Source organism: Bradyrhizobium manausense (genome assembly GCF_018129685.1).
GTDB lineage: Bacteria > Pseudomonadota > Alphaproteobacteria > Rhizobiales > Xanthobacteraceae > Bradyrhizobium > Bradyrhizobium manausense_D.
The window spans coordinates 221,995-277,237 of sequence record NZ_JAFCLG010000007.1; the positions used below are offsets into that span (position 1 = coordinate 221,995).

The window sequence follows — 55,243 nt, forward strand, 5'->3', positions numbered from 1 at the left end:
TTTATCAAGATGAGCTGTAAACAAGGCGTAGAATAGAGCCCCAAGTATGAGGGCGATCAAAGCAAATAGGACCAATATTCCAGTCCAAAGCGTGAATTCGCGTTGTTTACGGCCAAATGGGACCACTGAAAGAATGGCAAGCCCGGAAATAACTATCGAAAGAATACAAACCTCAGCCGAAGCACTTTCTCCAAGAGGAGAACAGCCATTATAGAGCTTGAGATATACATTGTAGGTCGCTTGCGTACATAATCCCAATGTTGGTAGCGAAGAGTATTTATTAACGATTAGATATAGCCCCAAAGGGATAAGGCCAATGGTCGCCTCGGCCGTCCATTGAACGATCCCAAATAGGGCCGCTTTGATACGTAATCCCACGACGCCCCCTTACCCTCGTTGCCAATGCAACCATAAGGCGGGCGAAATCGGAAGCCCAACTGTTCCCTAAATTTCAAACTGAGACACCACCCAGCTCACACAGGCCGCTGCTGCCGCGGCACGCGCTGCGCGGCCAGGCGCGACCTGCGGCCGCCGCTGTCCCCGCCATCCCTCTCCTTGCGGCCCTGCGCCATGATCGCGCTGCCCATCGCGGTGGAGCCGAAGGTGACGATGAACGAGGCAAGCAGCAAACCGAGGCCAACACCGGGCGAGCGATCGGCGAAGATCAGCTCGCGCAGATGGCCGGGATTGAGCCAGAGCAATCCGCCGACCAGCAGCGTCGCGGCGAAGGCACCGATCGCAAGGTTGATGGCAAGCAGGCGCAGAAGCGGACTCCGCTGGAGGCCGATGAAGGGCAGCCTGTCTCGCGGTCTGGTGCTCGGCACTTGGATCTCCGCAACAGCATGATCCGGAAGAGTGTGAAGCGGTCTTCCGAAAAGATCATGCTCAAAAATGTATCGTTCGCCGGTCTCCGTCGGCTTCACGCCGCCGGTGCGATCCGGTCGTCCGCCCTGGTCTGCCCCATCTGCTGACGCGCCGTCATGTCCTCCCAGAGCGCCGCGATGCTGGCCTGTGTCTGCGGGGCGATCAGGCAGTGGCCTTCATTGTCGAAACCGCAGAACCGCGCGGATGGATCGCTCCTGACGACAGTCAGCGCCTCGTTGATCATCTCGAGGCACGTCATGACCTGTTCGATGTCCTGAAGCCGCGTGTGGTGCAGGATATCCATGAGGCGGAACGTCATCACCGCGGGCTGGCCGTAGTTGATGCCGGGCCGGCCGAATTCGAACAGAACGTTGACCGCCGGGAACGCGCCGCGGATGTGCGCGAGCACGCCGGCCACGTCATCCTTGCTGCAGGCCACGAGATGGACGGTTTCAGTAGGTGCGGCGACAGGCGTCTGCGGCACGAGGCCGAGCGAACGGATCACCTCCTGCTCGATCCATTGCCGCACAGGCCCGGGCGCGTTGCGGATCTGATCGGCAGTCAGGGTAATTCCGGTCATGGCTCGGTCTCCTGCAAAGGCGTTCCTTTCGTCCCAGTCTATGAACGAGGCCATGAGGCACGTTGATGCGGATCAAACCCGCTGCCGTGATGCGGCTGTGACGCTGTTCCCTTTCACGGCCGCTGCGCGGGCGGGTGCCCAGGTCCGAAGGCTGCGATGCTGACACAATACCGCTGTTTTGCCCGACGGAGCAAGCGGATTCGGAAAAAAAGTATAACGATTCGGAGAAATGGAATGATTGCCGATGGGTAGCTACTGTGCATGGGGTTGTTTTTTTGGTCCTGTTCCGCCATTCCCGGTTGCGCCCACCGGGGATGACTCGGTGCTGTGTCCGCTTTGACCCGAATCCCGTTCCCGGGCATGATCCTCCGCAGCGATTCAAAGAGGACATTGTATGCTGAGACCGCTTCTCGCCACCGCCTTCATTGCTTGTCTGGCCGCCGGGCCGGCGCAGGCCGCGCGTTGCGGCGGCGACTTCAACAGCTTCGTTGCCGGCATGACGGCGGAAGCGCAGGCCGCCGGCGTCTCGGCGGCCGTGACCAGCGCGGCGTTCGGCGGCATCACGGAAGACGGCTCCGTTCTCGCCTTCGACCGGCGCCAGCGCTACACCTTCAACAAGAGCTTCGAGCAGTATGTCTCGACCCGCGTCGGCGCCGGCCGCATCAATGGCGGACGCGCGCTGCTGCAACGCCATGCCGCGCTGCTCTCGCGCATCGAGCAGCAGTACGGCGTGCCCAGGCAGATCCTGGTCGCGATCTGGGGCCTGGAGAGCGATTTCGGCAAGGGCGACATGGGCAAGCTGCCGGTGATCCGCACGCTGGCGACGCTGGCGCATGATTGCCGCCGCACCGAGCTGTTCCAGGGCGAGCTGCTCGCCGCGCTCAAGATCGTCCAGCGCGGCGACCTGCCCTTGCGCGACCTGATCGGCGCCTATGCCGGCGAGATCGGCCAGACCCAGTTCCTGCCGTCGTCCTACATCAAATACGGCGTCGATTTCGACGGCGACGGCCATGTCGACCTGCGCCACAGCGTCGCCGACGTGCTCGCCTCGACCGCGAACCTGCTGCACTCGAACGGCTTCAAGATGGGCCAGCCCTATGACGAGGGCTCGGCCAATTTCGACGCGATGCGCGAGTGGAACCGGGCGGTGATCTACCGCAAGACGATCGGCTATTTTGCCGACCGGCTGGTGGGGCAGTGAGGGGGGCTCGAGAGGCGGGGCATTCGCGCCAAACACTCCGCCGTCGTCCTGGCGAAGGCCAGGACCCATTACCCCAGGGAGGAGTTTTGCGACGATCGACAGTCACAGGCTTTCGCTGAGCAACGGCCTGCTTTCGCCAAATTAGATTCGGTGGCTATGGGTCCTGGCTTTCGCCAGGACGACAGTGGACGTCCCAGCTACTTCCCTTTCGCCATCTTCTCCAGCCGCCTTTGCAACGACGCCCAATACGTCCCCGGGCGGAAGCGCTGGAGGATGTCCATGAACCTTGCGTCGTTGCCGATCAGGATGCGCGGCTCGTTCCGTTCGATGCCCCTGATGATGCGCAGCGCCGCGTCCTTCGGGCTCGTCCGCGCCGCGGTCTCGAACCGGTCGATCATCTGCGCGCGGCGCGCATTGTCGGTGACGCCGACGCCGGTGCGCGACGAGCGGGCGATCGAGGTGGCGACGCCGCCGGGATGCACCACCGACAGCCTGACCGGACTGCCCGCCACCGCCAGCTCGTGCCGCACGCTCTCGGAGAAGCCGCGCACCGCGAACTTGGCCGCCGCATAGGCCGATTGTCCCGGCGGCGCGATGATGCCGAAGATCGAGGAGATGTTGACGATGTGCGCCTCGCTCCTCGTCCTCAGGTGCGGCAGGAAGGCGCGCGTGCCGTGCACCACGCCCCAGAAATTGATGTCGAACAGCCAGTCCATCTGCGCCTGGTCGATCTCCTCGAACGTCCCCATCAGCGCCACGCCGGCATTGTTGATGACGATGCCGAGCGCGGGATGCGCCGCGATCGCCGCAGCCGCGAACTCCGCGATGTCGCCGGGCTCGCCGACATCGACGCGGTGCACGCTGACCTTGCGCGCGTTATCGTTTCCTTGGCCAAGCTCCGCCGCCAGGCTCTTCAGCCCGGCCTCGTCGCGGTCGGCGAGTGCGAGGTCGCAGCCGCGTTGCGCAAGCTCGATGGCGAGCGCGCGGCCGATGCCGCTCGCCGCTCCGGTAATGGCGGCAGCGCCGCGAATTGTCGTCATGCGTGGCTCCCCTCGATCCCGATGAGAGCTCCAATGTACATGTTTTCAGTGTGTGACCGAACCCTATCGCCCCCCGGCGCATCCGCCTGTCCTGACCGGGTCGTGACTTCTCGGCAGGCGCCGGGGATGGTAGGGACTGATCATGTCCTGGTCCTTCCTGCTCACCTCGCTCATCGTCGTCGCCTCGCCCGGCACCGGCGTTCTCTACACCCTGGCCGCCGCGCTCACGCGCGGCTCGCGCGCCAGCGTGGCGGCCGCCTTCGGCTGCACGCTCGGGATCGTGCCGCACATGGTCGCAGCGATGCTTGGCCTCGCCGCCGTGCTGCACACCAGCGCGCTGGCCTTTGCCGCGCTGAAATGGTGCGGCGTCGCCTATCTGCTCTACATGTCCTGGCAGGCGCTGCGTCAGACCGGCGCGCTCGCGGTCGACGGCGCGATCACGGAGCGCTCGAGCGGCCGGGTCATCGTCACCGGCTTTTTGATCAACATCCTCAACCCGAAGCTCTCGATCTTCTTCCTCGCCTTCCTGCCGCAGTTCATCGCGGTGGATGAGGCGCATGTTCTCGCACGGATGCTGGAATTGAGCGGCACTTTCATGGCCATGACCTTCGTGGTGTTCGTCATCTACGGCTTCTGCGCCGCCTCCGTACGCGCGCGCGTCATCTCCCGCCCCGGCGTGATGGCCTGGCTGCGCCGCTCCTTTGCGGCGGGCTTCGCCCTGCTGGGCGCCAGGCTCGCCTTCTCCGAGCGGTAGCCAATAAAAAAGCGGGCCTCGCGCCCGCTGCTTTCAATCTCAACCTTGACCGGAGCCCGGGCGGAGCGAGGCTCCACCCGGGCGAAATCAAGAGAAGCCGCGTTACTTCTTCTTGGCGGCCTTCTTGGCCTTTTTCTTCGTCGCCTTCTTCGCCTTCTTCGCTTTCTTAGCCATAGGATCCTCTTAAGGGTTAATGGTGAAACGCGACACGAGGATCGCTCGGCGGAGGGCCAGCCTCGCAACATCCTCGATGACAAACTCAGCAGATTCGCGCGTCCATGCCCCGCGCTGTCACATCTGTGTCATTACGTTATCCACAGCTCAGATGCGATTTCAGGTGATTTCGGCCAGCGAATCCGCATCGCGATGCGCGGCGAGACGACCGCGCATCGGCACAGGCGACGTGCCTAACGATCCGATAACCAGGACGCGCCGTTTATGAATCCAAAACCAAGGGCACGCTTTCGACTGTTGCAGTCAGGTTCCGTTAAGCGCAACCCGCGCATGATCGGCCGCAAGAACACGGGGACGGGTCATGGACGAACTTCTGCTGGAGACAGGGGGCGGAACGCTGCGCGTATCGCTTGCGTCATGCTGAACGTACCGACGCTTTGGACGGTCTTCGTCGTCAACTTCCTGGCGCTGGGCCTGATCTGGGCCTATGTGACGCGCTCCTATCCGAAATTCGCGGCCGCGCGGTTCTGGATGGCATCGGCCTTCGTCGGCGCTACGGGTGCGGTGGCCGCCCTGATCCGCCTGTTCGTCGAGTCACCTTTGCCGCTTCTGATCGGCGGCGCCGGCATCATCGCGGCGTGCTGCTTCGCCGCAATGGGCATCCAGCGCTTCTACGATCGGCCGGTGTCCTGGCGCGTCATGGTCGCGACGGGGGTCTTGAGCCTCAGCGGCGTCGTGTTCTTCAAGGTCGTCTTCGACTCCATCCCGCTGCGCATGCTCTGCTACACGATCGGTCAGGCCGTGCCGCTGGCGCTGTCGATGCATCTCCTGCTGTCGCCGCCGGAAGGCCGCGTCAGCCCCGGCGCGCGGCTGTCCGGCATCGTCATCATCACCATCATCGCGATCTTGGCGGCGCGTACGGTGGGCAACCTGCTCGGCGGCGATCTCTCGCCGATCGCCGGCAGCCAGTCCCACGCGGTCATGGTGCTGGGGCTCATGTTCCTGTCGATGACGCTCAACTTCGGTTTTCTCTTGATGGCGATGGACCGGCTGCGCAACGAGGTCGCCGATCTCGCGCTGCTCGACGATCTTACCGGCGTCGCCAACCGCCGCCATCTGTTGCAGCGGCTGACGGAGGAATGCGCCCGTTCGGAACGCAGCGGCGAGCCGTTCTCGCTGCTGGTGATCGACCTCGACGGCTTCAAGACCATCAACGACACTCATGGCCATGCTGCGGGCGATGCCTGCCTCCGGCACTTCACGCTCATGGCGCAAACGCGCTTGCGTCCGGGCGACATGCTGGCCCGCACCGGCGGCGACGAGTTCTGCGTGGTGCTGCCGTCCTCCTCGTTGCGCGAGGGTGCGCTGATCGCCCGCCGCATCCTCGATGTCTGCCGCCAGGATGCCGCCGCTTGTTCCGGCAAGGATATCCCGATTTCGATCTCGATCGGCGTCGCGGAATGGGATCGCAGCATCGGCCAATTCCCGGACACGCTGATGGCCCACGCCGACCATGCGCTTTACGCCGCCAAGAAGAACGGCAAGAACGATTTTGCAATCTACGATCAGGCCCCACCGCTCTCGCCCGAGCCGGTCGAAGCTGCACGCAAATTCGCGTAAACCCTGCTAGGCTGGGATCCATTGTTGGATCCCTATCATGCTGTTTCGCCTCGTTGCGTCGGTTCTCGCCGCACTCCTGATCGCTCCCGCCGCCGCAATGGATGCCGAGCTCTTAAAGCTCGCGCGCAGCACCGGCACGCCGGACATTCCCGGCCTGAAGATCATCTGGCTGGCCCCTTGGGGCGATGTCGCCGATGCCCATGCCTGGCGCAACATCATCGTGCACCAGACCGAAGGGCCGGCGGGCTCGGCGCGTGGCGGCGCGCAGGAGCAATCCAAAAATCCAACCCGCCGCGGCGTGATGGTCTGGGTGGAGACCGACGGCACGGTCTATTGGTCGGTCGCGGACAATCTGGTACCGACACACACCGACGGCGCCAATCGCAACGACAACAAATACATCGACAACAGCACGACCTATCATCAGGTCGTGCGCGACAATTCGATCGGCGTCGAGTTCGCCGGCAACTATCCCGATGTCACGATCGGTCCGACCGAAGCGCAGGTCGCGGCCTGGAAGATCCTGGTCCAGGTCCTGCGCGCGCGCTACGGCATTCCGCTCGATCACGTCTATGCCCACAACTGGATCGACTTCAAGGACGCCCGCTATTGCGAAGGCTGCTGGCTCGCAACGCTGGCGCGCACCTGGGGCGAGTAGTCTCTCATTCCGAGCTCGCGCCAAGGGGCGCACCCCGGAATGACGAGAGCGGCCTCAAACCGGCTGAGCCATCCAGCCGAAGAATCGCCGGATCAACCCCGGCCGCCGCGGCAGCTCCGGTGGTCCGTCGGCGGCCAGCACGCGTTTGAAGAAGTAGTCCAGGAACACCATGTCGTTCGGCTCGGTGACGGTGAATGTCTCGTCGCCGAAGAACACGCTGTAGCTATAGAAGAACGGCCCGACGAACGGCACCGTCGCGGTCGAGGCGTTGTCCTTGGAGATCACGAACTCGGATGGATCGAGACCGTGGTCGCGCATGGCCTGCTCGACCAGCGGCAGCTTGCGCAAGAACTGGGCGGAGAAGCCGCCGACGGTGGATTGCAGGATGATCGACACGGTGCGTTCTCTGGTTGCCCGATCATCTTTGGTCGGTCGACCCGTCACAGGCGTTCAAGGCGACGTGCAGCGGCAAACATGCTGCGGCTCGGGCACAACAAAAAAGCCGGCGTTTCCGCCGGCTTTTCGTCTTGTCTCGATCCGCCAATTCGTCGGCCGCGGAAGCTTCGCTCAGTGCGCGGCTTCCAGCGCGGCCTGTTCGGCCCTTGCGATCGTGCCCTTGACCGCGGACTGCACCTTTTCGAAGGCGCGCACCTCGATCTGGCGGACGCGCTCGCGCGACACGCCGAACTCGGCGGCAAGGTCTTCCAGTGTCATCGGCTCATCGGCGAGGCGACGGGCCTCGAAGATGCGGCGTTCGCGCGGGTTGAGCACGCCCATGGCGCCATTCAGGGCGTCACGGCGGTGATCATATTCCTCGTGCTCCGCCATCATGGCTTCTTGGTTGGGCGTATTATCGACCAGCCAGTCCTGCCATTCGCCGGCCTCGCCGTCGTCGCGGATCGGAGCATTGAGCGACGCGTCGCCACCAAGGCGGCGGTTCATGTCAATCACGTCCTGATCGGTGACGCCGAGGCGCTTGGCAATGACCTTCACCTGGTCGGGACGGAGATCGCCCTCGTCCAGCGCGTTGATCTTGCTCTTCGCCTTGCGCAGGTTGAAGAACAGCTTCTTCTGGTTCGCGGTGGTGCCCATCTTCACGAGCGACCAGGAACGCAGGATGTACTCTTGAATCGACGCCTTGATCCACCACATCGCGTAGGTGGCGAGACGGAAGCCCTTTTCGGGTTCGAAACGCTTCACCGCCTGCATCAGGCCGACATTGCCTTCCGAGACGACCTCGGAGATCGGCAGGCCGTAGCCGCGATAGCCCATGGCGATCTTGGCTACGAGCCGGAGATGGCTGGTGACGAGCTGGTGCGCCGCGTCGCGATCGTCATGCTCACGCCAACGCTTGGCGAGCATATATTCCTGCTGGGGTTCCAGCATCGGGAACTTGCGAATTTCGGCGAGGTAACGAGAGAGGCCGGATTCTCCATTGAGGACCGGCAGAGCAGCGGTACGGGCCATGGTTAGCCCCTCCAAAGGTTCAGGCCCCCGATAGCGGCGGGCCAGGCAGACGACCGCTTGGTTAAAGCCGGCCGTAGCTGCGATGTTCCACGTTGGTCTTTTCCAACGCAGGCGCAATATACCTCATCGGGGGTCAAAAAGGGAAGGATTGTTGACGTCACGTCCCCGTGTGGCAGCTATAACTTTTTGTAATGTAACGGTTTTCTTAAAGCCCCTGCGTCATAGCGCCGCTTTCAAAGTGCTTTCAAGGAGAAGCAAATCCTCCGGCAAGCCAGCCTCCCAGTGAAGAAGTTCTCCGGTCCTCGGGTGCTCCAATACCAGCAAATAGGCATGCAAGGCCTGCCGGCCAAGGGCCGTTAGAGCTGCCTGCGATTCCGCGCCCAGCTGGTTCGCCTTGGTCTTGAAGTGGGGGCCATAGACCGCATCGCCCATCAGAGGATGGCCGATATGTGCGAGGTGGACCCGGATCTGGTGGGTGCGTCCGGTCTCGAGTTCGCAGGCGAGCAGTGCCGCGACCGGCTTGCCGTCGCGGCCGGTAAAACTCTCCAGCAGCTCCCAATGGGTCACCGCCTCGCGGCCGCCCTGGCGCACCGCCATCTTCTCCCGGGCATGCGGGTGGCGGTCGATCGGCGCGTCGACGGTGCCGCGGTGCCGGCCCGGCAGCCCCCAGGCGAAGGCCATATAGCCGCGCCGCATCGCACCCGTCCGACCGTGGTCGGCGAACTGGGCGGTGAGCGAGGCATGCGCGAGGTCGTTCTTGGCGATCACCATCAGCCCGGTCGTGTCCTTGTCCAGCCGGTGGACGATGCCAGGCCGGCGTACCCCGCCGATTCCCGACAGCGAGGTCCCGCAATGGGCGATCAGCGCGTTCACCAAGGTGCCGGTCTCGTGTCCGGCCGCCGGGTGTACGACCAGGCCCTTCGGCTTGTTGATGACGATGATATCGTCGTCCTCGAACACGATATCGAGGGCGATATCCTCGCCTTTCGGCTCCGGCGGGGCCGCCTCCGGTACATCGATTATGATCGTATCGCCCGAGGTGACGTGATAAGCGGGGTCGCGGACCTCGGCGCCCCTCTGGCTCACGGCGCCCGCCAGAATCAGGGCTTTCAACCTTGACCGCGACAGGTCCGGAAGGCGCGCCGCCAGCACGCGGTCGAGCCGGGCCGAGCCCTCGTCGCCTTCGACCACGACTTCCAACCTTCGCGCTGAACCTGAGCTTTCCATGACGACGTCTGATACCGCTGTTCCCGAACCGACCCCCGAGCAGGCCGCGCTGTTCGCGCGGGTGCGGCGGATGATGCTGATCGCGGGGTTGACCACGGCGCTGGCTGTCTGCGCCGTCCTGATCGCGGTGGGCTACCGCCTTTTCAAGTCGGAGGGAAGGGCGGCTGAACCCGCCGGCGACGTCATCGCAACTCTGCCGAAGGGCGCCAAAATCGTCTCCACCGGTGTCGCCGCCGACCGCGTCGTGGTGACCCTCGATCTCGGCGGAGTCATCGAGATTCGCACCTTCGATGCCCATACGCTGAAACCAGCCGGAAAGCTGAAATTTGCCAATGAGCCGTAAAAGGCCGGTTCGGGTCCTTGCGGCGGACAAATTTCGAGGTTATTGGCTAGCCCACACGCTCCCTTCGTCTAGCGGTTAGGACGCGGCCCTCTCAAGGCTGAAACAGGGGTTCGATTCCCCTAGGGAGCGCCATTTGCACCACATCGTGCGGTGGAATTCCCAGTCGGGCGTGTCCCGACGAGAACTGATTGATTTCACGCCCGGCTCGCCGTTGACTTGCCATAGCGAGGTCCCGAAGCGCAGATTGCGCTGCGGTTTCCGTCCATGGTTCGGAAGGAATGGGTGGTGGACAAGGGCGAGAATGATCGCAATGGCCGCTACGCCGTTGAGCCTGTCGCCGCGAACGGCGATTTGCATGCGATCGGATCGCCACTCGCATCTGCCTCGCTTGGCCTCCGCCCTGCGGAGGCATTCGACAGGCTCCGCAGCGGGATCGGTTTCCGCCTGCTGGCAGCCGTGCTGCTGTTCAGCTCGCTGGTCACGCTGACGCTGACCGCGCTTCAACTCTACCTCGACTACGATCATGAGGTTGGCGTGATCGAGACGCGTCTCGAGGAGATCGGCCGAAGCTATCTTGCGAGCATCGCGACCGAGCATGACGGGGTGCGCATGCTGCTGAGCGGCCGTGTCGACTATTTTTGCGAGATCGATGCCGCGCTCCGGAGCGCGCTCTATTCTCCCGAATTCAAGGGCGTCACCTCGGTTCGGCCGCTGCTGACGATCGGCGACCGAGTCGTGCTCTATCCATTTCTGTACAAGACCCACGCCGACCTCGCGCCGCGCCTGGCTGCCGTCCTGAGGGAGATGAAAGGGGAGGGCCTGCTGGAGCGCTACCGGCAGGAAGCGCTCGAAAAGTGAGTGCGGATCGCGATTAAAGGCTTTGTCTCACGCCTTCGAGAAATCGTTGCTTCTCGCCGGGCGCATAACCCTGGGACGCTCCGTAATACGGTTCATCGGATTGATGATATGGTGTGACCCGGGAGCGTCTTGGTCGCTGAGGCAGCGCGTACGATCCAGTCTCGGAGCGTGCGGACGAACTCGATCCGATCGAGCCACGATGCCGTCGATTGTTCCCTTGGGCGCCAGCGTAATACGGGTTGACGACGCACATCTGACCGTTGGCCGATGCCCTGCATTGGTCCATGGTCGCGTAGCTGCATCGGTAGTAAGGGCTGAGACCCAATCCGACGACATACCTGCAAACGGGAAACGCCGGATCGTAGGTTTGAGCCCGGGCATGCTGCGCTGTCAGAGCGATCGCCATGGTCAAAACCGTCGAGAGCCACGTACGCATTGGAATGGTCTCCAGGCTGTTGCAACAGCGGCGCACCCGGGCCGCAGGCCGTATTGATCCAAATCAATGTTGAAGTGCCATCGGGCTCATGCAGGACGCGAGGCGGCGACAGTGATCTTCCCTGGGCGTCCTGCATCGCATCGATCCGAACCGATGACGATCCGCGACCAGCCGGACGCACGTCCCCATCGATCACTCGTGGCAACGGCCGGGCTCATCTTGTAGTTTAGGGCGGGTCGCGGGGAATCAGAGGGGCCATGACGCCGATTGCGTTCAGCTTGCGTGGAACGGGAACGAGCCTGCCGAGGAAAAAACTCAGCTCGGCCGCCCTTGATCGCGAGTTGGGAAAGCCGGACGGATGGCTCGAGGCCAATTGCGGCGTCAGGGAGCGGTTCGTTTGCGAGACCGAGACGCAGGAAGAGCTTGCGGCCAATGCCGCCCGGGACGCGCTCGCCGAGGCCGGCATCGCGGTGTCCGCGATCGACCTGCTGATTTTCGCCAGCGCCGTGCCCAAATATTCGATTCCCATCACGGCGCCGCTGATCGCACGGCATCTCGGCATTCCCGCCGGATCCTGCTTGACGTTCGACGTGAACTCGACCTGCCTCAGCTTTCTCTCGGGCTTCGACATGGCGACGCTGATGATCGCCGCCGGCCGCCATCGTTGCGCCCTCGTCGTCTCGTCCGAAATGGCCTCGCGGGCGCTACCCTGGCAGACCGATCCGGCCACGGCCGGCTTGTTTGGGGATGGTGCCGCCGCGGCCGTGCTGGTCCGGCCCGAGGCGGGCGATACAAGCCGTGTCAGCGCCGTCAGGTTCGAAGTTCACCATGAAGGTTATGAGGCCTGCTCGCTGGCGTCAGGCGGGACGGGGATCGACTTCGCGCGCGAGCCCGAGCGCTTTGCGGCGGGACGCTTCTTTCAGATGAATGGTCGCGACCTGTTCAAGCTGACCGCGAGCAGGTTTCCCGGCTTCGTCGACGAGCTGCTCGCGAGCGCGAGCTGGACGCGCGAGAGCGTCGATCTCGTCGTTCCGCACCAGGCCAGCCCCTTTGCACTGGCGCACCTGGTCAAGCGCTGCGGCTTTCCGCGCGACAAGGTCGTCGATATCGTCGCCACCTATGGCAACCAGGTCGCCGCGTCGATCCCGACCGCGCTCCATATCGCGCGGCAGCAGCAGCGCATCCGCCGGGGATCGCGTATCATCCTGCTCGGCACCTCCGCCGGCGTGTTGTTCGGCGGCATGGCGATCGAGATCTAGATGCCGCGAACATTGGTGACGGGAGCCGGTGGTTTTCTCGGGCGTCGCGTCGCCCGCCATCTGGCTGCGTGCGGCCATGAGGTGGTTGCGCTCGGCCGCTCCGCATCGCTGCGCGATGTCTTTCGCGGCGAATGCATCACCGTGCAGATCTGCGATCTCGTCGACGCCGCCGCGCTGTCCGCGATCGAGCTCCCGGACCTCGACGCCATCGTCCATTGCGCGGGCCTGTCGTCGAATTGGGGCCCGCGCCGCGATTTCGAGCGCAACAACGTCACCGCAACGGCCAATCTGCTGGCGCAGGCGCGGCAATGGGGCGCACCGCATGTCGTCTACGTATCGTCGTCCAGCGTCTACTTCCGTTTCCGCGACGGGCTGAATGTCGGGGAAGGATTGGCGTTGCCCGCTCCGGTCAATCACTATGCCTGGAGCAAGCTTGCTGCCGAACAACTGGTTCGCTCCGCATCCGGTCTTCCCTGGACCATTATTCGTCCGCGCGGAATCTACGGGGCAGGCGACAACGCCCTGCTGCCCCGCCTGTTGCGCGCGGCAAAGCGCGGGCCGTTGCCGTCGTTCAACGGCGGACGCGCGGTGATCGACCTCACCCATGTCGAGGACGTCGTGGCCGCGATTGCGCGCATCCTCGATGTCAGGGACAAGACGTCGGGGGCGACCTACAATGTTTCGGGCGGAGAGGCGGTTTCGATCCGTGACATCATCACCCGCAGCGCTGCACTGGCGAGCGTCGAGGTGCGTTGGCGCGAACTGCCCTGGCCTGTTGCGTTCACTGCAATCCGCGCGATCGAGGGCTTTCACAAGCTGTTCCGGCCGCAGGTCGAGCCTGTCGTGACGGCCTATTCGGCCGGATTGCTGGCGTTCAGCCAGACGCTCGACCTGTCGGCCATCCGCAACGACATTGGCTGGACGCCGACCGTCGACTTCACCGAAGGTTTGCGCCGGACGTTCGCGGGAGATCGGGCGGCATGAAGCTGTTCAACAGCGCTTATATCGATGTCTTCGCCGGCCTCATCATGCGCGGCGCGGGCTTGAGGCGCGCGCGGCTGTCGGTGCGCTACGGCCTGATCGAACTCGGCGGGCGCGGGCTCTGCCTCGTCGATACCGGCGTCGGACCTGAGGTGACGCAGGGGCCGCGCAGCGCCGCGTTGCGGCTCTATAGCGCGGTGCTCCGCCCGCAATTGAACGCCGAAGAGACCGTGGAAACGACGCTGCGCAATCTCGGCGTGGCTCCGGCCGATATCCGCCATGTCGTCGTCACGCATTTTCACGCCGACCACGTCTCGAGCCTTCGATTGTTCGGGAACGCCGCGTTCATCGCCTGGGGCGCTGCGGCGCGTGCGGTCATGGGCATGAGCCCAGCGGCGGCCCTGCACAACGGAATCTTCAAGGAATTGATCCCGCCTGATTTCATGCAGCGGCTGCTCCCGCTGGAGGGGCTGTCGCGCTTGCCGACCGGAACGGCGCTCGGTCAAGGCTACGATCTGTTCGGCGATGGGTCTTATCTTGCCGTGCCGCTGCCGGGCCATGCCTTCGGCCATTTTGGCATCTTCTGGCGCGAGGCGCCCGGCCCGGTGATCTACGCCGCCGATGCCGCATGGACGCACGAAGCGCTGATGCAGGACAAGACGCCCTGGCTCTCCAGCACCATCGTGTTTGACGATCGCGGCGCCGGCCGCGATAGCCAGCGCCTGCTCAGGGCGTTCGCAGAGCAGGGCGGCCAGGTTCGGCTCTGCCACGACGTCGAAGAGCCGTTGTCGTGACATCGCGATTGGCATTGGCGGTGGCTTATCTGCGCACGCGTCTGCTGCGGCGCTGGCTGACCAGCCGCAACAGGATCGAGCGATGGCAGCAGCCGCGCCTCGCGCGGCTCGTGCGGGATGCGACGCGGAAGGTTGCCTTCTATCGCGATTGCTCAGCCTTTCCGGACTTTCCTGTTGTCGGCAAGCGAGACGTCATGGCTCGCTTCGAAGATTTCAACCGGCTCGGGCTGACTGCGGCGCAGATCTGGACCATGATCGATCGTGGCGAGGCGCCCAAAGGCTACGATGTCGGTTGCAGCACCGGCACCAGCGGCAACCAGGGACTCTATCTCGTCTCGGACCGGGAGCGCTTCGTCTGGCTCGGCACCATCGTCGCAAAGGCCATTCCGCTGTCGTTGCGGCGACGGCATCGCGTCGCCATCGTGCTGCCGCGCTCGTCGCGGCTCTACGATGCCGCAAACGAATCCAAGCTGCTGAAACTTCGCTTCGTCGACCTTCGGCTCGGCCTTCAGGCGGCGGCCGAAGCACTCGTTGCCTTCAGGCCGACCGTCGTCGTCGGGCCGCCGAAGGCGCTGCGCTGGTTTGCGGAGAATGGCGTCGCGATTTCCCCCGACACGATGTTTTCGAGCGCCGAGGTACTCGATCCGCCCGATCGTGAAGCGATCGAACACCGCTTCGGCGTCACATTGCGGCAGATCTACATGGCGACGGAAGGCTTGTTCGGCGTGTCCTGCGAACATGGCACGCTGCATCTGGCGGAGGACGTCGTGCATTTCGAGTTCGAACCGATCTCCGGCAGCCCCGATCTCGTGGCGCCTGTCGTGACCGACTTCATGCGGCGCGCCCAGGTCATGGCGCGCTATCGCATGAACGACATCCTTCGCCTCGACCATAGGCGCTGTCCCTGCGGCTCGGCCTTGCAGGCTGTCGCGGAAGTGATCGGTCGTCGCGACGACGTCTTTCTGCTCCCCAACCGCGATCCGGCGTTGCGCGACGTCCTCGTGACTCCCGACGTCTTGCGTAACGTCGTGCTGGCGGCGGACCGGAGCATCGACGATTTTCGCATCCGGCAGACGGGCGAAAACCGCATCGACATCGTCCTGCCCCTTCACGTCAATATCTCCGCAGGCGAAGCCGCGCGCGCAGCGATACTGCGGGCATGCACGCAGCTCGAAGCGGATCCCGTCGTCGAGGTAGGCCGCGAGGCCTTGCAGCCGAGCACTGACGCAAAGCTTCGGCGCGTCGAAAATCGCTGGAGGCGGGACAGTTCATGAGGAAGACCGTCCTCGTCACCGGAGCCCGCGCGCCAGCCGCTTTGCATCTGGCGCGCATCTTTCATCACGCCGGGCATCGTGTCGTTCTTGCAGATACATTCCGTTTTCCGATGTCGCGGGCGACACGTATGAAGGATGTCTATGCGCAATTGCCGTCGCCGAGGCGGAATTTTGCCGGCTATGGCGCGGCCGTGGCGGCGCTTGTTGCGCGCGAAGCGCCCGACATCATCGTACCGACCTGTGAGGAGGTGTTTTTCCTGGCGGCGGTCCGCGACATCAGGGGCATCGACATCCCGCTGTTTGCGCCGCATTTCGATCGGCTTGCGAAGGTCCACAACAAGGCTGATTTCGCCGAGCTCGCGATGGGGCTCGGCGCCGATCCGCCACCGACCACGCGGATACGATCGCGTGAAGACCTCTGCCGCCTGCCGCAGCCAGGTGAACAACTTGTATTCAAGCCCGCATGGTCGCGGTTCGGATCGCGCGTGCTGATCCGACCCACGCGCCCCGTTCTCGACGCGCTCCTCCCGACCGCGGCCGATCCCTGGGTCGCCCAGGCCTATCTGCCGGGCGAGGAGATCAGCGCCTACGCAGTTGCCGTCGATGGTCGCCTCGCAGCGTTCCAGAGCTACAAGCCGACCTATCGTGTCGGCCACGGCGCAGGCGTCGCCTTCGTGCCATCGGAAGATCTCGTCGCGCGGCAATTTGCCGATAGACTGGTCGCGCGACTGAACTGGACCGGGCAAATCTCGTTCGATTTTCGCCGCGACGCGCAAGGCGCGCTTCACGTCATCGAATGCAATCCGCGTACGACGAGCGGCGTGCATTATTTCGGGCCCGCGGATGGCCTGGACAAAGCCATTCTCGAAGGACGCGCTGCACGCGGATCGTCGACTGCACCGATGACGCTTCCGTTGGCCATGCTGGCCTACGGCCTGCCTTACGCGATTCGCCATCGCGGTCTTGCGCGATGGCGGCGCGACTTCGCCGGGATGCAGGACATCTCCGCCTGGCCCTGCGATCGTGGCCTCCTGTTGTCGCAGCTGCGCGCACTTGGCGAGATCGCGGTCCGCGCATTGCGGAACCGCACGGGGCTGGTCGAGGCATCCGTGCGCGATATCGAATGGGACGGCGAACCGCTGGCGTGATGCTCACAATTCCATGGTGATCTCGAAGGGAGCATCCGCAACCGGCGGACGCTCGCCGCGCAGGATCGCTTCGATGCCGGACCGGAGCACGTCGAGCCTGTTGAGCACGGGCAGGGCGCCCGGCGGCTTGTTGTCCCGCGCAGCGTTCAGGATGCGTTGATCCTGGCGAAGCGCGATCGTGAACAGCGGCCTGAACAGCAGGGCCTTGATATATCCGAACCCGCCTTGCAGCGGTCCCGCCAGCACGCCGAAGCCGCGAACGTGATCGTCGTCCTCCTGGCGCAGATGGAAGGTCGTCGACAGATTGATGCGGTCGCGTCCCCAGAATTCGAGCTCGGCGATCCCGGGCGCGATGAAGCGACCGACGCTGATCGAGCGCTCGCCTTCGAGAAGCCGGCTGATCAAGCCTTCCTGCCGCGGCTCGCCTTCGTAGCGGGCTTCGACCCAGCCGTCTCCGCCCGTCACCGATACCCTGACCTTCCAGCGCCGGCTGCTCAGCCCGCGCAACAGGCCGCCATGGGTGAAGTGGGTGTGGGTGGCGTCCAGGATGTTCTCGGCGACGTCGAGGAGCGTCGAGCGTACCCGGTTCTCGACGACACGGCTCACAACGCCGGGCCCCGACAGCACGCCGGCATAGGGTTCGCCGCGCCGACGTCCCGGCGAAATGTAGATCAGTCCATTCTGCTCGCGCACGGCATGCGCGGGTACTGCGATGTTCGGCGTCTGCTCGAGCAGGCCCGGCATGCTGCGGCAGTGCCCGCCGCCGTCGAACCGCCAGCCGTGATACGGACACTCGATGGCGCCGTCGATCACCCGCCCCAGCGACAGCGGCGCGAAGCGATGCGGGCAGCGGTCGGTGAGGCAGTGCAAGCCGTCGCCCGATCGGAACAGGACGAATGGCTGGCCGCCGAGCAGCACGCGATGCGGCTTTGCGCCGACCTTGCGACTTAGCGCAACCGCGCACCAGGTCGAACGCCGATCGGTCATAATTCAAAGCTCCGCAGCACGGGGATGCCGACCCGTTGCAATATGGTCCGCACCAGCGATGCGGCCAATCGAGCTGTCGGCGCAAAGTGGGCGTTGTAGATGGCGGAATATTCCAGCGCCGCGACGCCACCTCTGTTGCGCTTGAACGAAGCGGCGCCGGCGCTCATGTTGAACAGCATTTTCCGCTCGCGCGCCCGCCTGAAGGCCAGCGCCATCAGCATGCGGTAGAGACCTGTCTCCCGAGGCAGGGTGGCGTCATAGCCGACGATCGGCGCGGTCATGGTGCGGCCGGCGTCGAAGAACGCGATCACGCCGGCGAGTTGCCCATCGGCCGCTCGCACGCCCTGGAATTCGAGGATGCCGCCGGCATGCGCGGCCTTCACGAACTCGGCGGTGTATTGCGGGTTCAGCCAAGTATACTTCTCGAGATAGAGATGCTGGTAGAGCATTCGTGCGCGTACGAAATCGTCGTCGCGAAATTCTGCCGATGCGACGATCGCGAGGCCGGAATCCTCCAGCAGCGCCCGGTCGCGCCTTTCGTCGCGCCCGAGCTTCGGCTCGGCGTCCCTGCAATCGAACAGGTAGATCTGCCGGGCCGGATACATCCGATAGCCGGCCCGGCGAAACGTCTGCATCGACTCGCGATCGCAAAAATCATTCAGGGAACGCCAGACTACGACGTGTCCGGGATGCTCCTGCGCGATCGCCTGCGTCGCCGCCCGCAGAGGTTCGAAGGTGACATCGGGAATCGGGTTGGTTGCAAGCAGCCAGTTGTTGACCTGCACCTGCCGGTCGAGCCCGGCGGCCCGGATCAGGGGATAGCCGAGCTTGAGAAGGCCATGCAGCATGGCATACAGCAGTCGGTGCCCGGAGAAGTGTCGCAGCTCATCGCGCGCATAGTCGACGTAGGCGACCGACGGGCAGCACAGATAGCAGGTCGGTTCGGACGCGCTGTTGACCGTGACAGGAAGCAGATGGCGATCGAGCTGGCGGAGGCCGACTTGGGTGCTGAGATTGCTGATCGCGTTTTCGGCCGGCGCCGACCTGAACAGCTCCCATAGCGCAAGTGCCTTCGCGGTGTTGTCGATCGGGTTCACCGAGTGGCCGGCCTTTCGGATGCGTGACGCCGGAGAATCAGGTCGGGCGGATCGTTTCAGCAGTTGCGGTGATGGTCAACGTCGGCAGCCCGCAACGCTTGGAGCCATTCGTGATCCGCGTGCTGATTGCATGTGGAGCGCCCAAGAGTTGTGGCTCGGCGCCCGTCCGGGGGAGCCGGACCTCTCCTGCGGGCATGCTGCATCGGCTTCTCTGGAGGTGGTCGTCGTCGTGAAATTCTGTCTCTATGGACAAGAATTTGTCTCCAAAGCTGCCGCCGGGCCTTTGGGGGCCATGGCTTTCTGCTTTCGGGAGTGACGATATGAGCGGTTTGGTGATCTCAGGCGGCCGGGTGGTGGATCCGGCGAGCGGAATGGACGCCGTCGGCGACGTGGCAGTGGTTGACGGCAAGATCGCCGCGGTCGGCTCCTCGCTTGGCGGCGCCGAGCGGGTCATCGATGCGACCGGGCTCGTGGTCGCGCCGGGCTTCATCGACCTGCACGCCCATGGCCAATCGATTCCCGCGGATCGCATGCAGGCCTTTGACGGCGTGACGACCACGCTCGACCTCGAGGCCGGAGTGCTGCCCGTCGGCTCCTGGTATGAGCGTCAGGCCAGGAAGGGCCGCGTGCTGAACTACGGGGCCGCCACCAACTGGGCCTTTGCGCGCATCGGCGCGATGACGGGCTCCAATGCGGAAAGCTCGCTCGAAGCATTCGGAAATGCGATGCGTGACCGCCGCTGGATGGACAATGTTGCAAGCGACGCCGAGGTTGCCGGCATCCTCGAGCGCCTGACCCGCGGCCTGAACGAAGGCGGCATCGGCATCGGTATCTTGAACGCTTATGCGCCCGGCGCCGGCGTGCAGGAGCTGACCGCGGTGTGCCAGCTCGCCGCGAAGCAGAACGTGCCGACCTTCACGCATGTCGCCTACATGTCGCGCATCGACCCCGAAAGCGCGGCGGAAGCCTATATCCGCCTGATCGGCTATGCCGGCGCCACCGGCGCGCATATGCACATCTGTCATTTCAATTCGTCGAGCAAGACCGACATCGAACGCTGCCGTATGCTGATCGAGAAGGCGCAGGCGCAGGGCCTGCCGATCACCGTCGAAGCCTACCCTTACGGCACCGGTTCGACCGTGCTGGCGGCCGCATTCTTCAGCGATCCCCAGTTCGTCGAACGCAACGGGACCGGTTACGATTCAGTCCAGCGCGTGACCGACGGCTATCGCTTCCACGACCGCGAAGAGCTCTTGAAGGCGCAGGCCGAGGAGCCGTCCTCGCTGGTGCTGTGGCACATCCTCGACACGGAGCACAACGCGCATCATCGCGACCTCCTCGACATGTCGGTGCTCTATCCGGGCGGCGCGATCGCATCCGACGCGATGCCGTGGACGACGTCGGACGGCAAGACGTACACCGGCGACGCCTGGCCGCTGCCTGACGATGCCACCTCGCATCCACGATCGGCGGGCTGTTTCACCAAATTCATCCGCGAATGGGTCCGCGAGCGCAAGACCGTGTCGCTGCTCGAGGGCGTGCGCAAATGCGCGTTGATCCCGGCGGAGATCCTTTCGCAGAGCACGCCGGCGATGCGCGCCAAGGGCAGGCTGGCGAAGGATGCCGATGCCGACATCGTCGTGTTCGACTACGAGAAGCTCTCGGACCGCGCGACCTTCACTGCGATGAACCGCGCCTCGGAGGGCGTGCGGCATCTCGTGGTCAGCGGCCAGCCGCTGATCACGGATGGCGTGCTGGATGTCGCTGCGCGGCCCGGAAAACCCGTGCGTCGCCCCGTCGTCGCGAGCTGACCCATGCCGGTCCCCATTCTCCTGGTCACAGGCTTTCTGGGGGCGGGCAAGACCACGGTCGTCAATCATCTGCTGGCGAATGCCGAGGGACGCCGGATTGCCGCCATTGTCAACGATTTCGGCGCGATCAACATCGATGCGGAGTTGATCGCGGGCGCGAGTGACGGCGTGGTCAGTCTCGCCAATGGCTGCATCTGCTGTTCGCTCGAAGGTGATCTCCTGCGCACGCTGTCAACGCTGCTGCGGCGCGATCCGAAGCCTGAGTACATCGTCATCGAGACCAGCGGGGTCGCCGATCCCTCGGATATCGTCCGCAATCTCATGGACCCGGTCATCCTCCGCGAGGCGCCGCTGGAGACGGTGCTCTGCGTGATGGACGCGGCGACACCGCCGGCCGCGCTCGATGACGCGCTCCAGCGCGCGCAGCTACGCGTCGCCGATATCGTGGCGTTGAGCAAGCTGGATCTGGCGGATGAGGGCGCAGGCGTGCGGATGCGCGAAGCCATCCGCGCGCAGCGCGTTCCTGCCGTGGTGGTCGATGCAAGGCACGGCGAGATTCCGTCCGCGCTGCTGTTTCCCGCGAGCGATCGCGCGCCCGTGCCGCGCGAACCGGGGCCGAAACGTCCGGCGGAACAGCGCTTCGAGACGTTGAGCTGGACCTCGGATCAGCCGCTCTCGCTGCCGCGCCTGCAGCAGGCGATTGGCAGGCTGGCGCCGAAACTGGCGCGCGCAAAGGGCTTGTTCGAAACAATCGAGCAGCCCGGACGTCAGATGGTGTTTCAGTTCGCCGGCGGCCGTGCCACGCTTGCGCCGGGCGATGCGCCTGCACCGGGTGTGCCGCGCGCGCGGATCGTCTTCATTGCCGAGCTCGGCGTGCTGTCCAAGGCCGAGATTGATGAGTTGATGGCAACGTGCGTTGCGGACAAGTAGCGGCGTTCGCAACAATTGCGACGGGAGTCGATTAAGCCGCGCGATGTTTCAATCCTCGACCGGCAGACCATCTCCGTGCACATACCATTCCGCGCGCGATGCCCACTGCACATGACGGTCGGGTGTCGCGCCCACCGGCTCGTCGAACGCGCCGGCGTGGATGATCGCCTCGCGGCCGCTGCGGGTCAGATGCGGCATCGGGCTGCCGCAGGTCTTGCAGAATGCGCTGGCAAAGCTCCTGGCATTCGGCAGATCGAACCGCGCGACCGATGCTTCGCCGCGCAGCCAGCGCAGAGCGCTCGCCTTGACGATCACCTCGCACGAATGCGCGGTGCCGGTTGCCTTGCGGCAGCGCGAGCAATGGCAGTTGAGGAAGCGATCGAACGGACCCTCGACTTCGAACGCCACCTCGCCGCACAGGCAGCTTCCCCGGAACGATGTCATTCCCCGTCCGGCTCCTCGACCGGCTTCTCCACCGCCTCTTCCACATGGACCCGGGTGGCGCCTTGCGTGCCGCGCAGCCGGATCATCGTGTCGATCACGTCGACGTCGATCCTGAGCATGTCGAGATCGCGCGTCATCTCGCGGACCTCCTGGCCCTTGCGAGCCAGTTCCTCGGAAACGTCAACGGCCATCTTGCGCTCGGTCACGTTGCCCTGCGTGTTCACAAACAGCTTGGCGCGCATCCATTCGAGCCGCGCCCGCTGGGTGTCGCGCTCGAACTTTTTCTCCGCGTAGCGCCGCCGCGCTTCCGCATAGGCGCCGACCAGCGCGGTTTCCGGCAGGCTGCACAATTGCTCGACCGACATGGTCATGCGGTTCAGGTCCTGGTTTCGGCTCGGCGGAGGGGTGCTCCGCGGCCTATCAGACCCTTCCGGCCAGCAATTCTCAAGAGGGTGTTGGCAAGTCCTGCGTGCTCACGCGAATTGCGCGATGCCGTGCCCGACGGACCAATTCTCGGCGGGGGCATCGAGCACGTTGACGAACACGTCCTCGGGGCGGATGCCCGGGCTGTCGCCGAGCAGCTCCGCGATCCGCCGGTACAGCGCCTTCTTCTGCTCGGAGGTGCGCGAGGCGAATACGGTGATCTGGATCAGCACCGCGTCGTCGCTGCGCTTGACGCCGTAGGCGTTGCCGCAGCGGAAGTTCGCAGGCGACAGCTCGCTGATGGTCATGAACTCGTCGCCATCAGGCACGTTCAGCGCCTCGCGCATGGCGCGGTAGAGTCCGTCGAGGATCGCTTGCCGGTAGGCGTCCGGCTTCCCGGCGCGCATGGAGATGTGAAGGAGAGGCATCAGCTGGTCCCTTGGCATGGGAGCCCGATCGGCGAGGCGCGTGCAAGCGCCGCCGTGGGGCCATTGACGAAACGGGGCATCAATCGCTAATCATTTTTGACACGGTGTCTAGAAACCACGTTCTTGACGTCGTGTCAAATATGGGAGGGTCGATTGAGGCCTCGCGAATTCGATCATGACAACGTCCTGCGCGTTGCGTTCGACCAGTTCTGGCGCAAGGGCGTGCGCGGCACCTCGTTGTCGGACATCGCGCGCGATGCCGGCGTCCAGCGCGGCAGTCTCTACAATGCCTTCGGCAGCAAGGAGGCGCTGTTTCTCGAGGCCTATGAGCGCTATGCCGGCGATTATCTCCTCGCCCTGCAAAAGGCGCTAAGCGCCGGTTCACTCCGCAAACGCCTCACCGCGTTCTTCGACCTCACCATCACCAACTTCCGATCGGGCTCGCCGCCGCGGGGCTGTCCGACGACGCGGGGCTTGATGGAGCTCGGCGCGGCAGAAGGCGAGGGGCTCGACGAGGACGCGCGCAAGGCTTTTGCGAGCCTCGTCTCACGCATCACTGCGCTGGTTCAGGATGCGTTGTCGGCTGGTGCCGAGCGCGGCGAGTTCGGCGGCAACCCGGCGGCAGCGGCGCTGCACATCATCACGGTGACGCGCGGCCTCGCCGTGCTCGAACGCGCCTTCGGTGACGAACCTCAATTGCGCAAGATCGCAGCCCACACGATTGATCTCGTGCTCGGCAGGGCGCGCGTTAACGGTCAGTAGACCGTCAGCGCGTTGACCGCGCGCGGAAGAGATTCTCTGCCACAATGCCGTCAGACGGTCGAACGCTGGTTCTTGACGCCAGATTGGGCCGGAGTCGTTCTGCCCTTCTCGCCGGTGTCGGGGAACCCGAATGCTTAAAGCTTTGCTAAGACGTTCGCGATAATCTTGCATATCACCATTGCCAATTCATGCGAGCACCGATGATTTTCTCCCGCATCAGTTTCAAGCTCGTCCTCATTGTCGGCATCGGCCTCCTCGGCATGATCGCGCTCGCGCCGATCGCGCTGTCGACACTGCGCAGCCAGATGATCGCCGACCGCCAGGCCAAGACGCAGCACATGGTCGATGTCGGCTACGGCATCCTCGCGCATTACCAGAAGCTCGAGAGCGACGGAAAACTCACGCGCGAACAGGCGCAGGCCGGCGCCATGGCCGAGATCAAGAGCCTTCGCTACGACAAGGTCGAGTATTTCTGGCTCAACGACATGACCCCCAGGATGATTATGCACCCGATCAAGCCCGAGCTTGACGGGAAGGATCTCGCGGGGATGAAGGATCCCACCGGGAACGCGCTGTTCCTCGGCTTCGTTGATGTCGTCAAGAAGCAGGGAGCGGGCTTCTACAGCTATCTCTGGCCGAAGCCGGGCTTCGAGCAGCCGGTCGGGAAGATCTCCTATGTGAAGGGCTTTGCGCCCTGGGGTTGGATCATCGGCACCGGCATCTATCTCGACGACGTCGACGCCGTCTTCCGCCAGGATGCGATGACGTTTGGCCTGGTGTGCCTGGCAGTGCTCGTGCTCGTGCTCGGTGCGTCCTTCGTGATCGGCCGCAGCGTGACCCGGCCGCTCGCAAAGATCACCGCGCTGACGGATCGTCTCGCCGCCGGCGACAGCGCGTTCGATGTTCCCTATACAAATCGCCGCGACGAGCTGGGCGGGCTCGCCAAGGCACTCGCCGTGTTCAAGGACAATGCGTCGGCCGTGGGACGAATGCATGCCGAGCAGCACGAGGCAAAGCAGCGGGCCGACGAGGAGAAGCGCAAGACCATGACCGATCTCGCCGGCAAGTTCGAGGCCAGCGTGCAGGCGGTCGTCCGCGACGTCTTCAACGAAGCGCGCGCGATGCAGCAAGCCGCGCAAGGCATGTCGGAGACCGCTGATAAGGCGACCGACCGCGCGAGCTTGGTCGCCACCGCTTGCCAGCAGGCCTCGAGCAACGTGCAGACCGTGGCTTCCGCTGCCGGGCAGCTGTCAGCCTCGATCACCGAAATCAGCCAGCGCGTGGCCCAGGCAGCAACGGTCGCCGACAAGGCGGCCGCCGACGGCCAGCGCACCAACGACACCGTGCAGGGGCTTGCCCAGGCGGCGCACAAGATCGGCGAGGTCATCGATCTCATCAACCAGATCGCCTCGCAGACCAACCTGCTCGCGCTCAATGCGACGATCGAGGCGGCGCGCGCCGGCGAGGCCGGCAAGGGCTTTGCCGTGGTCGCAAGCGAAGTGAAGTCGCTCGCGACCCAGACCGCGAAAGCGACCGACGAGATCGGCGCGCAGATCACCGCGATCCAGGCCGAGACCAACCAGGTCGTCGGCAACATCGAGAGCATCCGCAAGACCATCATGGAGGTCAACGAGATCTCGTCCTCGATCGCGGCCGCGGTCGAAGAGCAGGGTGCGGCGACGCAGGCGATAGCCCACAGCGTGCAGGAAGCAGCTTCCGGCACCGACCAGGTCTCACAAAACATTTCGGGCGTCTCCGACGCGACCGCCGAGACCGGCCAGGCCGCGGGCCTCGTGCTGCAATCGAGCGGCCGGCTGACCCAGAAGCTGCAATCGCTGGAGAACGAGGTCTCTGCCTTCGTTGCGGGCGTGCGGGCGGCCTAGTATAGCTGGCGGATGGCTTCGTCCTCCCGCCGCATCCTCTTGATCAATCCGAACAGCAACGCGGCGACCACCGCAATGATGGTCGCCATCGCCAGGTCTGCCGCCGCTGATGGTTTCGATATCATCGGCGCGACCGCAACGCGCGCGCCGCAAATGATCGTGTCGGCGGATGCACTGGAGGCTGCGGCGCGCGAGGTCGAGGAGATCGCGCGTGCGCATCAGCATTCCTGCGACGGCATCATCGTCTCGGCGTTCGGCGACCCCGGCCTTGAGGCGGTCAAAGCCGCAACGAAGCTTCCCGCCGTCGGCATCGGCGAGTCCTCGATGCTTGAGGCTGCCGCGAACGGTCGCCGTTTCGGCGTCGCGACCACGACGCCGCTGCTGAAGGCGAAGATCGACGCCTTGCCTGAAGTGCTGGGACTGCGGTCCCGCTACACCGGCCCCCGCTTTGCCGAAGGCGATCCGCAAGATTTGATGGCCGATCCGGCGCGGTTGCGCGCCGCGCTCACTGGCGCCATCGAGGCCTGCATCGCTCAGGATGGCGCCGAAGCCGTCATCATCGGAGGGGGCCCGCTCGGCGAGGCCGCGCGCGAGCTGCAACCGATGTTCTCCGTGTCTGTTATCGCACCGATCCCCTCGGCCGTGGCGCGGATCATGCGCCTCGTGGCGGCGTAGTTTTCCGCCTCGCGGCATCGGCCGTGATGCAGAAAACTGTTTTGCTTGACATGACCCTTGCCGTGCTCGACGTGTAACGAGGTCGGGCGATGGCACCCCAGCGTGCCGTCGCGCAAAGAACAAGCCGCACGGGAAGAGCGTCATGAGCGCAGGCCTCAACGAACAGAACGATCTCGCCACGGGCCGTGGGCGAAGGCTTGGCCCAACCAGCCTGCCGCAGTCTGAGTGAGTGAGACGATGCCGTTCAAGAAGCTCCTGATCGCCAATCGCGGCGAGATCGCCATCCGCATCGCGCGCGCCGCGGCCGACGCCGGCATCGCGACTGTGGCGATCCATCCTGCGGATGACGCGCTGTCGCTGCATGTGCGCGTGGCCGATGAGGCTGTCGAAATCCCCGGTCGCGGCGCGCGGGCCTATCTCGACATCGAGGCCGTGGTCAAGGCGGCCAAGACCGCCGGCTGCGATGCCGTGCATCCCGGCTATGGTTTCCTGAGCGAGAACGCGGCGTTCGCAAAAGCCTGCGCCGATGCGGGCATCACCTTCGTCGGGCCGAAGCCGGCGGCACTGGAACTGTTCGGCGACAAGGTCGCCGCGCGGCAATTGGCAAAACGCTGCGGCGTGCCTGTGATCGCCGGCACCAGCGGGCCGTCGTCGCTGGACGAGATCGCGGCGTTCTTCACGTCGCTCGGAGCCAATGCGGCGATCGTGATCAAGGCGATGGCCGGCGGCGGCGGGCGCGGCATGCGCGTCGTCGAGAACGCGGCTGATCTGGCGGAAGCCCATGCCCGCTGCCAGTCCGAGGCCAAGGCGGCGTTTGGCTTCGATGGTGTTTATGCCGAGCGGTTGATCCGGCAGGCGCGCCACATCGAGGTGCAGATCATCGGCGACCGTCACGGCGCGATCTCGCATCTGTGGGAGCGCGAATGCACCATCCAGCGCCGACATCAGAAGCTGATCGAAGTGGCGCCGAGCCCGTCGTTGAGTGACGGCTTGCGCGGCCGGATCATCGCGGCGGCGAAGCAGCTTGCGAGCGCGGCGTCTTACGACAACCTCGGCACCTTCGAATTTCTGGTCGATGGCACCGCCGAGGACAGCTTCGCTTTCATCGAGGCCAATCCACGGCTCCAGGTCGAGCACACCGTGACGGAAGAGGTGCTCGGGCTCGACCTCGTCCGGGCGCAGTTCGCGATTGCCGCGGGCAGTTCACTGGCCTCGCTCGGTTTGGCGCAAGGCGCGATCCCCAAGCCGCGCGGTTACGCCATGCAGCTCCGCGTCAACATGGAGACACTGGACGTGTCGGGCGCGACGCATCCGACCGGCGGCGTGCTCGCGGTGTTCGAACCGCCGTCAGGACCCGGCGTGCGCGTCGATAGTTTTGGCTATGCCGGCTACAAGACCAGCGCGGCCTTCGACTCGCTGCTCGCCAAGGTGATCGTGCACACGCCGGGCGAAGCCTGGCATGAGGTCGTGGCAAAGGCATCGCGGGCTCTGCGCGAATTCCGGATCGACGGCGTCGTCACCAATATCGCCTTTCTCCAGGCCGTGCTGGCGCACCCCGATTTCCGGATCAACCGCATCGCGACCGACTTCATCGATCGCAACATCGCAAAACTGGTCGAGGCGGCGGACGGCGCAGCCAAGCCTCTATACTTTGCTCCAACCGAGCACGGCGGCTCGCACGCGGCCGAGGCGCACGTTGCGCAAGCCGTGCCCGAAGGTGCGGTGATGGTTGCCGCGCCCTTGCAGGGCACCATCGTCACCATCCAGGTCAAGGAGGGCGAGATCGTCCGCCCGGGCCAGCAGCTCGCCGTGATCGAGTCCATGAAGATGGAGCACCTCGTCATGGCCGAGCAGGGTGGCCGGGTCATGAAGCTCGCGGCTGGCGACGGCGTCACGCTGCTGCATGGCGAGCCGATCCTCTATCTCGAACCGCTTGACGTTGCCGCCGACGCGTCAGCTGCGGAAGCCGATGTCGATCTCGACCACATCCGCCCTGACCTCGCCGAGCTGATCGCCCGCCAGGCCAATACGCTCGATGAAAACCGCCCCGCCGCCGTCGAGCGCCGCCGCAACACCAACCAGTGCACCGCGCGCGAGAACGTCGCCCAGCTGGTCGACGATGGCTCCTTCATGGAGTACGGCAGCCTTGCCATCGCTGCGCAGCGCCGCCGGCGCAAGCTGGACGATCTGATCAAGAACACGCCGGCCGACGGCCTCGTCATGGGCGTTGCCACCGTCAACGCCGAAAAGTTCGGCGCAGACGCCGCACGCTGCATCGTCGTGGCCTATGACTACACCGTGCTCGCTGGCACGCAGGGCCATATGAACCACAAGAAGATCGACCGCATGCTGACGCTGGCGGAAGACTGGCGCGTGCCACTGGTGTTTTATGCCGAAGGTGGCGGCGGCCGACCCGGTGATACCGATCGGCTCGGCATGACCGGTCTCGACGGCCCCTCCTTCGTGCAATTCGCAAGGCTCTCCGGCCTCGTGCCCGTGATAGGAATCGTCTCCGGCTATTGCTTCGCGGGCAACGCTGCGATGCTCGGCTGCTGCGATGTCATCATCGCCACCAGGAACGCCTCGATCGGCATGGGTGGCCCCGCGATGATCGAAGGCGGCGGCCTCGGCGTCTACCATCCGGCCGAAGTCGGCCCAGTGTCGTTCCAGTCGCCGAACGGCGTCATCGATATCCTGGTCGAGGACGAGGAAGAGGCGACATCGGTTGCGCAAAAGTATCTGTCCTATTTTCAGGGCGCGGTGACGGACTGGGAGGCTGCCGACCAGCGCCTGCTTCGCCGCGCCATCCCGGAGAACCGTCTGCGCGTCTACGACATCCGCAACGTGATCGATCTTCTCGCCGACAAGAACAGCGTGCTGGAGCTCCGCCGCGACTACGGCGTCGGCATGATCGCCGCGCTGATCCGCATCGAAGGCAAGCCGTTCGGCCTGATCGCCAACAATCCACGCCATCTCGGTGGCGCCATCGATGCCGATGCGGGCGACAAGGCCGCGCGCTTCCTTCAATTGTGCGATGCCTTCGACCTGCCGATCGTCTCGCTCTGCGATACGCCCGGCTTCATGGTCGGCCCGGAAGCCGAGAAAACCGCGATCGTGCGCCACGTCTCACGCATGTTCGTGACGGGAGCGAGCCTCACCGTGCCGCTGTTCGGACTAGTCTTGCGCAAGGGCTACGGCCTCGGCGCGCAGTCGATGATCGGCGGCGGCTTCCACGCCTCGTTCTTCACCGCGGCGTGGCCGACGGGCGAGTTCGGCGGCATGGGTCTCGAAGGCTATGTCCGGCTCGGCTTCCGCAAGGAGATGGAGGCGATCGCCGACCCCGAAGAGCGCGAGACCTACTATCGCAACAAGGTCGCCGAGCTCTACGCCAACGGCAAGGCGGTCTCGATCGCCTCGGTGTTCGAGATCGACAACGTGATCGACCCCGCCGAGACGCGGCGCTGGATCATGGCCGGCCTGCGATCGGTGCCGAAGCCGCCGGCGCGGACGGAGAAGAAGCGGCCGTGTATCGACACCTGGTGAGGGCCGTTAGGCGGTGACTGTCGTGACCTCGCTCGTCAGGCTCTTGGTGTAGGTGCTTAGCTGCTTGGCGTAGGCCGATGTGGCGGCGTCGCCAGATTGAGTCTTTTCGTCCTTGCTGGTTGGCATGCTGAGGTTGCCCCCGAGCAGCTTGCTGAGCTCCTCGGCGGCCTTGAGCAGGTTGTTCAGGGCGTCGCTACTGCTTTCGCCGTCGCCCGGAACGTGGCGGAGCTCGAACTTAGCGCCGTTGGGCAATTCGACATGAATGAAGTCGATGGGGACCCGCTTGCCTCCCTCGCTCGCACTTCCGCTCGTCGCGGAGCCGCTGCCGGTGCTTGCGGAAGGCTGCTGCGCGGACGAGGAGGCATCCGCCAGGGCGGTCAGCGTCGATTCGCTCAGCCGAGAGACTCCCGCGCGGGGCTGGTGGACGCTGGAAACAGCGTCGGCATCGGCGGACGAGGCGGTGTCCGGATCGCGGTTCTGATCCGGAATCAGGCCCTTAGCTCCGGCGTCCTCGCGCGTTCGGTTCGACCGGCCGGCCAGGCTTGAGAGCTGCGGGGCGAAGCTGCCGATACTGACGCTTATGATGACTCCTGTCGCACAACTGGCATTGCAAATTGTCCCTTTCGGGAGATCGAATTCGATGCAAGTTGCAGGCCATGCGATGATAGTCATAATTTCAAGGGCTTGCAGACGGCTTGTCGGTGCGCAGCTATGACAGTTCTTGCCTTCCGTAGGCAGTTTTTGCCCTCAGGCGCCGGAAGACGACCTTCGCCGACATCTGCGCTGCGCTACTCCGCTTATGTCATTCCGGGCGATGCGAGGCATCGCGTGCACTTCCCGGGGCGCGCCTGCGTGCGTCCCAGATGATAGCAAGCGCCCGCCGATTCCCGATTGACATCCCGGCCTGTGGTGCCAGACTTTGCACAATAATACAGGGTGGAGACGTCCGCGATGGCCAGCCTTTCGGCCTCGAACCATGTCGCCCGTGTTTTGTCCGTCGCCAGTCACGTGGCCGACGTCGATGCCTCTTCGCGGATTGCCAATTCCTGGCGGCGCTGCCTGATGAGCCACAAGCTCGACCCCGCCCGTCAGGGCCCGCCGCAGACGCTGACCGAAGCCGAGATCCGTCATGTCGCTGAGCCGATGGGGGAGACCATCCGGCTGCTGACGCCCGAGCTCGACGATCTCGCCCGCGTGCTGCGCGACGCCGGTTATTGCGTCAATCTCGCCGATGCCAACGCGACCGTGCTGTTCAGCCGTCTGCCTGGCGAGGCCGACGCGCGAATGTTCATGGACTGGAAGATCTACACCGGCTCGAATTTCGCCGAGAGGTCCGAGGGCACCAACGGCCTTGGAACCTGCCTCGCCGAGCAGAAGCCGATCCTGGTGCATCGCGACGAGCATTTTCGCGCGCAGTGGCACATGTTCTCCTGCGCGGTGGCGCCGCTATTCGATCAGGCCGGGCGGCTCGCCGGCGCGGTGAACATTACCTCTTGCCGCGAAGATCTCGAGCGCGCCGCGCATCAACTTGCGCTTGCGGTGACAATGGAGGCGACGCGGCGGATGGAGGGCCTGATCTTCCGCGATCACTTCCGCGATGCCTGGATCGCGACCGTACCGGGCGACGGCGGCAGCGGACTGCTCGCTTATGATGACGATCGCCGCATCGTCGGCGCCTGCCGCTCGGCGCGTGCCTTGCTGGGCCTCACCGACGGCTTGATCGCCTCGGGCATCGATCTGTCTCGCTACGTCAAGCTCGACCATTCGCGCAACGGCGATCAGCTTGTCGAGCTGCGCCGCGCAGATGGTCGCCCGCTGGGGCAGGGTCGTGTCGTTCCACCGCTGCGCGCAAAATCGTCGGCGCGACATCGCGATGCGCCTGTCGATCGCTTCGATGCGCTGCATCGGCTCGCCGGCCGCGATCCCGGCCTGGTCAAGAGCGTGAAGCGCTTAAGGAGTATCGGCGATCACAATCTGCCGGTGCTGCTGCATGGCGAGACCGGCGTCGGCAAGGACGTGTTCGCACGCGCCATTCACGCCGCGAGCAACCGCGCCCGCAACAACTATGTCGCGCTGAACTGCGCGGCGATGCCGGAGAGCCTGATCGACGCCGAGCTGTTCGGCTACGAGGCCGGCGCCTTCACCGGCGCGCGCCGTGACGGGTCGAAGGGCCTGATCGTGCAGGCCGACGGCGGCACGCTATTCCTCGACGAGATCGGGGACATGCCGATCGCGCTGCAGACGCGGCTTCTGCGCGTGCTGGAGAACCGCGAGGTCTGGCCGCTCGGCGCGCTTAAGCCGGTGCCGGTGGATATCAGATTGATCAGCGCCACCCACCGCGATCTCGGCCGCATGGCCGAGGACGGCGCCTTCCGCGCCGACCTCTATTTCCGCCTGCGCGGCATGGAGGTGCGGTTGCCGGCCTTGCGCGAGCGCGCGGACCGCGATGACATCATTGCCCAGATCGCGCGCGAGGAAGCGCCGAACTGCCGCCTCTCATCTGAGGCCTGGTCGTTACTCTCGGCCTATCCCTACCCCGGTAACATGCGCCAGCTCCGCCACGTGCTGCGGCTCGCCGGCTGCACGGCCGAGGATGGCGTCATCACCGATGCCGACCTCGACCTGCCGCCCTTTGGCGGGAGGTCGACAGAGATGGACGTCGCGTCAGCCGAGCGCGCCGCGATCATCGAGGCGCTCCGCAAGCATGGCGGCCGCGTCACCGAAGCAGCCCGCACGCTGAAGCTCAGCCGCGCGACACTGTATCGCAAGATCAAGGCGCTGAAGATCGGGACGGCGCAATAGTGTCTTCTGACGGAGATGAATGAGGAGCGAGCCGCGGGGCGAGGGAGCGTACCGTCAACGCCGCTCCTTACGAAAAATCGCTCCAGCTCAGATGCCGCGAATCGAGATCGCCGACCGTCACGGTGCCGCGGATTTCGCGAGGGACGTGGAAACTGCTGCGCAAATACACCAGAGGGGAAGCCGCGTCGGAGTGCGAGACGCCACGCACTTCGCCGACGAAGATTGAATGCGTGCTGGTCTCGAACTCCTGCGCCAGCACGCAGTCGAACGCCGAGACGGCGTCTGTGAGCACCGGCGCGCCCGTCCCACCGCGCGTCCACTGGCCGAACGCAAAGCGGTCGTCGCCGTTGACGCCCTTCTGGCCGCTGAAGGTCAGCGCCAGCAGCGCGTGATCCTCGTGCAGGAAATTGACCGCAAAGGCGCCTTCCTCGCGAATGCGTGCGTGCGCGCTGGCGTTGCGGTTGACGCAGACGATCAATGACGGCGGATTGTCTGATAGCGAGCAGGCCGAGGTTACCGTCAGTCCCGTGCGCTTGCCGTGCTCGGCACCAACAGTGACCAGCGCAACCGCGCCGGCGCATTGGCGCATAGCCAGCTTGAAATCCTTTGCCTCGACGCTCACGCGGAAATCTCCGAAAATTGAGGCGGGTGCGGCAGGTTCGCGCCGCACCCGGGAAGCGTCAAGCTGCCTTCTTCGCGGAGCCGAGATGCTTCAGGCGTGGCATCACCTCGTTCTTCAAGAGCGCGAGCGAGTGGTGCCAGGCTTCCGGCTTGTGCTTGTAGTCGAAGCCGAACACGCACAGCACGCCGAAGCCGCCGACCTCGTCGTAGATCTTTTCGATTTTCTCGGCGACGGTTGCGGGCGAGCCGACGATCCAGTTCCGCTTGGCGCAATATTCGACGGTGACGTCGCTGTCGGGCACATCGGGGGCGTGCTTGAGATAGTCCTTGAAGCCGAAATGGCCGAGCAGCGGCAGGAAGTACTCGCCCATCATCCGGCCCATCATGTCGCCGGTCGAGAGCTTCCAGGCCTCTTCGTCCGTGTCGGCGACGAACACCTCGCGCACGAGTCGCCAGTCCTGCCGGTTCGGCTTGCGGCCGGTCTTGGCGGCGCCGATCTCGACCGAATCCCAATGGCTGCCGACATAGGCCGGGTTGAGGTTGAGACTCATCGGGATGAAGCCGCGCTCGCCCGCGAGCTTCAACGTGTCCGAGTTCTTCGAGAGACCCGCGACGCCGATCGGCGGATGCGGCGCCTGCAGCGGCTTGATGTGGGGTTTCAGGAAGTCGAACATCGTATCGGGTTTGGAGACCGTCCAGAACTTGCCCTTGTAGGTCCAGGGCGCGGGATCGCTCCACATCTTCAGGATGATCTCCAGCGCCTCGCGGGTCATGTCGCGGTTCTGTCCGCTCATGCCGTCGACGTTGAACATCGCCCAGTCGCTCGGCAGGCCGCTCGCCGCCACGCCGAAATTGAGCCGGCCTTCGGACAGATGGTCCAGCATCGCGACGCGGTTGGCGAGCTCGGCGGGGTGATGATAGGGCAGCAGGAAGCCGCCGGGTCCGATGCGCAAGCGCTTCGTCTGCATCAGGGCCTGCGCGATCAAGAGGTCCGGCGTGGGGTTGGGTTCCCAGGGCGCGGTGTGGTGTTCGCCGATCCAGGCTTCCTGATAGCCGAGCTCGTCGAGCCAGCGCAGGACCTGCAGGTCCCAATCATGTCCTTCCTTCAGGCCGCACTCCGGCGGATGCGAAGGCATCGTGAAATAGCCGATCTCCATGGGTTTCCTCATCTGATGTTGACGCGTCTTGCTGCGCGGTTCTCTGACATGAACAGGAACAGCGTCAGCAAGCGGTGTGCCAGCGTGGGGGCACCTTGGACCCGCGAGAAAACGCTGGTTTAGCGAGGCAATTGCCGATATCCCGGGGCGGATTTGCAAGGCGCCGTCTCAATGTCGCGAGATGGTGTCTTGCTAGTGAGACGAGGATAAGATTCGAAATGATCGAACCGGCTTTTGTCGCGGTGGACTGGGGCACCAGCAGCTTTCGGCTCTGGCTGGTCGATCGCGGCGGAAAAGTGCTGGCCGAGCGCCGCAGCGACGAGGGCATGCTGGCCGCGGCCAAGGCCGGCTTCCCCGGCGTGCTGCAAGCGCACCTGGCTGCGGTTCAAGCGTCCGGTGATCTGCCGGTCATGATCTGCGGCATGGCCGGCGCCAGGACCGGCTGGGTCGAGGCCGGTTATGTCGACACGCCGGCGCCGCTCTCGACCGTCCTGAAGCAGGCTGCCCGCGTGCCGGGCGAGGCACGCGATATCCGGATCTTGCCGGGCATCGCGCAGCGCGATGCCAAGGCGCCGGACGTGATGCGTGGCGAGGAAACGCAGCTGCTCGGCGCGCTCGGTCTTGATGCCGCGGGCGAGGCGCTTGTCTGCATGCCCGGCACCCATTCCAAATGGGTGCGTGTGAAGGACGGCACGGTCGCGCATTTCTCGACATTCATGACCGGCGAACTGTTCAGCGTCGTCTCGCGCGAGACGATCTTGTCGCTCGCGGTTGCCGGCGCCGATGAGGCAGAGGATGTCGTGAGCTTCAAGTCGGCCGTGAAAGCCGCGTTCGAGGCGCCGGCCTTCGCCGCCAATCTGCTGTTCACCGCAAGATCGCGGCAGCTGTTGTTCGGCGGCGCGCCGGCTGCGGCGCGCGAGACGGTGTCTGGCACCTTGATCGGCGCGGAGCTCGCCGCGGGCCTGTCAGGCGCCGTGCCGAAAGCCGGCATCACGCTGATTGCGTCAGGACGGCTTGCTGCTCTGTACCGGCAGGCCTTCGACGCGCTGAAAGTCGACGTGAGCCCGATCGATGCCGATGAAGCGGTGCGCCGCGGCCTGTCGATGGCGGCTGCCGCGATCGGGACGAAGTAGAAGGATTGTGAAGATGAGCGTTCTCTTTCCGCCGATGAAGCGGCCCCTGGTCGCGATCCTGCGCGGCGTCAAGCCGGAGGAGACCGAGGCCATCCTCAGTGTGCTGATCGAAGCCGGCATGACGGCGATCGAGATCCCCCTGAACTCGCCCGATCCGTTCCGTTCAATCGGCACGGCCGCGAAGCTCGCGCCCGCGGGCGTGCTGATCGGCGCCGGCACGGTGCTGTCAGCGGCGGATGTCGATCGTCTCAACGATGTCGGCGGCAAGCTGATGGTCTCGCCGAATGTCGATGTCGAGGTGCTGGCGCGGGCGCATCAGCACGGCATGGTGACGTTGCCCGGCGTGTTCTCGCCGACCGAAGCGCTGCTCGCGGCCCGCTCCGGAGCGTCCGGCCTGAAGTTCTTTCCGGCGAGCGTTCTTGGCGCCTCCGGCATTGCCGCGATCCGCGCCATTCTGCCGGCCGGCGTGATGATCGCCGCCGTCGGCGGCGTCTCCGACCAGAATTTTGCCGAGTACATCAAGGGCGGCGTCACCGCGTTCGGGCTCGGCTCCGGCCTCTACAAGCCCGGCATGTCCGCCGCCGATGTCGCCGCGCGCGCGAAGGCGACGATCGAAGCCTACGATCGGGCCGTTCGGGGCGGCTGATTTTCCGCGTCAGCCCCGCTTCGCCGACGGCAGGGGCAACCGCTCATGGCGGCGCTGGAAGCGCTGCCAGTGCAGCACGATTCCGATCAGCGCCGCCGGCACGAAGCCGAGCACGAACAGCCAGTTTGGCAGCTCCTTCGGCGAGATGAAGGCGATGGCGATGTCCGAAATCAGCCAGAGCGCCGCGAACATCACCGCGAAATCGGTCCGAGGACAGCGCATGTAATAGAACACGGCGGTGATGATCACGGCTGGCCCGATCGCGATGGCGATCATGACCGCCGTCAGCTCCTTCGGCGTCACCGCGTCGAGCACCATCGAGGCGAGCAGCCAGATGGCGGCAAACATGGCAATGATGTCGATCGGATGCCGCAACCGAATACCTCTTGCAGGGATGGGCTATCGTTGAGTCCCAAGCCTTTGACGTCAAGCCTTTGACGTCAAGCCTTTGACGTCAAGTCCCGGCCGTCAAGTCAAATACGCCGATTTACGCCACTTCCTCGTCGTTTCCCGGCGTCGGGCGCAGCATGAAATGGCCAAAGGCGGAGGCGATCGGCTTGCCGGGATCCTCCTGCCAGGCCCGCGCCTCGAAGGCGACGATACGCCGGCCCTGTTTCACGATTGAGACGTTGGCAATGGTGTCCAGCGCCCGGCCGGAGCGCAGGTAATTGACGGTGAGCCCGATCGGCTTCGGTAACGTCGCGATCCCAAGCTCGCGCCGTACGCCGAGGATGGCCGTGGTCTCGAGCAACGCGCCGGTCATGCCGCCATGGATCGCGGGCAGGATCGGGTTGCCGATGATCTGCGGCGAGAACGGCATGGTCAGCGTGCCGTCATCATTGACGCGAATGCCGAGGGCGCGTGCGAACGGGCTGCCCGCGAACGGGCCGTCCGGTTCGTCAGGCGCTTCCAGCGTCGGGATGCTGCGCAGGTCCATCCTGCGGTCAGCGAGCATGTTGGTGCGGTTGGCGCCGATCATGAAGCATCCGGTCGCGGTCGCCACCGGATCATCCTCGACCTCCTGATAGGCTGTGGAGCGGACGAAGGCGATCGAGCGTGTGGTGCGGTAGCATACCGAATGCGCCTTGATGGCAAGGCCGGGCGTCGCCGGCTTCTGGTAGTCGATGCGCAGGTCGAGCGTGGCGATCGCGCTGCTGCCGTCGAGTGCGAGCTGCACCGCCATGCCGCAGCTCTCGTCCAGCATCGCGGTGACGACACCGCCATGCAGCACGCCGGTCTCGGTGTCGCCGACGAAGACGGGGCGGTAGGGCAGGCTCGACCAGGCCTCGCCCGGCGCGAACCGGTCGAGCTGGAGGCCGCTGATATGACCGTAGTCGGAACGGCGGCCTTTGATGGCCTCGGCAAGTTCCTCGAACGGAATTGTGGTCGCTGACGTGGACATGATGATGTTCTAGACCAGTCGGCCGCCGCGCAAAACCCCGCATGCGTCATGGCACGGCGGGTTTGCAGGGCTGTTTGGCCTCGACAGACCAGGGCAAAGCAACGATGGTGGGCCTTCATCGCCCGCGAGGAGTATCCCATGGCTGACCCCGAAACACCCGCCGCCGATCAGGGGCCCGTCACCATTTCCACCTCGAGCTCGGAGCGGGCGCCGATCATCTATTTCGACGGCGCATCCTGCTTCGGCCATCACAATGGCGCCATCCAGATCGAGCTCGCCGCCAACCTGTTGATGCCGATCGGCGCCGCCGTCAGGGTCGACGTGGTCCAGACCGCGCATCTGCGCTGCAGCCCGGCGGCAGCGATGGCCTTGCGCGAAGCGCTCGACAAGGCGCTCGCGATGCTCAAGATGGGCCAGCAGCAGCCGGAGGAAGCGATCCCGGCGGTGAAGAACTGAGGCTCACGAAAGGCGATCGCATCTCAACGCGATCGCCTACGCCTTCGCCACATGCACCTTCGGCATCTTGCCGCCGTTCCACTTGCCATCGAGCGCGCGCTCGATCTGGGCGGCGAGTTGCAGCAGCAGGCCGTCATTGGCCTGCTTGCCGATCGCCTGGATGCCGAGCGGCAGGCCGTGGTCCTGGCTTGCCATCGGCATCGATATCGCCGGCATGCCGCAAAGATTCGCGAGCGGCGTGAAGGCGAAGAAGCGCCAGAGATTGCCGAACCAGTCGAGCACGTCGGGGTTGTCGGAAATGGTGAGATATTGCCTGGTGCCGACCTCAGGCGTCGGCAGCGCGGTGATCGGCGTCAGGATCACATCCCATTGCTCGAAGAAGCTGCCGAAGCCGCGCGACGTCGTGTTGAACACGGCCTGCATCCTGGCCCGGTCGGCGAAGCTGGTGTGAAGCCCGGCTTCCCAGATCCGGATGTTCATGGGCTCGATCAGATCTTCCGGCGGGCGCTCCAGCCCGCGCGCGGCCAGCAAGTTGGAGATCACTACGGAGAAGTTCGAGATGTAGCAGGCGGTCTGCGCCGCGAAGGCCGCGCGGAAATCGAGCTCGGGCAGCGCGTAGTCGACGTGATGGCCAAGGCCCTCGAGGAAGCGCCCGGTCCGCTCCAACTCGGCGGCGATCTCCGGTGTGGCGGTGTAGTCGCCCCAGGTGTGCGACAGCGCTATGCGCAGCTTGGACGGATCGCGCTTGATCATCTCGCTGTAAGGCTGTGCCGTGGTCCAGAACGGCATGAACTCGCCGGGCGCAGGGCCGCGGGCATGGTCGACGAAGGCGGCGGTGTCGCGCACCGAGCGCGACTGGCAGCCCTGGATCGAGACGAGACCGGTGAGGTCGGACATGTGCGGCGCCAGTGAGAATACGCCGCGCGAGACTTTCAGTCCGATGTTGCCGTTGACGCCGGCGGGAATGCGGATCGAACCGCCGCCGTCGGTCGCGTGCGCGATCGGCACCACACCGGCCGCGACCATCGCGGCACTGCCGGCCGACGAGCCGCAGGTGGTGTAGTCGGTATTCCACGGATTGCGGGTGACGTAGACGGCGGGATTGTCGGCCGATGAGCACACGCCGAATTCCGGCGTCGTCGTGCGGCCGATCAAATTGAGTCCTGCCTGGCGGAATTTTCCGGTCAGGAACGTATCAGCCGCGGCGCGATTGCCGCGCATCAGCAGCGAGCCCATTTCCTGCAGCCGGCCCTTCATGGTCGGCCCCAGATCCTTCATCAGGAAGGGCAGGCCGGCGAACGGGCCGGCCAGATTGGCGCCGTCCTTGGCGGGATCGGCGATCACGTCGTCGAACAGCTCCACCACGCCCGACAGCGTCGGATTGACCTTCGCCACCGCCGCTGCGGCCTGTCGTGCCAGGTCCTTGGCCGTCAGCTCACCCTTGCGGACGCGCGCTGCAAGCCCGACGCCATCGTGCTGCGCCCATTCGTTCCAGCTCATCGGCAAAGTCATGAAGTCAAAATCCCCAAAGGTGCGGCGCCACCTTCTTCGCAAGGGCCCGCCTGAATCAACTGAGCCGGCGCGAAGGGCAGGGTTGCGCCGGGCGGAGAGGTCGTGGTGCTAATGCTTCAGCCGCGCGATCGCCGCGACCGGTCCGCCGCCGGCGGGGCCCTGATGCTCGGCGCCGCCGGAGACGTAGACCGCGCCGGTGCCGGCAAGGCCCGCGATCAGGCCGCCCACCGCCGCGCGGGCATGTCGCGTCGAGCTGATGTCGGTGTCTTCGAGCATGGTGTGGCGGAAGCCGCGGACGGTGCCATTAGGCGAGGCCTCGGCCTTCGCGAAGACGTTGACAAGCTCGCGGCTCGCCTTCGTTGGCGCGCCAAGTCCAACGCCAATTCCGACACCATCCAGCGCCTCGGCGATGGCGGCGGCATCGATCGCATCGCTCATCACGGCGTGCGCGATCTCGAAGTCGCTGGCTGACGCCCCTGAATTGCCGAGCACGATGACGACGTTGTGCATCAGCTCGATGCCCGACGAGGTCGAGGCGACTTTCGAGAACAGATCGTAACGCCGCAGCACGTCCTCGTCGCGTATGCCGGGGGCGATCTCGCCGAGCGCGACCGCAACGCCTAGTGCAGCGGCGCCGCGCGAATAGGCCATCGAGCTGTAGGCGCTGATCGTCGCCGTCTTGTGGCCGCGCGCGCTTGCGGCTTCGACCCGCTCGCTGGTGAGCAGCGGGCACTTGATCTGGACGAAATGAACGTCGGCCGGATCGGCGATGCCGGCATCGGCCATCGCGGCCTTCACCGCCTTGGCGGTCTCGACGATCTGCGCCCAGCGGCCAAGCTCTTCGGGCAGGAAATCGCGCGTCTGCGCCATGCCGATGCTGAGGCGCTTGCCGGAGATCCCTGCCGGCGGTGTCGCAATCTGCTGGCGCGTGAACACAGTGATGTGCGGGCTGAGCACGCCCTCGGTGCCGCCGGACATCACGAAGGCGATACGCTGCTCGACGGCATGGGGCGTCAGATCAAGCTTGGGCGCCAGCGCCGTGCACAGCGCGGCGACGGCATATTCCCGCGTAAAGTCGTTGACGCCGCCATTACCCTCGGTCTTGCCGAGGATCGCCAGGATGGAGGCCGGATCGATCGCTCCTGAGCCAATCAGGCTCATGAGGCCGGAGACGTCGCCGGGGCCCTTGGTGGCGATCTTGAAGACGCCGACCGATGTTGTCCGCATCAATTGTCCTCGTGGGTAGTTCGGTGGTCCGGCACCGGCTACCAGCCGTGGAAGCGGATGGATGTCAAGCGGCAAGCGATCTCGCTCTCCGTCATCCCCGCGCAATGGCGAAGCCATTGTCGCTGGAGGTGCTCACCTAGCGGCGCAAACGCGCCGCGCGTTTCCCACCTCTGCATGACGGAGCCAAAGCAGGAGGAAAGTCGCGCGACATCCCCACGATTGTGGCGAGATCGCATCGGTGCAACAAAAAAAATCCCTTGTCGACGGTCCGTCGCAGTACCTTGATGAATCAACCTCGGTTGGTCCATAAGCGGCGTCCCGCGGCTGCGGTTCGGTTCGTGGTGCGTGCTTGGTCATAAAGGGATTCTCGCGTGGCAAATATCAACCAGAAGATTGCGCAGGAGCTTGGGGTCCGGGCGGAGCAGGTCGAGGCGGCGGTGACGCTGCTCGACGGCGGCGCCACGGTTCCCTTCATCGCGCGCTACCGCAAGGAAGCGACCGGTGCGCTCGACGACGCGCAATTGCGTACGCTGGAGGAGCGCCTGGGTTACCTGCGCGAGCTCGAAGACCGCCGCAAGGCGATCCTCGAATCAGTGCGCGAGCAGGGCAAGCTGGATGCCGCATTGGAAGCCTCCATCCTTGCCGCCGACAGCAAGGCGCGCCTCGAAGATATCTATCTGCCGTTCAAGCCGAAGCGCCGCACCAAGGCGGAGATCGCCAAGGAAGCCGGCCTCGAGCCGCTCGCCAATCAGCTCATCGCCGAGCCCGGCAATGATCCAAAGATCGTGGCCGAAGGTTTTGTCAATGCCGAGAAGGGCGTTGCCGATGCCGCCGCCGCGCTGGACGGCGCCCGCGCCATCCTGGTCGAACGCTTCGACGAAGATGCCGATTTGATCGGCGCGCTGCGCGAAGACATGTGGACCAATGCGCGGATGGCCTCGAAGGTGCGCGAGGGCAAGAAGACCGAGGGCGAAAAGTTCGCCGATTATTTCGATTTCTCCGAGCCGCTCACAAAACTCCCCTCGCACCGCATCCTCGCGATGTTCCGCGGCGAGAAGGAAGAGATCCTCGATCTCCAGATCCAGGCCGAGGAGACGCCGCCCGCCGGCGTTCCGGGCGCCTACGAGCTGAAGATCATGAAGCGGTTCGGCATTGCCGACCTCAAACGTCCCGGCGATCGCTGGTTGATCGACACGGTGCGCTGGGCCTGGCGCACCAAGATCCAGGTGCATCTCAACATCGATCTGCGCATGCGGCTGTGGAACGCGGCCGAGACCGAGGCCGTGCGCGTGTTCGCTTCGAACCTGCGCGACCTGCTGCTGGCCGCGCCGGCCGGCACCCGCGTCACCATGGGTCTCGATCCCGGCTACCGCACCGGCGTCAAGGTCGCCGTTACAGATGCAACCGGCAAGGTCGTCGATACCGCCGTGATCTATCCGCACGAGCCGCAACGGCAGTGGAATGAGTCGCTCGCGATCCTCGGCAAGCTTGCGATCAAGCATCGCGTCGAGCTGATCGCGATCGGCAACGGCACCGCCTCGCGCGAAACGGACAAGCTCGCCGGCGAGCTCGTCAAGGGTCTGGCCGAGCTGAAGATGAGCAAGATCGTGGTGTCGGAAGCCGGCGCGTCGGTCTATTCGGCCTCGGCCTTCGCCTCGGAGGAATTGCCGGATCTCGACGTCACCCTGCGCGGCGCGGTCTCGATCGCCCGCCGTCTGCAGGATCCGCTCGCCGAGCTCGTCAAGATCGAGCCCAAGGCGATCGGCGTCGGCCAGTATCAGCACGATCTCGGCCAGGCCAAGCTCGCCAAGTCGCTCGATGCCGTGGTCGAAGACTGCGTGAACGCGGTCGGCGTCGACGTCAACACGGCCTCCGCCCCGCTGCTCGCGCGCGTGTCCGGCGTCGGGTCGGGTCTTGCGCAGAGCATCGTGGCGCATCGCGACGCCAACGGCCCGTTCAAGTCGCGCAGGGCGTTGAAGGAGGTGCCGCGCCTGGGTCCGAAGGCGTTCGAGCAATGCGCCGGCTTCCTGCGCATCATCGGCGGGGAGGATCCGCTCGATGCCTCCGGCGTGCATCCGGAAGCCTATCCGGTGGTGCGCCGCATCCTCGCGGCCACCAAGAGCGACATCAAGGCGCTGATCGGCTCCAGCGAGATCGTGCGTACGCTCAAGCCGAAGGATTTCGTCGACGAGACTTTCGGTTTGCCGACCGTCACCGACATCTTGAAGGAACTGGAAAAGCCCGGCCGCGACCCGCGCCCGGCGTTCAAGGCCGCGGTGTTCAAGGAGGGCGTCGAGGAGATCAAGCATCTCCAGAAGGGCATGATCCTCGAGGGCACCGTGACCAACGTCGCCGCCTTCGGCGCCTTCGTCGACATCGGCGTGCACCAGGATGGCCTCGTCCACATCTCCGCGATGTCGAAGAACTTCATCAAGGACCCGCGCGAGGTGGTGAAGCCCGGCGACATCGTCAAGGTCAAGGTGCTGGATTTCGAGGTCGCCCGCAAGCGCATCTCGCTGACCCTGCGTCTCGACGACGAGGTCGGCGCCAAGAAAGATGCCCCCGGCATGCAGCGCGACAACAGCGCGCGCAACCCCGCCCGCATGACGTCGTCGGCTCCGCGCAAGCCGGAATCGTCCGGCGGAGGCGGCGCGCTCGCCGAAGCGCTGCGCAAGGCCGCGGAAAAGAACAACGGCAAACGGGCTTGATGTTTTTCACCTCTCCCCGCTCTTTGCGGGGAGAGGTCGGACCGCGTTCTACCCGCGTCGTCATTGCGAGCGCAGCGAAGCAATCCAGACTGCCTCCTCGGAAAGACTCTGGATTGCTTCGTCGCATCAGCGCAAAATTGCTACGCAATTTTGTCGCGATCTCCTCGCAATGACGAGGAGAGAGTGTGTTCCTAACTCCCGCGTCAGAATCTGGCGCGCTTGTAAGTTGAAGCTGCTTGTCCGTTCCTCTCTGATCCTCCTCGCGCGGCCGCAATACCGTCGCGCAGCAAGGAGGATGCTTCGATGGACAACAGGCTTCTCAAAGGCCTCACAGCGGCGGCGATCGTCGCAGTGATGGCACTGGCTTCACCGGTGCTCGCCCGAGGTGGCGGCGGCGGAGGCGGCGGTCACGGTGGCGGCATGGGTGGCGGTGGTCACTTCGGTGGCGGCGGCATGCGCGCCGGCGGCTTCAGCGGTGGCATGCATGCGGGTGGCATGAGCTTCGCCCATGTCGGTGGACCCGGCTTCGGTGGCGCGCGCTTCGCGCATGCGGCGATCGGGCCGCGCTTCGCCGGTGCCGGCTGGCATGGCGGGCACTTCATCGGCCGTCACGCCTTCTTCTTCCACCATCATCATTTCCGCCGCTTCGCCGTCTTCGGTGCGCCCTACTATTATTCGAACTACTACGACGATGGCTGCTGGCGCAGGAGCTTGACGCCCTATGGGTGGCAATGGGTCAATGTGTGCGGGGAAAATTGGTACTAGCATCGCCGGACCGCACCATTGTCGCGATCGCCACCGGGTGGTTCCGCTCAGCCCCGGAACGGGATAATCTGGTGGCGATCGTTGCGCGGAGTTCATCATGACCGGAGGCCATCGCCGCATTCTCGTCGTCGAGGACGATCCGGAGACCGCGGGCCAGCTCGTCGAGGAGCTGACGACCTCGGGCTATGACGTCGATCTCGCCGCCACGGGACGCCAAGCCCTCAGCCATGGCGTGGCGCGCGACTATGCCGTGATCACCATCGACCGCATGCTGCCCGACATCGACGGCATCACTGTGATGCGGCAGATGCGCGATGACGGCGTCGCCTCGCCGTTCCTGATCATCTCCGCACTCGGCGAGGTCGATGATCGGGTGCGCGGCTTGCGCGCCGGTGGCGACGACTACCTGGTCAAGCCGTTTTCCTTCGTCGAGCTGCTCGCGCGCCTCGAGGCGCTCGGCCGCCGCAGCGAGACCATCGCCAAGGAAACCATCCTGCGCGTCGGCGATCTCGCCGTCGATTTGATTGCGCGCAACGCCAGCCGCCGCGGCCGCAAGATTCCGCTGCTGCCGCGCGAGTTTCAGTTGCTCGAATATCTCGTGCGCAACGAGGGCCGCGTCGTGTCCCGCGCGATGCTGCTCCAGCACGTCTGGGACCTGCATTTCGATCCCTCCACCAACATCATCGACGTCTATGTCGGACGCGTCCGCCGCAAGGTCGATGATGCCCAGGCCTATCCATTGATCCACACCATCCGCGGGATCGGATATTGCCTCCGTGCTCCTGGTTAACACGCTACGCTCCTCGACCTTCCGCCTGGCGCTGATCGCAATTGCGGTCTTCGGCGTGGTCGTCGCGGCGATCCTGGCCTACGTCTATTTCGGCACGCTGGCCTATGTGCGAAGCCGGGTCGGCGATGTCGGTGATCCCCAAGGCTTCATCGCGATGCTCGAGCTCGCGATGATCGCAGTCGCCGTGCTGCTGGTCGTGTTGTCGGGCGTCGCCGCAGTGCTGGTGACCCGGCGCACGGTCGGGCGCATCGAGGAGATCAACGCCACCAGCCGCGCGATCATGTTGTCCGGCCTCGACCGGCGCATTCCCCTGCGCGGCAGCCATGACGAGTGGGACCGCGTCGCCGAAAACCTCAACCAGATGCTCGATCGGATCGAGACGCTGATGGGCGAGGTCAAGCAGGTCAGCGACAACGTCGCCCACGATCTGCGCACGCCGTTGACGCGCATGCGAGGCCGGCTGGAAAAGGCCTATCATGCGCCGCGCAACAGCGACGCCGACTCCGGCCTGATTGGCGATACCATCGCCGACCTCGATGCCGTGCTCGGAATGTTCGCCTCGATCACGCGGATATCGGAGATCGAGACCCGCGCCCGCCGCAGCGCGTTTCGCCCGCTCAACCTTGCCGAGATCGCCGGTGAGGTCGTCGAGCTCTACGACGCCGCCGCCGAACAGGTCACGACGCGCCTGAGCCTCGATGGCGACCGCGAGGTCGCGGTCACGGGCGACCGCGACCTGCTGTTCGACGCCATCGCCAATCTCGTGGACAACGCCATCAAGCATGGCCGCCCGGGCGGGAAGGTGATCGTGAGCTGCCGTAATGCCGGTAACGGCGCGACGATCGCCATCGCCGATGACGGTCCAGGCATTGCCGCCGAGCAGCGCGATCAGGTGTTCAAGCGCTTCTACCGGCTCGAGCAGAGCCGCTACACACCGGGCAACGGCCTCGGCCTGAGCCTCGTCGCTGCAGTGTCACGCCTCCATGGCGCCGAGATCGCGCTGCATGACAACGCGCCGGGACTGACGGTCCAGCTCAGCTTCAGCAGCGCGCTATAGCTCGATCACGCCGCGGCGCGCCGCATGTGCCACCGCATCGGTACGGCCGGTGGCGTCGAGCTTGTCGAGCAGGGAGCCGACATGGAATTTCACCGTGTGCACGGAGATGTTGAGCTGCCGCGCGATCATCTTGTTGGAGGCGCCCTCCGCCATCAGCGCCAACACGTCGAGCTCGCGCTGCGTCAGCGCAATGTCCTCCGGCATGACGCGCGGATCGCGCGCGACGATCGTCGCATTGGCCGTCTCGCCGGGCGCGGCAAGGCGAAGCCCCGCGACATTGCCGAGCAATGTCGCGAGGCGGTCGGCCAGTGCGGGATCATCGATCTCCAGCGACAGCACGACGTCAGGCGTGTTGCCCGCGCTCACGCCTCCGGCCTCTCGCCGATCGTGACCCTGAAGCTCGCCGGCTCGCCGCCGCGGCGGACCGCGACATCGACCACCCGGCCGACGCTGGCAGGTCCCAGCGTTCGCAAGAGCGCGCGCACGCCGGACAGCTTCTGGTCGTTGACCGCAACGATGACGTCGCCCTGGCGGATGCCCGCCGCCGCCGCGGGGCCGGCCTTGTCGACATTCATCACCATGGCGCCGATGCCGTCGTCGAGCCGCAATGGTTGCAGTCCGAGCCCGAGATATCCGCGTGCGATCCGGCCACGGGTCTCGAGCTGCGCCGCGACGCGCTCGATCGTCGCCGTCGGGATCACCAGCACGCGCCGTGGTCCGAGCACGGCCATGCCGAAAGCTTCGCCCGAAGCATCGACGGCAAGGCCGCCCTCCTGGCTCGGACGCAGGCGAACATCGAGCTCGATCCGCGCGTCGATTTCGCCGCCGCGCAGGCTGCGCCAACCCGTGCCGGAGACCGATACCATCCCGAGCGCCGCGCTCGGCGCATCGCGATTGGTCGCGACCACGACCGACAGAGCGCCGAGGGCAGGGACCGTCGAGGCCAGCTTGACCGGGGCGATGGTCGTGTCGGTGCGTAGCAGCGCGATGTCGGTGGTGTGATCGCGGCCGACAATCGTGGCAGCGACGGTGCTGCCGTCGGAAAGGACGATCCGAACGTCGCCCACGTCCGCCAGTGCTTCGTCGTCGGTGACGATCAGGCCGGGCTTCCAGACGAAGCCGGTGGAGCGGGAGCGATCCGAATGCACTGACACGATGGACGGCGCGGTACGCGCAACAACATCCGCGAGCACTGATGAAAGCGAGGCGAGAGGGGTGAAGTCGGTCATGGAAGGCTCCTTAAGCTGTCCACAATCTGGGATGTCCCGATCCATTGCGAAACTGGCCGGGTGGCCAGTCCGTCCCGAGCCAGGGCCGACGAACATGTGATTGGGAGCCCCTCACGGGAACGTGTAGCAATCGTCCCATTGCCCCTGACGGCCTCAACCGATTTCCAGCGAGCCCTCTCCGATGACCATCGACCTCACCCGCCGTACCCTGCTTCAACTCGCCGGCGCCAGCTCGCTTGCGATGGCTGCGGCCGGCGCTGCGCGCGCCGAAGGTCATCCGCAAGGCGGGCCGACCTACGCGAGCCGCACGCCGATGCGGGTCGGCATGGTGACATTGCGGGTGAAGAATCTCGACAAGGTGGCGGATTACTACCGCGACGTGATCGGGCTCACCGTGATGGAGCGTTCAGGCTCCGCCGCCAGGCTCGGCACGGCCGGTATCACGCTGCTGGTGCTGGAAGCCCGTCCCGACGCCGCAATCGAGCCGCGCAATGCCGCGGGCCTCTACCACACCGCCTTCCTCATGCCGACGCGCAAGGACCTCGCGCGCTGGCTGGTCCATGCCGCCTCGCACCGCGTGCCGCTATCGGGCTTCGCCGATCACCTCGTCAGCGAGTCCGTCTATCTCGACGATCCCGAAGGCAACGGCATCGAGGTCTATGCCGATCGCGATCCCTCGCAATGGCAGTGGAGCGAGGGCAGCGTGAAGATGGCGACCGACGAGCTCAACATTCCCGATCTGCTGTCGCTGACCAACACGCGCGTCAGCGACTATGCTAAGGCGCCGGATGGTCTGCGCGTCGGCCACATGCATCTGCGCGTCGGCGATCTCGCCCAGGCGCAGAGCTTTTACCAGGGCACGGTGGGCCTCGACCCGACCCGCAGCCGTGGCGGCGCGGCATTCCTGTCGTCGGGCCGCTACCACCACCATCTCGGCATCAACGTCTGGCAGAGCCAGGGTGCCGGCCCGCGCGACGACACGACGACGGGGCTCGCCTGGTTCTCGCTGGTGACGGACAAGCCGGAGATCCTCGCCGCGCAGGAAGAGCGCCTGCGCAACGGCGGTGTGAAGGTCGCGCAGCTGCCTGACGGCCTTGAGGCGGTCGATCCCTGGGGCACGCGGGTGCGCCTGCTCAAGCTGTGAGCCGCTCGCGCGAACGGCTCACAGCTCAAGCGTGATCCACGATCAGCCGCGTGCCACCGGGTTGATCGACACGTCGGCGCCGGCGTGCTTCTGCGCGGCCTGGAAACCGGCCGTGATGCCTTGCTCGACTGATTTGCGCACATGCTCGTCGGTGATCTGCTTCGCCACATTGGACACCGCCGCCAGGATCATCGCATCCTGGAACAGAGCCGGGTAGTTGACCGGCCCGGGGCCGGGCTTGCCCCAGTGGACCGGGACCTGGAAGATCGGCAGGAAGAAGCAATGCCGGGCGCCACCGTAATTGATGCAGATTTCCATGGCTTGACTCCTTGTTATGGGATCGCTGCGCGTGTTGTCCGCAGCGATCGCGACGCTAGACCCGCGCCGCAGAGCGCGGTGTGAAGCCGTTCACACCGAAAGGATGTATAAGGACGCGTCAAGTATTATTGATTGTGAGCGCGTCAGTGCGTCTGACGTTCGCGGCCGTCATCCCCGAGCAACGATCAATGCCAGAGCCGCGGTCTCGTTGCCGTGCCGATGAAATTGTCCCACCGGTACGAATAGCCGACGCCGACGATGTAGTTTGGTGAATTCCGGTTGAGGCCGAAGGCGAGGTGAAAGTCGAGTTGCTCGGTGCGGTTTAGGAGATAGCCGCCGCCGACATTGAGCAGCGCCGTGCCGGCGCCGCGCGACGGCGTGTCGCTGACATATTCGGCGAACAGCGCCAGCTTCTCGCTGACCTTCCGCTCGATCACGAAGGTCGCTTCGGTGGTCTGGTGGCTGGCGAGGTCCGATGGCCGGAAGAAGCTCGTGAACATGCCGCTGATGCCCCAGCCGCCACCGAATTCGTATGACCAGGGGAATTGCAGATAGGGCTGATAGCCTGTGCCTGATATCGCTTGCGTGCCGGTCGGCAGGCCGACGCCTGTCACCACCGAAAGGTTCGCAGGTTCAGGCAGTCCGCCGACCTGCCATTTCACGCCGGGGGTGACATTGGTGAAACCGGTGTCGACTGTCCCGGTCAGCCGTCCGACATAGCTCGGTACGTCGACCAGCACTTCGAGGCAGGGCGCAACGCCGAAGCGGAGACGGCTGTTGCTGCCGTCAAATCCCTTGCCGGTGCCTTGGCCAGAGGTGTTGAGGCCGTTCTCGATCTGGATGCTGCCATCAGGCACCACCAGGCTCGAATTGGTCACGTCAGGACGATCGGTTGCGATCTCCGATTGCGGCGAGGGGCATTCACCGGCTCGGGCCACGCCCTTGCACAGCACGGCGGCAAGAAAGCCGACGCAACACACCAAAACCCGCCAATGCCGCAGGACAATTCCCAAAACCACAGATACGCTCTTCGAAAGCAGTTCGCTTGCTGGCAATAGGACCTCATGTTAGCACGCGATGGATCGCGCGCCTGCCGACCAAGACTCGCTTCCCCCGGAATTTATTCCCGCTATGACCGAATTTCGTGGCGTCTTCCCCTATCTCGTCTCGCCCGTCGGCGCAGACGGCTCAGTGCGGACCGACGTGCTCGCAAAGCTCTGCGACGATCTGATCGGCGCGGGCGTGCACGGGCTGACGCCGCTCGGCTCGACCGGCGAGTTCGCCTATCTCGATGGCGCGCAGCGCATGGCGGTCGTGCAGGCCACGATCGAAGCTGCGAAAGGTCGCGTACCCGTTGTTGCGGGCGTCGCGTCGACCTCGACGGCCGATGCCGTGGCGCAGGCTCAGGCCTATCAGAAGCTCGGCGCCGACGGCATTCTGGCGATCCTCGAGGCATATTTTCCGCTCGCCGATGCCCAGATCGAATCCTATTTCCGCAGCATCGCGGATGCCGTGGATATTCCGGTCGTCCTCTACACCAATCCGCAATTCCAGCGCTCCGACCTCACCCTCGACGTCATCGCGCGGCTCGCCGAGCATCCGCGCATCGGCTATATCAAGGACGCCTCGACCAACACCGGCCGGTTGCTGTCGATCATGAACCGGTGCGGCGATTCCTTGCGCGTATTCTCGGCCTCCGCCCATATCCCGGCCGCGGTGATGCTGATCGGCGGCCTCGGGTGGATGGCGGGTCCGGCCTGTATCATCCCGCGCCAGAGCGTTAAGCTCTATGACCTTTGCCAGGCCGGCCGCTGGGACGAGGCTATGGCGCTCCAGCGCAGGCTGTGGCGCATCAACGAGGCCTTCGCCCGCTTCAATCTTGCGGCCTGCATCAAGGCCGGCCTTTCGATCCAGGGCTATGATGTCGGCGATCCCGTCCCACCGCAGGCCGCACTGTCAGCCGATGCGCGCAAGGTCGTGGAAGCGGCGCTGCGCGAGCTTGAGTGATCGTCATTCCGGGGCGATGCGCAGCATCGAACCCGGAATCTCGAGATTCCGGGTTCGTCCTTCGGGCGCCCCGGAATGACAATGATCTTTGCGGCATGACGAATCCGTGGGTTCGACGCCCAAAACCGCGGCTGGTCTCGCATGGCTCGATCCGCTAAAAGGCTGCCGCGTTTTAAGAGACTCTGAGGACCCAGCGGAATGAATATTCTTCCCGGCAATTTGCGTTTCGGAGCGGGCCAGCCCGTCAAGCGTTTGGAAGACCAGCGGCTGCTCACCGGGAAGGGGCAATTCATCGACGACAAGCCTGAGGACGGCGCGCTGTGGCTGCACGTGCTGCGTTCGCCGCATGCGCATGCGAAGATCGTTTCGGTCGACACCAGCGCAGCCGCGTCGATGCCCGGCGTCACCGCGATCTACACCGGCGCCGACCTGATCAAGGACGACGTCGGCGCCATCCCGACGCTGAGCATCTTCAAGCGCCCCGACGGCAAGCCCATGACCGTGCCGCCGCGGCGGCTGCTCGCCCATGAGGTCGTGCGCTACACCGGCGAGGCGGTGGCGGCGGTGGTGGCTTCATCGCGTGCAGAGGCTATCGGCGCGGCTGAGGCGATCGTGGTGGAGTATGACGTGCAGCCCGCCGTGGTCGATCCCGTCGAGGCGGTGAAGCCCGGCGCGCCAGTGGTGTGGCCGGACGCGCCCGACAACATTGTCGGCGCGATGAGCTATGGCGATGCCGCCAAGGTGGACGAAGCCTTCGCCAAGGCCGCGCACACGGTCGAACTCGATCTCGTCAGCCAGCGCCTGGTGCCCTCGGCGATGGAGCCGCGTTCGACCATCGCCGAGATCGACAAGAAGACCGGGCGCCTCTTGTTGCATGTGCAATCGCAGACCCCGGCCTCGACCCGCGACGTGCTGGCGGAGGCCGTGCTCAAGCGTCCCAAGGACAGCGTGCGTGTGCTGGTCGGCGATATCGGCGGCGGCTTTGGCCAGAAGACCAACCTCTATCCGGAAGACGGCATCGTCGCCTATGCCGCGACCAAGCTGAACAGGAAGATCCGCTGGCGCGGCGATCGGACGGACGAATTCGTCGGCGGCACCCATGGTCGCGATCTGACCTCGACCGCGTCCTTCGCGCTCGACGAGAAGGGCAAGGTGCTGGCCTATCGCGTCAAGTCGATCGGCTGCACGGGTGCGTATTCCTCGGGGGCGGCCAATATCATCCCGCTGGTGCTCGGGCCGTTCGTGCAGACCGGCGTCTACGACCTGCCGCTGGTGCATTTCGAGGTGAAGTCGGTGATGACCCATACCGCACCGGTCGGTGCCTATCGCGGCGCGGGCCGTCCCGAAGCGGTCTTCATCGTCGAGCGTCTGTTCGACGCCGCCGCGCGAAAAATTGGCATGGACCCGCGCGCGATCCGCAAGGCCAACTACATCAAGCCGGCGCAGCTGCCCTACACCAATGCGGTGGGACAAGTCTATGATTCCGGCGCCTTCGCGCACATGCTCGATCGCGCGGTCAAACTGGCCGACTGGGACGGCTTTGCCGCGCGCAAGAAGGCGGCGAAGAAGAAGGGCCTGCTGTACGGCCGTGGCCTCACCTCCTACATCGAATGGACCGGCGGCCGCGCCCACACCGAGAAGGTCAGCCTGCATGCGACCGCGCAGGGCCGCGTCGTGCTGCATTCCGGCACCATGGCGATGGGGCAGGGTCTGCAGACCACCTACACGCAGATGATTTCCGACACGCTTGGCATTCCCATGGACAAGATCGACGTCGTGCAAGGCGACACGGATCTCGCCATGGGCTTTGGCAGCGTCGGCTCGCGCTCGCTGTTCGTCGGCGGCACTGCGGTCGCGGTCTCCTCCAACGACCTGATCCAGAAGGCGCGCGAAAAGGCGGCGAATGTGCTGGAGACCTCGGTCGAGGACATCGAGTACGAGGGCGGCATGCTGACTGTCGTCGGCACCGACCGTCGCATCAGTCTGTTCGATATTGCCGAGAAGGAGACCGGCGCAAAACTCAGCGTCGATTCCGAAGGCGAGGTCGATGGCCCGAGCTGGCCGAACGGCACGCATATCTGCGAGGTCGAGATTGATCCGGAGACCGGCGTGTCCAAGGTCGTGCGCTACACGACGGTCGACGACGTCGGCGTGGCCGTGAATCCGATGTTGGTGACCGGCCAGATCCATGGCGGCGTCGCGCAAGGCATCGGACAGGCGCTGTACGAGGGCGTGTCGTATGATGCCGACGGCCAGCTGCTCACTGCGAGCTATCAGGACTACTGCATTCCGCGCGCCGACGACGTGCCGCCGATCGTGGTGACGCTGGACGATTCCGCGCCGTGCCGCACCAATCCGCTGGGCGCCAAGGGCTGCGGCGAGTCCGGCGCCATCGGCGGCCCGCCCTGCGTCACCAACGGCGTGATGGATGCACTCGCCGAACTCGGCATCACCCAGCTGAATACGCCCCTGACGCCGCAGAAGATCTGGAAGGCGATCAGGGACGCGAAGGTGGGAGTGTAAGCGCAGCTCGTTGTACGCTCGCCGTCGCGCCCCATACTCAACGGTCGTCCCGGCGAAGGCCGGGATCCATAACCACCGAGTCCGTTTTGGCGAAGATTGGTGGTGAACAGCTTCGCGCCACACTCCCTCTCCGGCGTATGGGTCCGGCCTGCGCCGGGACGACAGGGGTGTGTGTGGCACCGCTGCGCGTCTCAAATCCCCAGCATCATCTTCGCGATGATATCGCGCTGGATTTCCGACGTTCCGCCGAAGATCGTGTACGCCCGCCCGTTCAGATATTCCGGCACCACCGTGAGCATGTCCTCAGGCAGCGCCGGCTCGTGATTGAGCTTGTAGAGCGGGCGCATCGGCTCGACGGCGAGCGCGTCGTGGCCGATCACGTCGACGCCGAGCCTGGTCACGGCCTGCCGGATCTCGCTGTTGCGCAGCTTCAGGATTGACGACACCGCACCGGGATTTTGTCCGGCCTGCAGCGCCGAGAGCACGCGCAGTTCGGTCATTTCAAGCGCGTCGATGTCGACCTCGACCTCGGAGATGCGTGTTGCGATGTCCGGGCTATCGATAGCCCGGCCGGTCAGGTCGGACTCCGCAAGCTCGGCGATCGCGCGCAGCCCCTCACGCAGCTTGGCTGACGCGATGCCGGAGCCGCGTTCGAACTCGAGCAGATATTTGCCGTAGGTCCAGCCCTTGCCCTCGTCGCCGACGCGGTTGGCGACGGGCACGCGCACGTCGTCGAAAAACACCTGGTTGACCTCGTGGTCGCCGCCGATGGTCAGAATGGGACGCGTTGTGATCCCCGGCGTCTTCATGTCGATCAGGATGAAGCTGATGCCGTCCTGCTGCCGCGGGCCGTCGCTGGTGCGCACCAGCGCGAACATGCGGTTGGCATGATGCGCATGCGTGGTCCAGATCTTGGTGCCGTTGATGATGTAGTCGTCGCCGTCGCGCACGGCGCGCGTCTTGAGCGAGGAGAGGTCGGAGCCGGAACCCGGCTCGGAATAGCCCTGGCACCAATAATCTTCGCCTGACAGAATCCGCGGCAGATAAAAATTCTTCTGCTCGGGGCTGCCGAAGCCGATGATGACGGGCCCGACCATCTTCACGCCCATCACGTTGACATTGGGCACACCGGCCCGCGCGCATTCGCTCTCGAAGATCCAGCGCTGCGCCGGGGTCCAGTCCGGGCCGCCATATTCGACCGGCCAGCCCGGCGCGCCCCAGCCGCGGCTATGCAGCGCGCGCTGCCAGGCCATGCCGATGTCGGGGTCGGAAAACACCGACGGCGTCAGCGCGGTCGCGCGCTTCATCTCCTCGGTGAGATTCTTCGCAATAAAGCTGCGCACCTCGCTCTGAAAGGCGCGCTCTTCGGCATTGAACGACAGGTCCATGATGCGCTCCTCTCAGGCTGAAACGGTGGTACGGCCAAGCTGGGCGTGGCGGGCATAATGATGCGCGCTGCCGCCGAACAGCGTGTCAAAGGCAACGAGCCGCTTGAAATAGGCGCCGACCTCGAGCTCTTCGGTGACGCCCATGCCGCCGTGAAGCTGGATCGATTGTTCGCCGACGAAGCGGGCGCATCTGCCGATCTTCGCCTTTGCGGCCGAAGCGGCGCGAGCGCGCTCGACCGGTGCGCTGTCGGCCTTCAATGCGGCGCGCAGCGCCATCGAGCGGGCTTCGTCGACCTGGATGGCCATGTCGGCCAGGCGATGGCGGATCACCTGGTTGGCGGAGAGCGGCCGGCCGAATTGCCTGCGGATCTTGGTGTATTCAAGCGTGGTGTCGAGCAGCGTCTGCATGATGCCGACGGCTTCCGCCCCGAGCGCGGCCATGGCGCGATCGACAGCCCATTCGATCGCGGGCAGCGCGTCCTTGCCGTCGCCAAGCAGGGCATCTGCCGGCAACTGCACGTCGGAGAGCTCGATGTTGCAGGCGCGCCCGCCGCCGAGGCGCGGGTAATCGGAGATCGAAAGCTCCGATGCCGTTGCCGACACCAGAAACAGGCCGATCCGCCCTGACGGTCCTTGGTGATCATGGAGATGCGCGGAGACGATGATCTCGTCGGCGGCGTGGCCGTCGAGCACGGCG

Annotated in this window: 54 protein-coding genes and 1 tRNA gene (2 of these 55 running past the window's edge); 29 read left to right on the top strand and 26 right to left on the bottom strand. The window is 65.1% G+C overall.

The annotated features are described in order from the left end of the window. From JQ621_RS19270 to JQ621_RS19280, 3 genes are all read right to left on the bottom strand, one after another. On the bottom strand, positions 1–378 hold the 5' portion of the coding sequence (locus tag JQ621_RS19270; RefSeq protein ID WP_212236237.1) for a hypothetical protein. It extends 90 nt beyond the left edge of the window; the window shows 378 of its 468 coding nt (coding positions 1–378); it begins with the start codon at positions 376–378; its stop codon lies off the left edge, out of view. 95 nt (positions 379–473) lie between these two features. Beyond that, on the bottom strand, positions 474–824 hold the full coding sequence (locus JQ621_RS19275; protein ID WP_312015425.1) for a hypothetical protein: 351 nt from the start codon (positions 822–824) through the stop codon (positions 474–476). A gap of 95 nt (positions 825–919) precedes the next feature. Then, entirely contained in the window at positions 920–1,444 is a 525-nt protein-coding gene (locus JQ621_RS19280) for a hypothetical protein (RefSeq protein ID WP_212236238.1), read from the bottom strand. 394 nt (positions 1,445–1,838) lie between these two features. Here JQ621_RS19280 and JQ621_RS19285 point away from each other — a divergent pair, with 394 nt between their 5' ends. Then, positions 1,839–2,645: a lytic murein transglycosylase gene (locus JQ621_RS19285; protein ID WP_212236239.1), complete on the top strand. Its 807-nt coding sequence runs from the start codon at positions 1,839–1,841 to the stop codon at positions 2,643–2,645. Between the two features lie 197 nt (positions 2,646–2,842). On the opposite strand, the gene JQ621_RS19290 is transcribed toward JQ621_RS19285, so the two are convergent. Next, complete coding sequence (locus tag JQ621_RS19290) at positions 2,843–3,685, bottom strand: SDR family NAD(P)-dependent oxidoreductase (protein ID WP_212236240.1); 843 nt, start codon at positions 3,683–3,685, stop codon at positions 2,843–2,845. 142 nt (positions 3,686–3,827) lie between these two features. Between JQ621_RS19290 and JQ621_RS19295 the strand changes: the two genes are divergently transcribed. From JQ621_RS19295 to JQ621_RS19305, 3 genes are all read left to right on the top strand, one after another. Next, positions 3,828–4,439 (top strand): LysE family translocator, encoded by a 612-nt coding sequence (locus JQ621_RS19295; protein ID WP_212236241.1) that lies wholly within the window; start codon positions 3,828–3,830, stop codon positions 4,437–4,439. 591 nt (positions 4,440–5,030) lie between these two features. After that, complete coding sequence (locus tag JQ621_RS19300) at positions 5,031–6,233, top strand: GGDEF domain-containing protein (RefSeq protein WP_212236242.1); 1,203 nt, start codon at positions 5,031–5,033, stop codon at positions 6,231–6,233. Positions 6,234–6,270: 37 nt separating this feature from the next. Next, positions 6,271–6,891, top strand: coding sequence for a peptidoglycan recognition protein family protein (locus JQ621_RS19305; protein ID WP_212236243.1), 621 nt, complete (start codon positions 6,271–6,273; stop codon positions 6,889–6,891). 54 nt (positions 6,892–6,945) lie between these two features. Here the strand turns inward: JQ621_RS19305 and JQ621_RS19310 are convergent, their stop codons facing one another. From JQ621_RS19310 to JQ621_RS19320, 3 genes are all read right to left on the bottom strand, one after another. Further along, complete coding sequence (locus tag JQ621_RS19310; RefSeq protein WP_212236244.1) at positions 6,946–7,287, bottom strand: hypothetical protein; 342 nt, start codon at positions 7,285–7,287, stop codon at positions 6,946–6,948. Positions 7,288–7,458: 171 nt separating this feature from the next. Then, positions 7,459–8,358 carry an RNA polymerase sigma factor RpoH gene (gene rpoH / locus JQ621_RS19315; protein ID WP_212236333.1) on the bottom strand — a complete coding sequence of 300 codons (900 nt, stop codon included), beginning with the start codon at positions 8,356–8,358 and terminating at the stop codon, positions 7,459–7,461. Positions 8,359–8,577: 219 nt separating this feature from the next. After that, positions 8,578–9,585 carry an RluA family pseudouridine synthase gene (locus JQ621_RS19320; protein WP_212236245.1) on the bottom strand — a complete coding sequence of 336 codons (1,008 nt, stop codon included), beginning with the start codon at positions 9,583–9,585 and terminating at the stop codon, positions 8,578–8,580. Here JQ621_RS19320 and JQ621_RS19325 point away from each other — a divergent pair. From JQ621_RS19325 to JQ621_RS19335, 3 genes are all read left to right on the top strand, one after another. Continuing rightward, entirely contained in the window at positions 9,584–9,928 is a 345-nt protein-coding gene (locus JQ621_RS19325; protein WP_212236246.1) for a hypothetical protein, read from the top strand. The genes JQ621_RS19320 and JQ621_RS19325 overlap by 2 nt on opposite strands. A 57-nt stretch (positions 9,929–9,985) precedes the next feature. Continuing rightward, positions 9,986–10,060: transfer RNA gene (locus tag JQ621_RS19330), tRNA-Glu, on the top strand. Between the two features lie 132 nt (positions 10,061–10,192). Then, on the top strand, positions 10,193–10,786 hold the full coding sequence (locus JQ621_RS19335; protein WP_212236247.1) for a hypothetical protein: 594 nt from the start codon (positions 10,193–10,195) through the stop codon (positions 10,784–10,786). Positions 10,787–10,799: 13 nt separating this feature from the next. On the opposite strand, the gene JQ621_RS19340 is transcribed toward JQ621_RS19335, so the two are convergent. After that, positions 10,800–11,222 (bottom strand): DUF3551 domain-containing protein, encoded by a 423-nt coding sequence (locus JQ621_RS19340; RefSeq protein WP_212236248.1) that lies wholly within the window; start codon positions 11,220–11,222, stop codon positions 10,800–10,802. Positions 11,223–11,479: 257 nt separating this feature from the next. Between JQ621_RS19340 and JQ621_RS19345 the strand changes: the two genes are divergently transcribed. From JQ621_RS19345 to JQ621_RS19365, 5 genes are read left to right on the top strand one after another with little or no spacing between them, the layout of a single operon-like run. After that, positions 11,480–12,481 (top strand): 3-oxoacyl-[acyl-carrier-protein] synthase III C-terminal domain-containing protein, encoded by a 1,002-nt coding sequence (locus JQ621_RS19345; RefSeq protein WP_212236249.1) that lies wholly within the window; start codon positions 11,480–11,482, stop codon positions 12,479–12,481. Then, a complete protein-coding gene (locus JQ621_RS19350) occupies positions 12,482–13,465 on the top strand; it encodes an NAD-dependent epimerase/dehydratase family protein (RefSeq protein ID WP_212236250.1) in 984 nt (327 codons plus the stop codon). It begins immediately after the preceding gene. Further along, on the top strand, positions 13,462–14,256 hold the full coding sequence (locus JQ621_RS19355) for an MBL fold metallo-hydrolase (RefSeq protein WP_212236251.1): 795 nt from the start codon (positions 13,462–13,464) through the stop codon (positions 14,254–14,256). Before JQ621_RS19350 ends, JQ621_RS19355 begins: the two co-directional genes overlap by 4 nt. Further along, a complete protein-coding gene (locus tag JQ621_RS19360; protein WP_212236252.1) occupies positions 14,253–15,530 on the top strand; it encodes a F390 synthetase-related protein in 1,278 nt (425 codons plus the stop codon). The genes JQ621_RS19355 and JQ621_RS19360 overlap by 4 nt, the downstream gene beginning before the upstream one ends. After that, positions 15,527–16,678, top strand: a complete 1,152-nt coding sequence (locus JQ621_RS19365) for an ATP-grasp domain-containing protein (RefSeq protein ID WP_212236253.1) — start codon at positions 15,527–15,529, stop codon at positions 16,676–16,678. Before JQ621_RS19360 ends, JQ621_RS19365 begins: the two co-directional genes overlap by 4 nt. A gap of 3 nt (positions 16,679–16,681) precedes the next feature. Here the strand turns inward: JQ621_RS19365 and JQ621_RS19370 are convergent, their stop codons facing one another. Continuing rightward, positions 16,682–17,665 carry a Rieske 2Fe-2S domain-containing protein gene (locus JQ621_RS19370; RefSeq protein WP_212236254.1) on the bottom strand — a complete coding sequence of 328 codons (984 nt, stop codon included), beginning with the start codon at positions 17,663–17,665 and terminating at the stop codon, positions 16,682–16,684. After that, a complete protein-coding gene (locus tag JQ621_RS35880) occupies positions 17,662–18,762 on the bottom strand; it encodes a GNAT family N-acetyltransferase (protein WP_212236255.1) in 1,101 nt (366 codons plus the stop codon). The genes JQ621_RS19370 and JQ621_RS35880 overlap by 4 nt, the downstream gene beginning before the upstream one ends. A 320-nt stretch (positions 18,763–19,082) precedes the next feature. On the opposite strand from JQ621_RS35880, the gene JQ621_RS19380 reads away from it, so the two are divergent. Together JQ621_RS19380 and JQ621_RS19385 are read left to right on the top strand one after the other, a co-directional pair. Then, on the top strand, positions 19,083–20,573 hold the full coding sequence (locus JQ621_RS19380; protein WP_212236256.1) for an amidohydrolase family protein: 1,491 nt from the start codon (positions 19,083–19,085) through the stop codon (positions 20,571–20,573). A gap of 3 nt (positions 20,574–20,576) precedes the next feature. Continuing rightward, positions 20,577–21,503, top strand: coding sequence for a CobW family GTP-binding protein (locus JQ621_RS19385; protein WP_212236257.1), 927 nt, complete (start codon positions 20,577–20,579; stop codon positions 21,501–21,503). Between the two features lie 48 nt (positions 21,504–21,551). Here the strand turns inward: JQ621_RS19385 and JQ621_RS19390 are convergent, their stop codons facing one another. From JQ621_RS19390 to JQ621_RS19400, 3 genes are all read right to left on the bottom strand, one after another. Beyond that, positions 21,552–21,947: a GFA family protein gene (locus JQ621_RS19390; RefSeq protein ID WP_212236258.1), complete on the bottom strand. Its 396-nt coding sequence runs from the start codon at positions 21,945–21,947 to the stop codon at positions 21,552–21,554. Further along, positions 21,944–22,312, bottom strand: a complete 369-nt coding sequence (locus JQ621_RS19395; RefSeq protein ID WP_249125388.1) for a hypothetical protein — start codon at positions 22,310–22,312, stop codon at positions 21,944–21,946. Before JQ621_RS19395 ends, JQ621_RS19390 begins: the two co-directional genes overlap by 4 nt. Before the next feature lie 108 nt (positions 22,313–22,420). After that, positions 22,421–22,798 (bottom strand): tautomerase family protein, encoded by a 378-nt coding sequence (locus JQ621_RS19400; protein WP_212236260.1) that lies wholly within the window; start codon positions 22,796–22,798, stop codon positions 22,421–22,423. 153 nt (positions 22,799–22,951) lie between these two features. Between JQ621_RS19400 and JQ621_RS19405 the strand changes: the two genes are divergently transcribed. From JQ621_RS19405 to JQ621_RS19420, 4 genes are all read left to right on the top strand, one after another. Then, positions 22,952–23,560, top strand: coding sequence for a TetR/AcrR family transcriptional regulator (locus JQ621_RS19405; RefSeq protein WP_212236261.1), 609 nt, complete (start codon positions 22,952–22,954; stop codon positions 23,558–23,560). Positions 23,561–23,760: 200 nt separating this feature from the next. Further along, positions 23,761–25,443 carry a methyl-accepting chemotaxis protein gene (locus JQ621_RS19410; protein ID WP_212236262.1) on the top strand — a complete coding sequence of 561 codons (1,683 nt, stop codon included), beginning with the start codon at positions 23,761–23,763 and terminating at the stop codon, positions 25,441–25,443. Positions 25,444–25,455: 12 nt separating this feature from the next. Then, positions 25,456–26,118 (top strand): aspartate/glutamate racemase family protein, encoded by a 663-nt coding sequence (locus JQ621_RS19415; RefSeq protein ID WP_212236263.1) that lies wholly within the window; start codon positions 25,456–25,458, stop codon positions 26,116–26,118. A 237-nt stretch (positions 26,119–26,355) separates the two neighbouring features. Then, positions 26,356–29,661, top strand: coding sequence for an acetyl-CoA carboxylase family protein (locus JQ621_RS19420; RefSeq protein ID WP_212236264.1), 3,306 nt, complete (start codon positions 26,356–26,358; stop codon positions 29,659–29,661). Between the two features lie 6 nt (positions 29,662–29,667). On the opposite strand, the gene JQ621_RS19425 is transcribed toward JQ621_RS19420, so the two are convergent. Further along, the gene (locus JQ621_RS19425) at positions 29,668–30,333 is read right to left on the bottom strand and encodes a hypothetical protein (RefSeq protein WP_212236265.1); all 666 of its coding nucleotides are present in this window, start codon (positions 30,331–30,333) and stop codon (positions 29,668–29,670) included. Positions 30,334–30,612: 279 nt separating this feature from the next. Between JQ621_RS19425 and JQ621_RS19430 the strand changes: the two genes are divergently transcribed. Further along, the gene (locus JQ621_RS19430) at positions 30,613–32,463 is read left to right on the top strand and encodes a sigma-54-dependent Fis family transcriptional regulator (RefSeq protein WP_212236266.1); all 1,851 of its coding nucleotides are present in this window, start codon (positions 30,613–30,615) and stop codon (positions 32,461–32,463) included. Positions 32,464–32,530: 67 nt separating this feature from the next. Here JQ621_RS19430 and JQ621_RS19435 read toward each other — a convergent pair whose 3' ends face one another. Beyond that, positions 32,531–33,085, bottom strand: coding sequence for a flavin reductase family protein (locus JQ621_RS19435; protein ID WP_212236267.1), 555 nt, complete (start codon positions 33,083–33,085; stop codon positions 32,531–32,533). Between the two features lie 58 nt (positions 33,086–33,143). Further along, positions 33,144–34,241: an LLM class flavin-dependent oxidoreductase gene (locus tag JQ621_RS19440; protein WP_212236268.1), complete on the bottom strand. Its 1,098-nt coding sequence runs from the start codon at positions 34,239–34,241 to the stop codon at positions 33,144–33,146. A gap of 218 nt (positions 34,242–34,459) precedes the next feature. Between JQ621_RS19440 and JQ621_RS19445 the strand changes: the two genes are divergently transcribed. Beyond that, positions 34,460–35,374 carry a 2-dehydro-3-deoxygalactonokinase gene (locus tag JQ621_RS19445; protein WP_212236269.1) on the top strand — a complete coding sequence of 305 codons (915 nt, stop codon included), beginning with the start codon at positions 34,460–34,462 and terminating at the stop codon, positions 35,372–35,374. A gap of 13 nt (positions 35,375–35,387) precedes the next feature. Further along, positions 35,388–36,020, top strand: coding sequence for a 2-dehydro-3-deoxy-6-phosphogalactonate aldolase (locus JQ621_RS19450; protein WP_212236270.1), 633 nt, complete (start codon positions 35,388–35,390; stop codon positions 36,018–36,020). Between the two features lie 9 nt (positions 36,021–36,029). On the opposite strand, the gene JQ621_RS19455 is transcribed toward JQ621_RS19450, so the two are convergent. Both JQ621_RS19455 and JQ621_RS19460 read right to left on the bottom strand, forming a co-directional pair. Beyond that, a complete protein-coding gene (locus tag JQ621_RS19455) occupies positions 36,030–36,395 on the bottom strand; it encodes a hypothetical protein (RefSeq protein ID WP_212236271.1) in 366 nt (121 codons plus the stop codon). 112 nt (positions 36,396–36,507) lie between these two features. Beyond that, positions 36,508–37,422: a PaaI family thioesterase gene (locus tag JQ621_RS19460; protein WP_212236272.1), complete on the bottom strand. Its 915-nt coding sequence runs from the start codon at positions 37,420–37,422 to the stop codon at positions 36,508–36,510. A gap of 138 nt (positions 37,423–37,560) precedes the next feature. Between JQ621_RS19460 and JQ621_RS19465 the strand changes: the two genes are divergently transcribed. Further along, the gene (locus JQ621_RS19465) at positions 37,561–37,878 is read left to right on the top strand and encodes a hypothetical protein (RefSeq protein WP_212236273.1); all 318 of its coding nucleotides are present in this window, start codon (positions 37,561–37,563) and stop codon (positions 37,876–37,878) included. 36 nt (positions 37,879–37,914) lie between these two features. Here the strand turns inward: JQ621_RS19465 and JQ621_RS19470 are convergent, their stop codons facing one another. Beyond that, the gene (locus JQ621_RS19470) at positions 37,915–39,390 is read right to left on the bottom strand and encodes an amidase (RefSeq protein ID WP_212236274.1); all 1,476 of its coding nucleotides are present in this window, start codon (positions 39,388–39,390) and stop codon (positions 37,915–37,917) included. Positions 39,391–39,498: 108 nt separating this feature from the next. Then, positions 39,499–40,617, bottom strand: coding sequence for a cyanuric acid amidohydrolase (atzD, locus tag JQ621_RS19475; protein ID WP_212236275.1), 1,119 nt, complete (start codon positions 40,615–40,617; stop codon positions 39,499–39,501). Between the two features lie 371 nt (positions 40,618–40,988). On the opposite strand from atzD, the gene JQ621_RS19480 reads away from it, so the two are divergent. The 4 genes from JQ621_RS19480 to JQ621_RS19495 all read left to right on the top strand — a co-directional run bounded on the left by JQ621_RS19480 (position 40,989) and on the right by JQ621_RS19495 (position 45,937). Further along, positions 40,989–43,325, top strand: a complete 2,337-nt coding sequence (locus JQ621_RS19480; RefSeq protein ID WP_212236276.1) for a Tex family protein — start codon at positions 40,989–40,991, stop codon at positions 43,323–43,325. Between the two features lie 303 nt (positions 43,326–43,628). Then, a complete protein-coding gene (locus JQ621_RS19485; RefSeq protein ID WP_212236277.1) occupies positions 43,629–44,090 on the top strand; it encodes a hypothetical protein in 462 nt (153 codons plus the stop codon). 97 nt (positions 44,091–44,187) lie between these two features. Continuing rightward, a complete protein-coding gene (locus JQ621_RS19490; RefSeq protein ID WP_212236278.1) occupies positions 44,188–44,880 on the top strand; it encodes a response regulator transcription factor in 693 nt (230 codons plus the stop codon). Beyond that, positions 44,867–45,937 carry a sensor histidine kinase gene (locus JQ621_RS19495; protein ID WP_212236279.1) on the top strand — a complete coding sequence of 357 codons (1,071 nt, stop codon included), beginning with the start codon at positions 44,867–44,869 and terminating at the stop codon, positions 45,935–45,937. Before JQ621_RS19490 ends, JQ621_RS19495 begins: the two co-directional genes overlap by 14 nt. On the opposite strand, the gene JQ621_RS19500 is transcribed toward JQ621_RS19495, so the two are convergent. Both JQ621_RS19500 and JQ621_RS19505 read right to left on the bottom strand, forming a co-directional pair. Beyond that, on the bottom strand, positions 45,932–46,303 hold the full coding sequence (locus tag JQ621_RS19500) for a response regulator transcription factor (protein ID WP_212236280.1): 372 nt from the start codon (positions 46,301–46,303) through the stop codon (positions 45,932–45,934). The genes JQ621_RS19495 and JQ621_RS19500 overlap by 6 nt on opposite strands. Next, positions 46,300–47,166, bottom strand: coding sequence for a S1C family serine protease (locus JQ621_RS19505; RefSeq protein WP_212236281.1), 867 nt, complete (start codon positions 47,164–47,166; stop codon positions 46,300–46,302). Before JQ621_RS19505 ends, JQ621_RS19500 begins: the two co-directional genes overlap by 4 nt. Before the next feature lie 181 nt (positions 47,167–47,347). Between JQ621_RS19505 and JQ621_RS19510 the strand changes: the two genes are divergently transcribed. Next, a complete protein-coding gene (locus JQ621_RS19510) occupies positions 47,348–48,310 on the top strand; it encodes a VOC family protein (protein WP_212236282.1) in 963 nt (320 codons plus the stop codon). Between the two features lie 42 nt (positions 48,311–48,352). Here the strand turns inward: JQ621_RS19510 and JQ621_RS19515 are convergent, their stop codons facing one another. After that, complete coding sequence (locus JQ621_RS19515) at positions 48,353–48,628, bottom strand: hypothetical protein (RefSeq protein WP_212236283.1); 276 nt, start codon at positions 48,626–48,628, stop codon at positions 48,353–48,355. A gap of 185 nt (positions 48,629–48,813) precedes the next feature. Beyond that, positions 48,814–49,647: a transporter gene (locus tag JQ621_RS19520; protein WP_312015426.1), complete on the bottom strand. Its 834-nt coding sequence runs from the start codon at positions 49,645–49,647 to the stop codon at positions 48,814–48,816. 112 nt (positions 49,648–49,759) lie between these two features. On the opposite strand from JQ621_RS19520, the gene JQ621_RS19525 reads away from it, so the two are divergent. Together JQ621_RS19525 and JQ621_RS19530 are read left to right on the top strand one after the other, a co-directional pair. Further along, positions 49,760–50,635: a dihydrodipicolinate synthase family protein gene (locus JQ621_RS19525; protein ID WP_212236285.1), complete on the top strand. Its 876-nt coding sequence runs from the start codon at positions 49,760–49,762 to the stop codon at positions 50,633–50,635. A 198-nt stretch (positions 50,636–50,833) separates the two neighbouring features. Beyond that, positions 50,834–53,158, top strand: a complete 2,325-nt coding sequence (locus JQ621_RS19530; protein WP_212236286.1) for a xanthine dehydrogenase family protein molybdopterin-binding subunit — start codon at positions 50,834–50,836, stop codon at positions 53,156–53,158. A 191-nt stretch (positions 53,159–53,349) separates the two neighbouring features. Here JQ621_RS19530 and JQ621_RS19535 read toward each other — a convergent pair whose 3' ends face one another. Together JQ621_RS19535 and JQ621_RS19540 are read right to left on the bottom strand one after the other, a co-directional pair. Beyond that, the gene (locus JQ621_RS19535; protein WP_212236287.1) at positions 53,350–54,546 is read right to left on the bottom strand and encodes an acyl-CoA dehydrogenase family protein; all 1,197 of its coding nucleotides are present in this window, start codon (positions 54,544–54,546) and stop codon (positions 53,350–53,352) included. 12 nt (positions 54,547–54,558) lie between these two features. After that, a protein-coding gene (locus tag JQ621_RS19540; RefSeq protein ID WP_212236288.1) for an acyl-CoA dehydrogenase family protein crosses the window boundary here: on the bottom strand, positions 54,559–55,243 show its 3' portion. 464 nt of this gene lie beyond the right edge of the window; 685 of the gene's 1,149 nt are visible here — the last part of the coding sequence; the start codon falls outside the window, past its right edge — the gene reads right to left on this strand; it ends in the stop codon at positions 54,559–54,561.

What these genes read in the sequence shown, in the direction of transcription:
- JQ621_RS19280 (WP_212236238.1), bottom strand. Translation starts at nt 1,444, where the DNA reads ATGACCGGAATTACCCTGACTGCCGATCAGATCCGCAACGCGCCCGGG.
- JQ621_RS19285 (WP_212236239.1), top strand. Translation starts at nt 1,839, where the DNA reads ATGCTGAGACCGCTTCTCGCCACCGCCTTCATTGCTTGTCTGGCCGCC.
- JQ621_RS19290 (WP_212236240.1), bottom strand. Translation starts at nt 3,685, where the DNA reads ATGACGACAATTCGCGGCGCTGCCGCCATTACCGGAGCGGCGAGCGGC.
- JQ621_RS19295 (WP_212236241.1), top strand. Translation starts at nt 3,828, where the DNA reads ATGTCCTGGTCCTTCCTGCTCACCTCGCTCATCGTCGTCGCCTCGCCC.
- JQ621_RS19300 (WP_212236242.1), top strand. Translation starts at nt 5,031, where the DNA reads ATGCTGAACGTACCGACGCTTTGGACGGTCTTCGTCGTCAACTTCCTG.
- JQ621_RS19305 (WP_212236243.1), top strand. Translation starts at nt 6,271, where the DNA reads ATGCTGTTTCGCCTCGTTGCGTCGGTTCTCGCCGCACTCCTGATCGCT.
- rpoH (WP_212236333.1), bottom strand. Translation starts at nt 8,358, where the DNA reads ATGGCCCGTACCGCTGCTCTGCCGGTCCTCAATGGAGAATCCGGCCTC.
- JQ621_RS19325 (WP_212236246.1), top strand. Translation starts at nt 9,584, where the DNA reads ATGACGACGTCTGATACCGCTGTTCCCGAACCGACCCCCGAGCAGGCC.
- JQ621_RS19320 (WP_212236245.1), bottom strand. Translation starts at nt 9,585, where the DNA reads ATGGAAAGCTCAGGTTCAGCGCGAAGGTTGGAAGTCGTGGTCGAAGGC.
- JQ621_RS19335 (WP_212236247.1), top strand. Translation starts at nt 10,193, where the DNA reads ATGGTTCGGAAGGAATGGGTGGTGGACAAGGGCGAGAATGATCGCAAT.
- JQ621_RS19340 (WP_212236248.1), bottom strand. Translation starts at nt 11,222, where the DNA reads ATGCGTACGTGGCTCTCGACGGTTTTGACCATGGCGATCGCTCTGACA.
- JQ621_RS19345 (WP_212236249.1), top strand. Translation starts at nt 11,480, where the DNA reads ATGACGCCGATTGCGTTCAGCTTGCGTGGAACGGGAACGAGCCTGCCG.
- JQ621_RS19350 (WP_212236250.1), top strand. Translation starts at nt 12,482, where the DNA reads ATGCCGCGAACATTGGTGACGGGAGCCGGTGGTTTTCTCGGGCGTCGC.
- JQ621_RS19355 (WP_212236251.1), top strand. Translation starts at nt 13,462, where the DNA reads ATGAAGCTGTTCAACAGCGCTTATATCGATGTCTTCGCCGGCCTCATC.
- JQ621_RS19365 (WP_212236253.1), top strand. Translation starts at nt 15,527, where the DNA reads ATGAGGAAGACCGTCCTCGTCACCGGAGCCCGCGCGCCAGCCGCTTTG.
- JQ621_RS19370 (WP_212236254.1), bottom strand. Translation starts at nt 17,665, where the DNA reads ATGACCGATCGGCGTTCGACCTGGTGCGCGGTTGCGCTAAGTCGCAAG.
- JQ621_RS19380 (WP_212236256.1), top strand. Translation starts at nt 19,083, where the DNA reads ATGAGCGGTTTGGTGATCTCAGGCGGCCGGGTGGTGGATCCGGCGAGC.
- JQ621_RS19385 (WP_212236257.1), top strand. Translation starts at nt 20,577, where the DNA reads ATGCCGGTCCCCATTCTCCTGGTCACAGGCTTTCTGGGGGCGGGCAAG.
- JQ621_RS19390 (WP_212236258.1), bottom strand. Translation starts at nt 21,947, where the DNA reads ATGACATCGTTCCGGGGAAGCTGCCTGTGCGGCGAGGTGGCGTTCGAA.
- JQ621_RS19395 (WP_249125388.1), bottom strand. Translation starts at nt 22,312, where the DNA reads ATGTCGGTCGAGCAATTGTGCAGCCTGCCGGAAACCGCGCTGGTCGGC.
- JQ621_RS19400 (WP_212236260.1), bottom strand. Translation starts at nt 22,798, where the DNA reads ATGCCTCTCCTTCACATCTCCATGCGCGCCGGGAAGCCGGACGCCTAC.
- JQ621_RS19410 (WP_212236262.1), top strand. Translation starts at nt 23,761, where the DNA reads ATGATTTTCTCCCGCATCAGTTTCAAGCTCGTCCTCATTGTCGGCATC.
- JQ621_RS19415 (WP_212236263.1), top strand. Translation starts at nt 25,456, where the DNA reads ATGGCTTCGTCCTCCCGCCGCATCCTCTTGATCAATCCGAACAGCAAC.
- JQ621_RS19420 (WP_212236264.1), top strand. Translation starts at nt 26,356, where the DNA reads ATGCCGTTCAAGAAGCTCCTGATCGCCAATCGCGGCGAGATCGCCATC.
- JQ621_RS19425 (WP_212236265.1), bottom strand. Translation starts at nt 30,333, where the DNA reads ATGACTATCATCGCATGGCCTGCAACTTGCATCGAATTCGATCTCCCG.
- JQ621_RS19430 (WP_212236266.1), top strand. Translation starts at nt 30,613, where the DNA reads ATGGCCAGCCTTTCGGCCTCGAACCATGTCGCCCGTGTTTTGTCCGTC.
- JQ621_RS19440 (WP_212236268.1), bottom strand. Translation starts at nt 34,241, where the DNA reads ATGGAGATCGGCTATTTCACGATGCCTTCGCATCCGCCGGAGTGCGGC.
- JQ621_RS19445 (WP_212236269.1), top strand. Translation starts at nt 34,460, where the DNA reads ATGATCGAACCGGCTTTTGTCGCGGTGGACTGGGGCACCAGCAGCTTT.
- JQ621_RS19450 (WP_212236270.1), top strand. Translation starts at nt 35,388, where the DNA reads ATGAGCGTTCTCTTTCCGCCGATGAAGCGGCCCCTGGTCGCGATCCTG.
- JQ621_RS19460 (WP_212236272.1), bottom strand. Translation starts at nt 37,422, where the DNA reads ATGTCCACGTCAGCGACCACAATTCCGTTCGAGGAACTTGCCGAGGCC.
- JQ621_RS19465 (WP_212236273.1), top strand. Translation starts at nt 37,561, where the DNA reads ATGGCTGACCCCGAAACACCCGCCGCCGATCAGGGGCCCGTCACCATT.
- JQ621_RS19470 (WP_212236274.1), bottom strand. Translation starts at nt 39,390, where the DNA reads ATGACTTTGCCGATGAGCTGGAACGAATGGGCGCAGCACGATGGCGTC.
- atzD (WP_212236275.1), bottom strand. Translation starts at nt 40,617, where the DNA reads ATGCGGACAACATCGGTCGGCGTCTTCAAGATCGCCACCAAGGGCCCC.
- JQ621_RS19485 (WP_212236277.1), top strand. Translation starts at nt 43,629, where the DNA reads ATGGACAACAGGCTTCTCAAAGGCCTCACAGCGGCGGCGATCGTCGCA.
- JQ621_RS19490 (WP_212236278.1), top strand. Translation starts at nt 44,188, where the DNA reads ATGACCGGAGGCCATCGCCGCATTCTCGTCGTCGAGGACGATCCGGAG.
- JQ621_RS19505 (WP_212236281.1), bottom strand. Translation starts at nt 47,166, where the DNA reads ATGACCGACTTCACCCCTCTCGCCTCGCTTTCATCAGTGCTCGCGGAT.
- JQ621_RS19510 (WP_212236282.1), top strand. Translation starts at nt 47,348, where the DNA reads ATGACCATCGACCTCACCCGCCGTACCCTGCTTCAACTCGCCGGCGCC.
- JQ621_RS19515 (WP_212236283.1), bottom strand. Translation starts at nt 48,628, where the DNA reads ATGGAAATCTGCATCAATTACGGTGGCGCCCGGCATTGCTTCTTCCTG.
- JQ621_RS19525 (WP_212236285.1), top strand. Translation starts at nt 49,760, where the DNA reads ATGACCGAATTTCGTGGCGTCTTCCCCTATCTCGTCTCGCCCGTCGGC.
- JQ621_RS19530 (WP_212236286.1), top strand. Translation starts at nt 50,834, where the DNA reads ATGAATATTCTTCCCGGCAATTTGCGTTTCGGAGCGGGCCAGCCCGTC.
- JQ621_RS19535 (WP_212236287.1), bottom strand. Translation starts at nt 54,546, where the DNA reads ATGGACCTGTCGTTCAATGCCGAAGAGCGCGCCTTTCAGAGCGAGGTG.